The organism is Citrobacter sp. Cf118, assembly GCF_030334095.1.
Lineage (GTDB): Bacteria > Pseudomonadota > Gammaproteobacteria > Enterobacterales > Enterobacteriaceae > Citrobacter > Citrobacter freundii.
Map to the genome: position 1 here is coordinate 4,791 of NZ_JAOWES010000085.1, position 57,671 is coordinate 62,461.

49 protein-coding genes, 1 tRNA gene and 2 pseudogenes (1 of these 52 only partly in view) are annotated in these 57,671 nt (G+C 52.0%); 31 read left to right on the plus strand and 21 right to left on the minus strand.

All coding sequences use genetic code 11. The features are described 5' to 3' along the window. Positions 1 to 77: 77 nt before the first annotated feature. Both OGX67_RS13210 and OGX67_RS13215 read right to left on the minus strand, forming a co-directional pair. Positions 78 to 769, minus strand: a pseudogene (locus OGX67_RS13210) (IS3 family transposase); the annotation flags it as partial. Positions 770 to 843: 74 nt separating this feature from the next. Further along, positions 844 to 1,467 (minus strand): toll/interleukin-1 receptor domain-containing protein, encoded by a 624-nt coding sequence (locus tag OGX67_RS13215; protein ID WP_320338037.1) that lies wholly within the window; start codon positions 1,465 to 1,467, stop codon positions 844 to 846. A gap of 166 nt (positions 1,468 to 1,633) precedes the next feature. Here OGX67_RS13215 and OGX67_RS13220 point away from each other — a divergent pair, with 166 nt between their 5' ends. The 4 genes and pseudogenes from OGX67_RS13220 to OGX67_RS13235 form a co-directional block, all read left to right on the plus strand. Further along, positions 1,634 to 5,047, plus strand: coding sequence for a DEAD/DEAH box helicase family protein (locus OGX67_RS13220; protein ID WP_110249105.1), 3,414 nt, complete (start codon positions 1,634 to 1,636; stop codon positions 5,045 to 5,047). 60 nt (positions 5,048 to 5,107) lie between these two features. Continuing rightward, entirely contained in the window at positions 5,108 to 6,742 is a 1,635-nt protein-coding gene (locus OGX67_RS13225) for a type I restriction-modification system subunit M (protein WP_110249106.1), read from the plus strand. Beyond that, on the plus strand, positions 6,739 to 7,953 hold the full coding sequence (locus OGX67_RS13230) for a restriction endonuclease subunit S (protein WP_199991792.1): 1,215 nt from the start codon (positions 6,739 to 6,741) through the stop codon (positions 7,951 to 7,953). The genes OGX67_RS13225 and OGX67_RS13230 overlap by 4 nt, the downstream gene beginning before the upstream one ends. A gap of 213 nt (positions 7,954 to 8,166) precedes the next feature. Beyond that, a pseudogene (locus tag OGX67_RS13235) lies at positions 8,167 to 8,418 on the plus strand (5'-nucleotidase); the annotation flags it as partial. A 119-nt stretch (positions 8,419 to 8,537) separates the two neighbouring features. Here the strand turns inward: OGX67_RS13235 and OGX67_RS13240 are convergent. Then, a complete protein-coding gene (locus tag OGX67_RS13240) occupies positions 8,538 to 9,803 on the minus strand; it encodes a tyrosine-type recombinase/integrase (protein ID WP_110249107.1) in 1,266 nt (421 codons plus the stop codon). 186 nt (positions 9,804 to 9,989) lie between these two features. After that, positions 9,990 to 10,074: transfer RNA gene (locus OGX67_RS13245), tRNA-Leu, on the minus strand. Between the two features lie 220 nt (positions 10,075 to 10,294). On the opposite strand from OGX67_RS13245, the gene ahr reads away from it, so the two are divergent. Together ahr and OGX67_RS13255 are read left to right on the plus strand one after the other, a co-directional pair. Then, the gene (gene ahr / locus OGX67_RS13250; protein ID WP_048236253.1) at positions 10,295 to 11,314 is read left to right on the plus strand and encodes an NADPH-dependent aldehyde reductase Ahr; all 1,020 of its coding nucleotides are present in this window, start codon (positions 10,295 to 10,297) and stop codon (positions 11,312 to 11,314) included. Between the two features lie 147 nt (positions 11,315 to 11,461). Then, positions 11,462 to 12,964: a helicase HerA-like C-terminal domain-containing protein gene (locus OGX67_RS13255; RefSeq protein WP_257651284.1), complete on the plus strand. Its 1,503-nt coding sequence runs from the start codon at positions 11,462 to 11,464 to the stop codon at positions 12,962 to 12,964. Between the two features lie 101 nt (positions 12,965 to 13,065). Here the strand turns inward: OGX67_RS13255 and lptG are convergent, their stop codons facing one another. The 3 genes from lptG to OGX67_RS13270 all read right to left on the minus strand — a co-directional run bounded on the left by lptG (position 13,066) and on the right by OGX67_RS13270 (position 15,361). Then, positions 13,066 to 14,148 carry an LPS export ABC transporter permease LptG gene (gene lptG / locus OGX67_RS13260; RefSeq protein WP_003025875.1) on the minus strand — a complete coding sequence of 361 codons (1,083 nt, stop codon included), beginning with the start codon at positions 14,146 to 14,148 and terminating at the stop codon, positions 13,066 to 13,068. Then, positions 14,148 to 15,248, minus strand: a complete 1,101-nt coding sequence (gene lptF, locus OGX67_RS13265; protein WP_032948416.1) for an LPS export ABC transporter permease LptF — start codon at positions 15,246 to 15,248, stop codon at positions 14,148 to 14,150. Before lptF ends, lptG begins: the two co-directional genes overlap by 1 nt. A 62-nt stretch (positions 15,249 to 15,310) precedes the next feature. After that, positions 15,311 to 15,361 (minus strand): hypothetical protein, encoded by a 51-nt coding sequence (locus OGX67_RS13270; RefSeq protein WP_212723231.1) that lies wholly within the window; start codon positions 15,359 to 15,361, stop codon positions 15,311 to 15,313. A gap of 153 nt (positions 15,362 to 15,514) precedes the next feature. Between OGX67_RS13270 and pepA the strand changes: the two genes are divergently transcribed. The 4 genes from pepA to OGX67_RS13290 all read left to right on the plus strand — a co-directional run bounded on the left by pepA (position 15,515) and on the right by OGX67_RS13290 (position 21,184). Next, on the plus strand, positions 15,515 to 17,026 hold the full coding sequence (gene pepA / locus OGX67_RS13275; RefSeq protein ID WP_003025870.1) for a leucyl aminopeptidase: 1,512 nt from the start codon (positions 15,515 to 15,517) through the stop codon (positions 17,024 to 17,026). A 136-nt stretch (positions 17,027 to 17,162) separates the two neighbouring features. Beyond that, positions 17,163 to 17,606, plus strand: coding sequence for a DNA polymerase III subunit chi (holC, locus tag OGX67_RS13280; RefSeq protein WP_003025862.1), 444 nt, complete (start codon positions 17,163 to 17,165; stop codon positions 17,604 to 17,606). Then, positions 17,606 to 20,461, plus strand: a complete 2,856-nt coding sequence (locus OGX67_RS13285) for a valine--tRNA ligase (RefSeq protein ID WP_257651285.1) — start codon at positions 17,606 to 17,608, stop codon at positions 20,459 to 20,461. The genes holC and OGX67_RS13285 overlap by 1 nt, the downstream gene beginning before the upstream one ends. Positions 20,462 to 20,680: 219 nt before the next feature. Then, positions 20,681 to 21,184 (plus strand): GNAT family N-acetyltransferase, encoded by a 504-nt coding sequence (locus OGX67_RS13290; protein WP_003025856.1) that lies wholly within the window; start codon positions 20,681 to 20,683, stop codon positions 21,182 to 21,184. 26 nt (positions 21,185 to 21,210) lie between these two features. Here OGX67_RS13290 and OGX67_RS13295 read toward each other — a convergent pair whose 3' ends face one another. The 3 genes from OGX67_RS13295 to rraB form a co-directional block, all read right to left on the minus strand. Beyond that, a complete protein-coding gene (locus OGX67_RS13295; RefSeq protein WP_257651286.1) occupies positions 21,211 to 22,041 on the minus strand; it encodes a topoisomerase II in 831 nt (276 codons plus the stop codon). A 164-nt stretch (positions 22,042 to 22,205) separates the two neighbouring features. Then, positions 22,206 to 22,964, minus strand: a complete 759-nt coding sequence (gene miaE, locus OGX67_RS13300) for a tRNA isopentenyl-2-thiomethyl-A-37 hydroxylase MiaE (RefSeq protein ID WP_071667033.1) — start codon at positions 22,962 to 22,964, stop codon at positions 22,206 to 22,208. Between the two features lie 51 nt (positions 22,965 to 23,015). Further along, positions 23,016 to 23,441, minus strand: coding sequence for a ribonuclease E inhibitor RraB (gene rraB / locus OGX67_RS13305; protein WP_003025845.1), 426 nt, complete (start codon positions 23,439 to 23,441; stop codon positions 23,016 to 23,018). Positions 23,442 to 23,539: 98 nt separating this feature from the next. On the opposite strand from rraB, the gene argL reads away from it, so the two are divergent. Further along, positions 23,540 to 23,635 carry a putative translational regulatory protein ArgL gene (gene argL, locus OGX67_RS26975; RefSeq protein WP_370766361.1) on the plus strand — a complete coding sequence of 32 codons (96 nt, stop codon included), beginning with the start codon at positions 23,540 to 23,542 and terminating at the stop codon, positions 23,633 to 23,635. Continuing rightward, positions 23,605 to 24,609, plus strand: a complete 1,005-nt coding sequence (argF, locus tag OGX67_RS13310; RefSeq protein ID WP_071667032.1) for an ornithine carbamoyltransferase — start codon at positions 23,605 to 23,607, stop codon at positions 24,607 to 24,609. Before argL ends, argF (OGX67_RS13310) begins: the two co-directional genes overlap by 31 nt. Positions 24,610 to 24,715: 106 nt before the next feature. On the opposite strand, the gene OGX67_RS13315 is transcribed toward argF (OGX67_RS13310), so the two are convergent. Then, positions 24,716 to 25,168, minus strand: a complete 453-nt coding sequence (locus OGX67_RS13315) for a YhcH/YjgK/YiaL family protein (protein WP_003839618.1) — start codon at positions 25,166 to 25,168, stop codon at positions 24,716 to 24,718. Positions 25,169 to 25,840: 672 nt separating this feature from the next. Between OGX67_RS13315 and arcA the strand changes: the two genes are divergently transcribed. The 5 genes from arcA (at position 25,841) to OGX67_RS13340 (ending at position 31,148) form a co-directional block, all read left to right on the plus strand. Further along, positions 25,841 to 27,061, plus strand: a complete 1,221-nt coding sequence (arcA, locus tag OGX67_RS13320) for an arginine deiminase (RefSeq protein WP_003025834.1) — start codon at positions 25,841 to 25,843, stop codon at positions 27,059 to 27,061. Between the two features lie 9 nt (positions 27,062 to 27,070). Further along, a complete protein-coding gene (arcC, locus tag OGX67_RS13325) occupies positions 27,071 to 28,003 on the plus strand; it encodes a carbamate kinase (protein ID WP_016149477.1) in 933 nt (310 codons plus the stop codon). Positions 28,004 to 28,060: 57 nt separating this feature from the next. Continuing rightward, the gene (gene argF, locus OGX67_RS13330) at positions 28,061 to 29,065 is read left to right on the plus strand and encodes an ornithine carbamoyltransferase (RefSeq protein ID WP_003025826.1); all 1,005 of its coding nucleotides are present in this window, start codon (positions 28,061 to 28,063) and stop codon (positions 29,063 to 29,065) included. A 55-nt stretch (positions 29,066 to 29,120) separates the two neighbouring features. Then, the gene (locus OGX67_RS13335) at positions 29,121 to 30,524 is read left to right on the plus strand and encodes a YfcC family protein (protein WP_138828136.1); all 1,404 of its coding nucleotides are present in this window, start codon (positions 29,121 to 29,123) and stop codon (positions 30,522 to 30,524) included. Between the two features lie 144 nt (positions 30,525 to 30,668). Further along, the gene (locus OGX67_RS13340; protein WP_003839609.1) at positions 30,669 to 31,148 is read left to right on the plus strand and encodes an arginine repressor; all 480 of its coding nucleotides are present in this window, start codon (positions 30,669 to 30,671) and stop codon (positions 31,146 to 31,148) included. Here OGX67_RS13340 and OGX67_RS13345 read toward each other — a convergent pair. After that, a complete protein-coding gene (locus tag OGX67_RS13345; RefSeq protein ID WP_085951582.1) occupies positions 31,145 to 31,267 on the minus strand; it encodes a hypothetical protein in 123 nt (40 codons plus the stop codon). The two genes, OGX67_RS13340 and OGX67_RS13345, sit on opposite strands and share 4 nt — an antisense overlap. Between OGX67_RS13345 and pyrL the strand changes: the two genes are divergently transcribed. The 4 genes from pyrL (at position 31,247) to ridA (ending at position 33,382) form a co-directional block, all read left to right on the plus strand. Next, a complete protein-coding gene (gene pyrL, locus OGX67_RS13350; RefSeq protein ID WP_003025819.1) occupies positions 31,247 to 31,348 on the plus strand; it encodes a pyr operon leader peptide in 102 nt (33 codons plus the stop codon). The genes OGX67_RS13345 and pyrL overlap by 21 nt on opposite strands. A gap of 36 nt (positions 31,349 to 31,384) precedes the next feature. After that, positions 31,385 to 32,320, plus strand: a complete 936-nt coding sequence (gene pyrB / locus OGX67_RS13355; RefSeq protein WP_003025818.1) for an aspartate carbamoyltransferase — start codon at positions 31,385 to 31,387, stop codon at positions 32,318 to 32,320. A gap of 13 nt (positions 32,321 to 32,333) precedes the next feature. Then, complete coding sequence (pyrI, locus tag OGX67_RS13360) at positions 32,334 to 32,795, plus strand: aspartate carbamoyltransferase regulatory subunit (protein ID WP_003025816.1); 462 nt, start codon at positions 32,334 to 32,336, stop codon at positions 32,793 to 32,795. Positions 32,796 to 32,995: 200 nt separating this feature from the next. Next, a complete protein-coding gene (gene ridA, locus OGX67_RS13365; RefSeq protein ID WP_000047544.1) occupies positions 32,996 to 33,382 on the plus strand; it encodes a 2-iminobutanoate/2-iminopropanoate deaminase in 387 nt (128 codons plus the stop codon). 414 nt (positions 33,383 to 33,796) lie between these two features. On the opposite strand, the gene OGX67_RS13370 is transcribed toward ridA, so the two are convergent. The 4 genes from OGX67_RS13370 to mgtL form a co-directional block, all read right to left on the minus strand. After that, a complete protein-coding gene (locus tag OGX67_RS13370) occupies positions 33,797 to 34,213 on the minus strand; it encodes a hypothetical protein (protein ID WP_286526635.1) in 417 nt (138 codons plus the stop codon). Continuing rightward, positions 34,206 to 34,880 carry a hypothetical protein gene (locus OGX67_RS13375; protein ID WP_226999266.1) on the minus strand — a complete coding sequence of 225 codons (675 nt, stop codon included), beginning with the start codon at positions 34,878 to 34,880 and terminating at the stop codon, positions 34,206 to 34,208. Before OGX67_RS13375 ends, OGX67_RS13370 begins: the two co-directional genes overlap by 8 nt. 223 nt (positions 34,881 to 35,103) lie before the next feature. Next, positions 35,104 to 37,812, minus strand: coding sequence for a magnesium-translocating P-type ATPase (gene mgtA / locus OGX67_RS13380; protein WP_071687245.1), 2,709 nt, complete (start codon positions 37,810 to 37,812; stop codon positions 35,104 to 35,106). A gap of 144 nt (positions 37,813 to 37,956) precedes the next feature. Continuing rightward, complete coding sequence (gene mgtL, locus OGX67_RS26860; RefSeq protein WP_099975506.1) at positions 37,957 to 38,190, minus strand: mgtA regulatory leader peptide MgtL; 234 nt, start codon at positions 38,188 to 38,190, stop codon at positions 37,957 to 37,959. An 11-nt stretch (positions 38,191 to 38,201) separates the two neighbouring features. On the opposite strand from mgtL, the gene treR reads away from it, so the two are divergent. The 4 genes from treR to OGX67_RS13400 all read left to right on the plus strand — a co-directional run bounded on the left by treR (position 38,202) and on the right by OGX67_RS13400 (position 43,331). Then, on the plus strand, positions 38,202 to 39,149 hold the full coding sequence (treR, locus tag OGX67_RS13385; RefSeq protein WP_003844911.1) for a trehalose operon repressor TreR: 948 nt from the start codon (positions 38,202 to 38,204) through the stop codon (positions 39,147 to 39,149). Positions 39,150 to 39,305: 156 nt separating this feature from the next. Continuing rightward, positions 39,306 to 40,724 (plus strand): PTS trehalose transporter subunit IIBC, encoded by a 1,419-nt coding sequence (gene treB / locus OGX67_RS13390; RefSeq protein ID WP_257651287.1) that lies wholly within the window; start codon positions 39,306 to 39,308, stop codon positions 40,722 to 40,724. A 49-nt stretch (positions 40,725 to 40,773) separates the two neighbouring features. Continuing rightward, on the plus strand, positions 40,774 to 42,426 hold the full coding sequence (treC, locus tag OGX67_RS13395) for an alpha,alpha-phosphotrehalase (RefSeq protein ID WP_257651288.1): 1,653 nt from the start codon (positions 40,774 to 40,776) through the stop codon (positions 42,424 to 42,426). A gap of 161 nt (positions 42,427 to 42,587) precedes the next feature. After that, positions 42,588 to 43,331, plus strand: a complete 744-nt coding sequence (locus OGX67_RS13400; protein ID WP_071696509.1) for an oligogalacturonate-specific porin KdgM family protein — start codon at positions 42,588 to 42,590, stop codon at positions 43,329 to 43,331. A gap of 4 nt (positions 43,332 to 43,335) precedes the next feature. Here OGX67_RS13400 and OGX67_RS13405 read toward each other — a convergent pair whose 3' ends face one another. Beyond that, a complete protein-coding gene (locus tag OGX67_RS13405; RefSeq protein WP_003844915.1) occupies positions 43,336 to 43,995 on the minus strand; it encodes a MurR/RpiR family transcriptional regulator in 660 nt (219 codons plus the stop codon). Positions 43,996 to 44,175: 180 nt separating this feature from the next. Between OGX67_RS13405 and OGX67_RS13410 the strand changes: the two genes are divergently transcribed. The 6 genes from OGX67_RS13410 to nrdG all read left to right on the plus strand — a co-directional run bounded on the left by OGX67_RS13410 (position 44,176) and on the right by nrdG (position 53,655). Further along, on the plus strand, positions 44,176 to 45,585 hold the full coding sequence (locus OGX67_RS13410; protein ID WP_204584192.1) for a PTS fructose transporter subunit IIC: 1,410 nt from the start codon (positions 44,176 to 44,178) through the stop codon (positions 45,583 to 45,585). Between the two features lies 1 nt (position 45,586). Further along, positions 45,587 to 48,196: a glycoside hydrolase family 38 N-terminal domain-containing protein gene (locus OGX67_RS13415; protein ID WP_257651289.1), complete on the plus strand. Its 2,610-nt coding sequence runs from the start codon at positions 45,587 to 45,589 to the stop codon at positions 48,194 to 48,196. Continuing rightward, entirely contained in the window at positions 48,193 to 49,902 is a 1,710-nt protein-coding gene (locus OGX67_RS13420; RefSeq protein WP_199400142.1) for a sugar phosphorylase, read from the plus strand. The genes OGX67_RS13415 and OGX67_RS13420 overlap by 4 nt, the downstream gene beginning before the upstream one ends. Positions 49,903 to 49,905: 3 nt before the next feature. Further along, the gene (locus OGX67_RS13425; protein WP_139935055.1) at positions 49,906 to 50,490 is read left to right on the plus strand and encodes a fructose PTS transporter subunit IIA; all 585 of its coding nucleotides are present in this window, start codon (positions 49,906 to 49,908) and stop codon (positions 50,488 to 50,490) included. Positions 50,491 to 50,867: 377 nt separating this feature from the next. After that, the gene (gene nrdD, locus OGX67_RS13430; RefSeq protein WP_003025782.1) at positions 50,868 to 53,006 is read left to right on the plus strand and encodes an anaerobic ribonucleoside-triphosphate reductase; all 2,139 of its coding nucleotides are present in this window, start codon (positions 50,868 to 50,870) and stop codon (positions 53,004 to 53,006) included. Between the two features lie 184 nt (positions 53,007 to 53,190). Beyond that, on the plus strand, positions 53,191 to 53,655 hold the full coding sequence (nrdG, locus tag OGX67_RS13435; protein WP_106902705.1) for an anaerobic ribonucleoside-triphosphate reductase-activating protein: 465 nt from the start codon (positions 53,191 to 53,193) through the stop codon (positions 53,653 to 53,655). Between the two features lie 33 nt (positions 53,656 to 53,688). On the opposite strand, the gene OGX67_RS13440 is transcribed toward nrdG, so the two are convergent. The 4 genes in view from OGX67_RS13440 to OGX67_RS13455 are tightly spaced (at most 21 nt apart) and all read right to left on the minus strand, a layout consistent with a single transcriptional unit that may run on beyond the window. Then, positions 53,689 to 55,602, minus strand: a complete 1,914-nt coding sequence (locus tag OGX67_RS13440) for a BglG family transcription antiterminator (RefSeq protein ID WP_061548941.1) — start codon at positions 55,600 to 55,602, stop codon at positions 53,689 to 53,691. Between the two features lie 21 nt (positions 55,603 to 55,623). Then, positions 55,624 to 56,364: a 2-dehydro-3-deoxy-phosphogluconate aldolase gene (dagF, locus tag OGX67_RS13445; RefSeq protein ID WP_048216922.1), complete on the minus strand. Its 741-nt coding sequence runs from the start codon at positions 56,362 to 56,364 to the stop codon at positions 55,624 to 55,626. Continuing rightward, positions 56,361 to 57,479, minus strand: a complete 1,119-nt coding sequence (locus OGX67_RS13450) for a DgaE family pyridoxal phosphate-dependent ammonia lyase (protein ID WP_048219848.1) — start codon at positions 57,477 to 57,479, stop codon at positions 56,361 to 56,363. Before OGX67_RS13450 ends, dagF begins: the two co-directional genes overlap by 4 nt. Beyond that, a protein-coding gene (locus OGX67_RS13455) for an amidohydrolase/deacetylase family metallohydrolase (protein WP_032948404.1) crosses the window boundary here: on the minus strand, positions 57,463 to 57,671 show its 3' portion. The gene runs 925 nt beyond the window's last position; only the last 209 of its 1,134 coding nucleotides appear in the window; its start codon lies beyond the right edge, outside the window; it ends in the stop codon at positions 57,463 to 57,465. Before OGX67_RS13455 ends, OGX67_RS13450 begins: the two co-directional genes overlap by 17 nt.

The window sequence follows — 57,671 nt, forward strand, 5'->3', positions numbered from 1 at the left end:
GAGTTACCGGTTCAATATTCCAGACAGACTCGCGGTTCATTTAAGCATCCATGCCCGCCCTGAACTCCGGGCACACTATACGTCACATCGCCGCACCACACCTGATTCGGTTCTGTCACTGCAAACTGTCGCTCAAGGCGATTCGGGATAGCGGTGTGTTCATGACCACCACATTTATACCGGTGGGTTGGCTGCTGACAACTCACCAGACCCGGTTCTTTCATGAGCCTTCCGGCAAGCCAGCGTCCCATTCTGAAGCCTTTCAGGGTTGCCATAATCGCGATACTTCTTGCGCCAGCAGAGCCATGGCTGATGTTATGCAGTTCCAGAACCTGACTGCGTAACACAGCTCGCCTGCCGTCTGGCTTTTCGGGGCTTTTTCCCCAGTATTTGTAGCAGCTGCGATGAACCCCGAACACGTGGCAAAGTGTGACCACAGGATACTGCGCTCTGAGTTTCCTGATTAATGAGAACTGTTCAGGGAGTCTGGCATCAAGAGCGCGGTTGTAGCCTTTTTTAATATGTCGTTTTCCATTTCAATGCGTTGTAGTTTTTTCTTCAGCTCACGTATTTCAATCTGTTCCGGGGTTATAGGGGAGGCTTTAGGTATTTTGCCCTGTCGTTCATCCCGCAACTGCTTTACCCATCGCGTCATGGTAGAAAGACCCACATCCATAGCACTGGCCGCAGCTGCAACGGTGTAGTTCTGATCAAGGACCAGTTGAGCGGATTCGCGTTTAAACTCTGCGCTGAAATTTCTTTTTTTCATTGAGGCACCTGTAATGTTCTGAGGTGAGCATATCACCTCTGTTCAGGTGGCCAAATTCAGTGTGCCACTACAGATCAGTAAAAATTCTTTGGTAGAGAAAGATTGCTCGAGCGCGGTATAAAGACGGTATCCGTTGCCTGAATTGCCTGAAGCATCGGATTAGCCGAAGCTGGGGCGTGCACAATCTGCAGCGGCTTTTTCGCATCCAAATTGGCAATGGCTCGGGAAACAGCATCGGAGACCTGAGCGTAACCCTCATCATGACTGGCAAACCTGCTTATAGCTTTACCGTCGATTGTCGCTGCCATGATGCTGCCGAATGGCAACTGATGCCAGGCACACTCTCTTAAAATCACCGGAATGACTACCGCCTCGCCTTTTTTATGCCGCTCCAGTGCGTTGGTCATCTCTACCTGATAACAATAGTCAGAAGCGATGAAATCACTGCTAATTAGCAACAGGATAATATCTGCCTGCGAAAAATAGTGGTAGATCTGATGTTCAAACTCTTGCCCAGGAACGATTCGGCGATCGTGCCATGTGGTGATTTTCCCCATTCGCTTCAGCGGGGACAGATGTTTCTCTAGCTCATTGCGTTGTGCTTCATCCGCATGAGAATAGGAAAAACGAGAGTAGTCATAAGGGTGAAATGCTCCTGAACCGTTACTGTATTTAAAGCTATTCTGTGCCCACGGTATAAAAAATCACGCTATTGACTGTAATTAATAGATGCTTGATCTCTTTAAAGTTGTTACATCAGCTCATTCATAGCCACCGTATGCCATCCGGCTCACTTCGTCAGCCAAAATAGTGTGATATTCTTTCCAGAAATCCTGTTGTATCCACGACATAAGGCGATGATTGATGGAGCAGTCTCTCAATTTTGAAATGTTGCGCAGCCAGTGGCCGGAACTGGCAGAACTCGCGTGTATGGCGGAACGCTATGTTCACTCCGATCCGGAAAGCTGTCTGGTCAAGCTGCGCAACTACACCGAATTGATGGTACGTTGGTTATACCGCCAGGAACGGCTGCCTGAAGGCATCAAAGCAAATCTGTATGATTTAATGAACGCCGATGTCTTTACCAGCATGATGCCGGAAGCCATCATCATGAAAATGGATGCGCTACGTATACACGGCAACCGCGCCGCGCACGGCGGACGTATCAAAGCCAAAGATACGTACTGGCTGCTTAAGGAAGCGTATTTATTAGGGGTCTGGCTGTATGTTCGTTATGCCCACGGTAATGTTGATAACTGCCCCAAATTCTCTCTCCCTCCGTTAACACAATCTTCAGGTCGTGCAGATGAAAAACGTCTGGAAGATGCAATCAGGGCTCAAGATGAAAGCCGTGAGCGCGAACTGGCGCTACAACGCGCACTACAGCAAGAGCAGGAAAAGGCCGAACACCTGACTCAGCGCCTGAATGAAGCCAGAGCTCGCAACCAGCATGTTGCAGATATCCTCTCTATTGATGAAGCGGAAACCCGTCGCCGCCTGATTGATTCTCGCCTGCTTGCCGCCGACTGGAATGTAGGGGAAGAGCTTAATTATACCGATCAGGTTACGCAGGAACACCCCGTTAAAGAACAACCTACTGCAACCGGTGACGGTTATGCGGATTATGTCTTGTGGGATGAGGCGCATAAACCGCTGGCGGTGGTGGAAGCAAAAAAAACCAGCATCAATGCCGAGCAAGGACGAATTCAGGCCCGACTGTATGCCGACTGGTTGGAAAAAGAATATGGTCAGCGTCCGGTCATCTTCTACACCAACGGCTACGATATCTGGCTGTGGGACGACCATAAAACCCATGGTTATCCTCCGCGTCGGGTATTTGGCTTCTACAGCAAGGAAAGCCTGCAATACCTAATTCAGCAGCGTGAAACCCGTCTACCGCTGAATAGTGTCCCACACGTTAAAGATAACGAAGGTAAGGCCGTTGCCGGACGTTTGTATCAACTTGAAACTATTGCCCGCGTCAGCGAACGGTTTACCAACAAGTACCGGCAATCGTTAATTGTTCAGGCTACTGGTACAGGCAAAACCCGCGTAGCGATTGCACTAAGCAAACTAATGATTGATGCCCGCTGGGTAAAACGCGTCCTGTTTCTTTGTGACCGAAAAGAGCTACGTAAACAGGCGGCGAATGCCTTCAATCAGTTCACCAATGAGCCGCTGTATGTGGTCGGGAAATCGAAGAAAGCAGACAGGCAGAATGCTAGGATCTACATCGCCACCTATCCCGGCATGATGAAAATCATGGACCATTTTGATGTCGGTTATTTTGATTTGATCATCGCCGATGAATCCCATCGTTCGATCTATAACGTTTACGGCGATCTGTTTAAGTTTTTTGATGCCCTCCAGATTGGCCTGACGGCCACGCCGATCGACATGGTGAGTAAAACCACTTTCGGCCTGTTTGGTTGTGAAGGACGTATCCCTACCGCCAACTACAGCCTGGAAGATGCCATCGCCGATAATAATCTGGTTCCCTATGAAGTTGTTACGCACACCACAGAATTCCTGCGCGAAGGCATCAAACGGGAGAAGTTAAGCGACACACAAATCCGCGAACTGGAAGAACAGGGTATAGATCCCAATACGCTGGAATTTGATGGTAAGGCGCTGGATGAGGCAATTTATAACAAAGACACCAACCGCTATATCCTGCGTAACCTGATGGAAAATGGCCTGAAAGATCGGGACGGCCAGCTGCCAGGTAAAACCATCATTTTCGCCCGGAACCACAAACACGCACTGTTGTTAAATGAATTGTTCGACGACATGTACCCGCAGTTTGCCGGACGCTTCTGCCAGGTCATCGACAACTACGATCCCCGCGCCGAGCAACTGATTGACGATTTTAAAGGGCTGGACGAAAGCACCAACAAAGAGCTGACAATCGCTATCTCCGTTGACATGCTTGATACCGGCATTGATGTACCGGAAATTGTGAATCTGGTCTTTGCCAAACCAGTCAAATCGAAAGTAAAGTTCTGGCAGATGATTGGCCGTGGTACACGCCTCTGTTCAGGGCTATACGGCAATGATGAAAACGGCAAACCGCTGGATAAACAGAAATTCCGCATCTTCGATCACTGGGGCAACTTTGAGTATCACGAGTTGCATACCGAAGAGGCCGAAGTCACAGCGACAAAATCGCTGGCGCAAAAACGCTTCGAAGCGTGGGTTATGCTGGGGGCTGCTGCACAACGTAAGTTCGACAAACAGGCGGTAGATTTAGTCGCTCACCAGCTCCGCGAGCAGATCAACGCGCTGGATGAAAAGTCGATTGCCGTACAGGAAAAGTGGCAGCAAAAAGCGCAGTACAGCGATGAAAAAGTGCTGCGCCAGCTTTCCCCGAAAACACTGCAGGATCTGCTATCTGTCCTGGCCCCGCTGATGCAGTGGCTGGACGTGCGCGGGCAAAGCGATGCCATGCGTTTCGATATGGATATTCTGGCGGCGCAAACTGCCCGTTATAGCAACCCGGAAGAGCTGGATGTGCTCTGGCCGGTCATCGTCGAAAAAGTGGAGCGCCTGCCGCCGCATCTGGCGCAGGTACAACAGCAGGGGCAACGGATTAATCAGCTTCATGATTTAAGCTGGTGGAAGCAGGCCAGCCTGGAAGAGTTGGAGGATATCCGCATTCACCTACGCGGCATCATGCACCTGATGGAAAAAGATCCGACGCCCCGTCCCAGCTCGGTGCAGGTGGATATCACTGAAGATGCAGGCCAGATTCGAACGGAAACCCGCAAAACCAACGTTCGTTCCATTGATTTCAAACTTTATCGCCAGCAGGTTCAGGGCGCATTAGAGCCACTGTTCCAGCAAAACCCGGTGCTGAAGAAAATCCGCAATGGCGAACCGGTAACGCAAAGTGAACTGGATGAACTGGCAAAATTGGTGCTGATACAGAATCCTAACGTCGATATTCGGGCGTTGAAAGAGTTCTACCCGCAAGCAACCGCCAGCCTGGATAAATTGTTACGTACCATTATCGGTATGGACAGTGACGCGGTGGAGGTGCGTTTTGCACAATTCGCTGCCGATAACAGCCTGAGCAGCCCGCAATTGCGTTTCCTTTCGCTGCTGAAAAATCATATCCGTGATTGCGGCACTATCGAGATGAAGCAACTCTTTGAACAGCCGTTCACGCATATTCACCAGGGTGGCGTCGCGGGCGTATTCCCAGACGTGGCACAAATAGCCCGATTACAAAAGATAGTCGAAGAGCTGGGTGTTGTGACCGATACAGTGACGGTATAATACGTTCATGACAAGCCCCGGCAGCGGGGCTTTTGTATTTTTAACATGGTAAACTTAACAATGATCACCGGTGACTTAAAAAGTAAAATCGACGGACTGTGGGAAGATTTCTGGGTGGGAGGTATCACCAACCCGCTGACCGTTATCGAACAAATCACCTACCTGATGTACTCCCGGATGCTGGACACCCAAGAACAACGAGATGAAAAACGTAAACAAATCGCAGGCGTTGATTTTAAACCACGCTTCGCGCCAGAACAGCAGGAGTTCCGCTTCAGCTACTACAGCAATCTCGGCTCGGATGAAATGATGGACGTGGTGCGCGACGGCGTATTCCAGCATTTCCGTCAGCTTGGGCAAGCGGATAAAACGAAGGCCACGCTGCTGGACAACTTTATGAAAGATGCCCGTCTGGAGATCGTCAAGCCTTCGTTGCTGACCAAAGCGGTAGAGGTCATTAAAAACCTGCCGCTGGATCGTGGCGACACCAAAGGCGACCTTTACGAATACCTGTTAAGCAAGCTGACTACCGCCGGGATCAACGGCCAGTTCCGCACTCCGCGTCACATCATCCGTACCATGGTTGAGATGATGGAACCTAACCCGGCACGTGGTGAAACGATTTGCGATCCGGCCTGTGGCACCGGTGGTTTTCTGGCTGCAAGCTATGAATATCTGCTGGAAAAATATAGCTCACTGGAATCGATTCATGCCGAGATTGGCAGCAACGAACGCGGTGAGTTGGAAGAGCAAAAAATCTTTACTGGCGATCTGCTGACGCCGTGGCGTGACCATGTGGATAACAAAATGTTCCATGGCTACGACTTCGATACCACCATGCTGCGTATTGCCGCGATGAACCTGATTATGCACGGCGTGGAAGAGCCGGATATCCACTATCAGGACACCATGAGCCAGAGTTTCAGCGCTAACTTCCCACAGGCCAGCAAAAACGCCTTTAACCTGATCCTTGCGAACCCGCCGTTTACCGGTTCACTGGATGAGGAAGATATCGACTCCACACTGTCGGCGATGGTGAAAACTAAGAAAACCGAGCTGTTGTTCCTGGCGCGGATTCTGCAAATGCTGAAAGTGGGCGGACGCAGTGCGACCATTGTGCCACAGGGCGTGCTATTTGGCTCCAGCAAGGCGCATCAGTCTCTGCGTCAGGCGTTGGTGGAAAATAACCAACTGGAAGCGGTAATCAACCTACCTTCCGGCGTATTTAAACCTTACGCAGGTGTCGTGACGGCGATCCTAATTTTTACCAAAGGCGGTCAGACGGATGAGGTCTGGTTCTACGATCTGCACAATGACGGTTATAGCTTGGATGACAAACGTAACCCGATAAAAGATAACGATTTACCACATCTGCTGGCAAGCTGGAAGCACTACCGTGCTTTACGTGGTTTACCGGTAGATAACTTTATGGGCGAGAAATTTTCCTCGTTGCTGAAACAGCAGTACCCAGAAGGGATTGATGTTGGTGTTGACTTTAAAGATCGCACCCAAGCGGCCTTTGTGGTGCCGAAAGAGGATATTGCCGCGCAGAAATACGATCTTTCCATCAATCGTTATAAAGAGGTGGTGTATCAGGCTGAGGAGTATGAAGATCCGAAGGTGATACTGAAGCGGTTGATGGGTCTGGAGAAAGAGATTCTGGCGGGTCTGGATGAGTTGGAGGGGATGCTGTGAGTTGGCCGATGGTAAATTTAGGTAACATTGGGAAGTTCAAAGCAGGTTTTGGATTCCCTATAGAGTACCAAGGAAAAAAAGAAGGGGATTACCCTTTCGCTAAAGTTGGTGATATATCAGCTATAGTAAGAAGCGGTCATAAAAATATTTCTCATGCTGGGAATTATATTGACAAAGATATACTTGGCAATTTAAAAGCTAAAACCATACCCAAAGGAACTATTGTTTTTGCAAAAATTGGAGAAGCGATTAAGCAAAATTTTCGAGCTATTACTACCGTAGAAATGGTAATAGATAACAATGTAATGGGGCTAGTTCCTGATAATAATCTCGTTGATACTAATTATCTATTTTATTTTATGCGATCACTAGATCTTTACCAATTTTCTGGTGCAACTACCATTCCAGCATTACGTAAATCAATGCTAGAAAATATTCAAATACCATTACCACCATTGAGTGAACAAAAACGTATCGCTGCTATTCTTGATAAAGCAAATGATATACGCCAAAAACGCGAACAAGCCATTGAACTGGCTGATGATTTTTTGCGTGCTACGTTTCTGGAGATGTTTGGCAACCCTGTGTCTAATCCAAAAGGGTGGAAGGTAAAACCTTTAAAAGAACTCTCTGTAAGAATAGCTAGTGGTTCTACACCTAAAGGTGGGAGCAAGGTTTATGTTGATAAAGGTATTACCTTTTTTAGAAGCCAAAATATTTGGAAAAATGATATCAGGCTAGATGATGTCGCGTACATTGATGAAAAAACCCATAATAGTCTAAAAAAAAGTAGTCTAAAACATAAAGATATATTGATGACTAAAACGGGGCGATTCAACACAGAAAACAGTAGCCTTGGTCGTGCCGCTTTGTTTTTAGGTGATGATGACAGTGCAAACATCAATGGACATGTTTATTTGATAAGATTAAAGGCAGGGGTTTTACATGAATTTATTGTATATATTTTGACTTCGAATGAATATCGTGAACATATTCGTGAGGTTTGTGTTGGTGGAATAGATAAAAGACAACTGAATAAGGATCATATCGAAGATTTCCCTATTATCTGTCCGCCAGATGATCTCCAAATGGAGTTTATGAGGAAGGTAAATTCCATTCAAAAAATACGCTCAAATGCTATGACTGGGTTAAAAGAGGTTACCCCTCTATTTAACACACTCAGCCAAAAAGCTTTTTCTGATGGATTTTAAAAAGTGGGTATGTTCGGTGAAACTCAGATAAATCTACCACCGGTAGCCACCAGTTTGAATCTGGTACGATTTGGCGATCTGTACCACACTAATTATCTTTTTAGTGCACACCATACTGGTAGTATACTGTAGCAAAATTAGAGTCTAGTAGGGGCTAGAAAGGAGTAACCCAGCCTCTGCTATTCTGCTAAAAAAACAGCAAAACTTTAGGGTCAATTACTAACCCGTGTTGAATATTCACCTGTCAGCATTGTATTGCACTGATGACGGCCAGAAATAGCCCATCAGAAATACACGTCATTAAAACGCTGAGAGGCTGGGGAGATATGTCGATGAGTTTTTTCTCGGAGGTATGGAGAAAACAAAAGTTCTGAAGCGTTTAAACTACGTATTTTCTTTGATGATCAGAATGTCCACTTATATTCTACGGCGAAGGTGGTCCGAAAGATTACTAAAAGTGAATGATTTGTTTTACCGAGATACTTACATGATAACAATGGTAAAAATACAGCGACCAACCAGTCCTAAGCGGGCTGGTTGGTCTTTTTAATTTAAACATCAACCGAGAAATAAAGACATTCAACTCACACACCATTACCCCGATTGATCTTCGCATAGTCAAACGGCGTAATCGCTCTCACCCGATTCGCATCCAGAAAATCAGCCCACCACTGCAACATCAGCTTGCGCTCATCCAGATGTTCTGCTTTATGGATATACGCCGCCCTCACCGTATTGCGTTCCATATGGCTCATCTGCCTTTCCACCGCATCCTTCGACCATAGTCCTGACTCAATTAACGAACTACAGGCCATTGTACGGAAGCCGTGGCCGCAAACCTCAACCTTAGTATCATATCCCATCACCCGTAGCGCACTGTTTACGGTATTTTCACTCATTGGCTTACGCGGATCATGATCGCCAATAAAAATCAGCTCATGTTCACCACAAAACTGTTTTATCTGCTTCAGGATCGCCAGCGCCTGCTTTGAAAGAGGTACCAGATGCGGTGTACGCATCTTTGAGCCTCGCTGAGAATGTTTCACATCAGGAATAGGCTCTCGCTCAGGCGGGATGGTCCACATTGACGTTTCAAAATCGATCTCTGACCAACGAGCAAAACGCAGCTCACTGGACCGAATAAAGATAAGCAGAGTGAGTTCTGTCGCCCAGCGGGTTAGCGGTCTGCCGGTATAGCCGTCTACTTTCTCAAGAAACTCAGGGATGCGCTTTAATTCCAGCGCCGGGCGATGTTGTCGATTACTGGAAGCAACCGCCCCAGCCATCTCTTGTGCTGGGTTATAATCAATTAACCCACTTTGCACTGCATAACGCATGATGGCCGTAGTGCGTTGTTGAAGACGGGCAGCAACCTCAAGACGTCCAGACATCTCCACGGCTTTAATGGGTGCTAATAAATCACGCGTTTTTAACTCAGTGATATTACGCTCACCAAGCACTGCGAAGAGATTATCTTCTAGGCTTTTTAGCACACGATGGGCGTGATCTTCAGACCACTTTTTATTGGTGCCATGCCACTCGATCGCCACCTCTTTGAAGGTTCGTGCTTTACTCTGTTCAACCTTATCATTTTTCTTTTTGTCTCCCGGATCGACGCCATTCGCTAGCAGCTTACGCGCTTCGTCACGACGTGCTCTGGCATCCGCCAGTGTGATTTCAGGATAAACCCCAAGTGCCAACATCTTTTGCTTGCCGTCATAACGGTACTGCAAACGCCAGTACTTAGAACCATTAGGATGGACAAGCAGGTGCATACCGCTGCCATCGGTCAGTTTGTATTGCTTATCCGTTGGCTTGGCTGTTCTGACCTTGATATCTGTTAACGCCATGCTTATCCCCTCCCTGTTGGTACAAGCATTATCGAATCGGAAATACCATCATCTATACCAACATGTGTTGGTAGATGTACGTTGATGTTGGTTGACCTTGAGAGAGTTAATATAGCGGGAAAGGTAGATAAATACTGGGCTTTAGACATAAAAAAAGACCTCAATTGAGGTCCATTTACATGCTTTTGGTGCCGAAGGCCGGACTCGAACCGGCACGTATTTCTACGGTTGATTTTGAATCAACTGCGTCTACCGATTTCGCCACTCCGGCACGGAAGGGATGCGGAAAACGTTGTGGATTATACCTGTCGTGCGCCACCATGCAAGCGCCAGCATGTGTCTGGCCTGCTAAGTGTTGAAAATTTCAGCATTACCTTTCCCACCTGTAACCCTCATCACAGTTTACCCGCTTCTTAATCCCCCCTTCTGCGAAGCGGCCCGTTTCCCCATGCTCTACACTTCCAGTTCAACACCACACTGAGGGAAACACGATGTCGATGATAAAAAGCTACGCCGCAAAAGCGGCGGGCAGCGAACTCGAACTCTATGAATATGATGCGGGGGAGCTTAAGCCGGAAGATGTCGAAGTCCAGGTCGATTACTGCGGTATCTGCCATTCCGATTTGTCGATGATCGACAACGAATGGGGGTTCTCTCAGTATCCGCTGGTTGCCGGGCATGAGGTGATTGGTCGTGTGGCAGCGCTCGGCAGCGCGGCGCAGGATAAAGGCCTGAAAGTCGGCCAGCGCGTCGGCGTTGGCTGGACGGCGCGCAGCTGCGGGCACTGCGACGCCTGTATCAGCGGCAATCAGATCAACTGCCTGGAAGGTTCCGTTCCCACTATTCTTAATCGCGGTGGCTTTGCCGAGAAGCTGCGGGCCGACTGGCAGTGGGTGATCCCGCTACCGGAGAGTATCGATCTGGCGGCAGCTGGCCCATTACTGTGCGGCGGCATCACGGTGTTCAAACCGCTGCTGATGCACCATATCACCGCCACCAGCCGCGTCGGGGTGATCGGCATCGGCGGGCTGGGGCATATCGCCATTAAGCTGTTACACGCGATGGGCTGCGAAGTGACCGCGTTCAGCTCCAATCCGGCGAAAGAGCAGGAAGTGCTGGCGATGGGGGCAGATAAGGTGGTCAACAGCCGCGATCCAGATGCGCTAAAAGCGCTGGCGGGCCAGTTCGATCTCATCATTAACACGGTTAACGTCGATCTCGACTGGCAGCCCTATTTTGAAGCGCTGGCCTACGGCGGTAACTTCCATACCGTCGGTGCAGTGCTGAAGCCGCTGCCGGTTCCGGCGTTCACCTTAATTGCCGGGGATCGCAGTATCTCCGGTTCGGCGACCGGGACGCCATTCGAGCTGCGCAAGCTGATGAAGTTTGCCGGGCGCAGCAAGGTGTCGCCTACCACCGAGCTGTACCCGATGTCGCAAATTAACGAAGCAATCCAGCATGTGCGTGACGGCAAGGCCCGCTACCGCGTGGTGCTGAAAGCCGACTTCTGATCGTCTTTGCCGGGTGGCGTAAGCTTCCCGGCTATTCTCCCCGCTATTCCAGGCAGGTAAAATTCTCCTCACAATCTCCGCAATTTAGCGGTGAAGAGTGCGTCACGGTTGCCTATACTCCAGGCAGGATAAATGGAGGAAATCTCAATGAGCGCACCCCTGCTAATTGCCCGCACGCCGGACACCGAACTGTTTTTACTGCCAGGCATGTCCAACCGTCACGGGCTGATTACCGGCGCCACCGGGACTGGTAAAACCGTCACACTACAAAAGCTGGCCGAATCGTTGTCCGAGATTGGCGTACCGGTATTTATGGCCGATGTGAAAGGTGATTTAACCGGCGTGGCCGAGGAAGGACAAGCCTCTGAAAAGCTGCTCGCCCGCCTGAAAAACATCGGCATTACCGACTGGCAACCGCATGGTAATCCGGTCACGGTGTGGGATATCTTCGGCGAAAAGGGTCACCCGGTGCGAGCCACGGTATCTGACCTCGGGCCGCTGCTGCTGGCTCGTCTGTTGAATCTCAACGACGTTCAGTCCGGCGTGCTGGATATTATCTTCCGCATTGCCGATGACCAGGGCCTGCTGCTGCTCGATTTCAAAGACCTGCGGGCCATTACTCAGTACATCGGCGATAACGCTAAATCCTTCCAGAATCAGTACGGCAATATCAGCAGCGCTTCGGTCGGGGCTATCCAGCGCGGACTACTGTCGCTGGAGCAGCAGGGAGCGGCACACTTCTTTGGCGAACCGATGCTGGATATCAAAGACTGGATGCGTACCGACGCCAGCGGCAAAGGGATGATTAATATTCTCAGCGCCGAGAAGCTCTACCAGATGCCCAAACTGTACGCCGCCAGCCTGCTGTGGATGCTCTCAGAACTGTACGAACAGTTGCCGGAAGCGGGCGATCTGGAGAAGCCAAAACTGGTGTTCTTCTTTGATGAAGCGCATCTGCTGTTCAACGATGCCCCGCAGGTGCTGCTGGATAAAATCGAACAGGTGATCCGTCTGATCCGCTCGAAAGGGGTCGGCGTGTGGTTCGTCTCGCAAAACCCGTCGGATATTCCGGACAACGTGCTTGGTCAGTTGGGGAACCGCGTGCAGCATGCCCTGCGCGCGTTCACGCCGAAAGATCAGAAAGCGGTGAAAACCGCGGCGCAAACCATGCGCGCCAACCCGGCATTTGATACCGAAAAAGCCATTCAGGAGCTGGGAACCGGCGAGGCGCTGGTGTCGTTTCTGGACGCCAAAGGCAGCCCGTCGGTGGTTGAACGGGCGATGGTGATTGCTCCCTGCTCACGGATGGGACCGGTGACGGACGACGAGCGCAACGGGCTGATTAATCACTCTTCGCTGTACGGCAAATATGAAGAAAATATCGACCGAGAGTCCGCCTATGAACGTTTACAGCAGGGCGTGCAGGCCAGTACCGAGCAGCAAAATACGCCTCCCGCCAACGGTAAAGCGGTCGAGGTGGACGGCGGTATTCTCGGTGGATTGAAGGATATTTTATTTGGCAGCACAGGGCCGCGCGGCGGCAAGCGCGATGGCGTGGTACAGAGCGTGGCGAAAAGCGCGGCGCGACAGGTTACTAATCAGATAATCCGCGGCATGTTGGGGAGTTTGATGGGCGGGAGAAAACGCTAGCCCGTATTACGTTGCCGGATGGCGGCTTAACGCCTTATCCGGCCTACGGGTCCGGAGTAGGCCTGAAAAGCGCAACGCCATCAGGCCTACGATTACTATGATTACGATTTACGCAGCATCAGCCACAGGCTTATCAGGAAGAAGCTGGCGCTTGGCAGCAGCGCACCGATAATCGGCGGAATGCCGTACACCAGCGTCAGCGGGCCAAAGATTTGGTCCAGCACATAGAACACAAAACCGAAGCTAATCCCCGTCACCACACGCACACCCATCGGGACGCTACGCAGCGGACCAAAGATAAACGACAACGCCATCAGCATCATGACCGCCACTGATAGCGGCTGGAAGACTTTGCTCCACATATTGAGCTGGTAGCGTCCGGCATCCTGGCCGCTCGACTTCAGGTACTTCACGTAGTTATGCAGACCGCTAATCGACAGCGCGTCAGGATCCAACGCCACGACGCCGAGCTTGTCGGGCGTCAGGTTGGTTTTCCAGGTGCCGCTCACCGTTTGCGAACCGGTGATTTGTTTCGGATCGGTCAGGTTGGATTCATCCACCTGCGACAAACGCCAGACCTTCTGCTCCGGGTCAAACGTCGCGCTCGCAGCATAGCGTACAGACTGCAGACGGCGCTTGTCGTTAAACGAGTAGATGCTAATCCCGCCCAACTCGGCCTCGCCTTTCACCCGCTCGATGTAGACAAAGCTGTCACCGTCTTTCGCCCACAAACCCTGCTGGGTAGAGAGCAGCGAGCCGCCGTACATCTGCTGCGCACGGTAGTTACGCGCCATCTGTTCACCCTGCGGTGCGACCCATTCGCCAATGGCCATCGTCAGCAGCACCAGCGGAATCGCGGTTTTCATCACCGACAACGCCACCTGCATACGGGTAAAGCCAGAAGCCTGCATCACCACCAGTTCACTGCGCTGGGCCAGCATGCCCAGCCCCAGCAATGCTCCCAGCAGCGCCGCCATCGGGAAGAAGATCTGGATATCTTTCGGCGCACTGAGCAGGGTATACAGCCCGGCGCCCATCGCATCGTAGCTCCCCTGCCCGGCTTTTTTCAGCTGGTCAACGAACTTGATGATCCCGGAGAGCGACACCAGCATGAACAGCGTCATCATGATGGTGGTGAAAATGGTTTTACCGATATAGCGGTCAAGTACACCAAAAGGCTGCATTATACCGCTCCTTTACGCATAAAACGGGCACGCAAGCGGCGCATCGGCACCGTATCCCAGAGGTTAAGCACAATCGCCAGCGCCAGATAAGCCAGGTTAACCACCCACATCCAGAACACCGGATCCAGCTTACCTTTGCCACCGTTCGACTTCAGCGATGTCTGAACCAGGAAGAACAGCAAATAGAGCAGCATTGCCGGCAGCATCGACAGCACGCGACCCTGACGCGGGTTCACCACGCTCAGCGGTACAACCATCAGCGCCATCATAAATACGGTGAATACTAACGTGATACGCCAGGTCAGCTCCGCGCGGGCACGATCGGTGTCGGTCGCCAGCAGCGTACGCATGGTCATCTGTTCGGTATCGTTTGGATCCAGCGCCACGGCCTGATGGCCGATAATCGCCTGATAATCCTGGAAGTCGGTAATGCGGAAATCGCGCAGCAGCGCGGTACCTTCAAAGCGCGTCCCCTGGTTTAGCGTCACAACCTGAGAGCCATCGCGCATCTGGGTAAGATGTCCGGAATCGGCTACGACGACCGAAGGACGAGCGTTGCCTTTCGGGCGGATTTGCGCGAGGAACACGTCTTTGAAGTTGCTGCCGTCAACGCTTTCGATAAACAGCACCGAACTGCCGTTGGTCGCCTGCTGGAATTGCCCCTGAGCAAGCGCCGCCATACCGGGGTTCGCTTTCGCCTCCGCCAGGACTTCGTCCTGATGTCTGGAGGACCACGGTCCGGCCCACATCACGTTGACCGCCGCAATAATACTGGTAAACAACGCCAGCACCATCGCCGCTTTAACAAGCACAGCCTTGCTCAGCCCACAGGCATGCATGACCGTAATTTCACTTTCGGTATACAGTTTGCCCAGCGTCATCAGCAGCCCGAGGAACAGGCTTAAGGGCAAGATAAGTTGCGCCATTTCTGGCACGCCCAGCCCCAGCAGCGAGAGCACCAGATTTGCCGGGATATCACCGTCAACAGCCGCACCAAGGATCCTGACCAACTTTTGACAAAAGAAGATCAAAAGCAGGATGAATAGGATCGCAAGTTGGCTTTTGAGCGTTTCCCGAACCAGATATCTTATGATTATCACTTTAAATACGCCCGTAAAAACCCGTCTTTTGCCGGAATTTAGCTTGTTTCATGGCTTAAACGTCATTTATTCTCTTGAGTCGTCGAAATCGTCGCTAAGATCATTATACTCAACGGATCCACCTCTCAGAAATTGTTCTGACGTGCCAATGCCGTAATAACGTTAAGATTAACACGAAGTCACCGCAACAGCGGGTATGAGTTACGAAAGCTTGCAATTCTATCCGTAGCCACCGCTGTTGTCTTTAAGATTCAGGAGCGTAGTGCATGGAGTTCAGTGTAAAAAGCGGTAGCCCGGAGAAACAGCGGAGTGCGTGCATCGTCGTGGGTGTCTTTGAACCACGCCGCCTCTCTCCGATTGCAGAGCAGCTCGACAAGATCAGCGACGGGTACATCAGCGCACTGCTGCGTCGTGGCGAACTGGAAGGCAAACCGGGTCAAACCCTGTTGCTGCACCATGTTCCTAACGTTCTGTCTGAGCGAATTCTCCTCATTGGTTGTGGCAAAGAGCGCGAACTTGACGAGCGCCAGTACAAGCAGGTCATTCAGAAAACCATCAATACGCTGAATGATACTGGCTCAATGGAAGCCGTCTGCTTTCTGACTGAGCTGCACGTCAAAGGGCGCAATAACTACTGGAAAGTGCGCCAGGCCGTTGAGACGGCACAGGAAACGCTGTACAGCTTTGACCAGTTGAAGACCAACAAAAGCGAGCCGCGTCGCCCGCTGCGTAAAATGGTCTTCAACGTGCCGACCCGCCGCGAGCTGACCAGCGGTGAGCGTGCGATCCAACACGGTCTGGCAATCGCCGCTGGCATTAAAGCGGCGAAAGATCTCGGCAACATGCCGCCGAACATCTGTAACGCAGCTTATCTGGCCTCCCAGGCGCGTCAGCTGGCAGACAGCTACAGCAAAAATGTTGTGACCCGCGTGATCGGCGAGCAGCAGATGAAAGAGCTGGGTATGCACTCTTATCTCGCCGTCGGTCACGGTTCGCAGAACGAGTCGCTGATGTCAGTCATCGAGTACAAAGGCAATCCGTCCGAAGACGCGCGTCCAATTGTACTGGTCGGTAAAGGGTTAACCTTCGACTCCGGCGGTATCTCCATCAAACCAGCCGAAGGCATGGATGAGATGAAGTACGACATGTGCGGCGCGGCGGCTGTGTACGGCGTAATGCGCATGGTGGCCGAGCTTCAGTTGCCCATCAACGTCGTCGGCGTACTGGCGGGCTGCGAAAATATGCCGGGTGGCCGCGCGTATCGCCCAGGCGACGTGCTGACCACCATGTCTGGTCAGACCGTTGAAGTGCTCAATACCGACGCCGAAGGCCGTCTGGTGCTGTGCGACGTGTTAACCTACGTCGAGCGCTTTGAGCCGGAGGCGGTGATTGACGTTGCGACCCTGACCGGCGCGTGCGTGATTGCGCTGGGCCATCACATCACCGGCCTGATGTCGAACCACAACCCGCTGGCACATGAGCTGATCGGTGCGTCCGAGCAGGCTGGCGACCGCGCGTGGCGTTTGCCGCTGGGTGATGAATACCAGGAGCAGTTAGAGTCTAACTTTGCGGATATGGCGAACATCGGCGGACGCCCTGGCGGCGCTATTACCGCGGGCTGCTTCCTGTCACGCTTTACCCGTAAGTACAACTGGGCGCACCTGGATATCGCCGGTACCGCATGGCGCTCCGGTAAAGCCAAAGGTGCAACCGGTCGTCCGGTCGCGTTACTGTCGCAGTTCCTGCTCAATCGCGCGGGTTTTAACGGCGAAGAGTAAGTTTAAGATTGCCCCGTAGGCCGGATAAGCGCAGTGCCATCCGGCAAAACGCCTGATGGCGGCGCTAATACGCCTTATCAGGCCTACGGTGTGCATCATGGCAACGCATTTAAATCCACCACAAGAAGCCCCATATATGAAGAATGCGACGTTCTATCTTCTGGACAACGACACACAACAAGATGGTTTAAGCGCCGTCGAGCAACTGGTGTGTGAAATTGCCGCAGAACGTTGGCGGGCTGGCAAGCGCGTGCTTATCGCCTGTGAAAACGAAAAGCAGGCTCTTCGACTGGATGAAGCCCTGTGGGCAAGACCGGCAGAAAGCTTTGTTCCGCATAATCTGGCGGGCGAAGGCCCCAGAGGCGGCGCGCCGGTAGAAATTGCCTGGCCGGAGAAACGCAATAGCAGCCCGCGCGACCTGCTCATCAGTTTGCGCGTTGGCTTTGCAGATTTTGCCACCGCTTTCACAGAAGTGATAGACTTCGTTCCTTACGAAGATTCTTTGAAACAATCGGCACGCGATCGCTACAAAGCTTACCGCGTGGCTGGTTTTAACCTGAATACGGCAACCTGGAAATAATGGAAAAGACATACAACCCACAAGATATCGAACAGCCGCTTTACGAGCACTGGGAAAAGCAGGGCTATTTCAAACCTAACGGCGATGAAAGCAAAGAGTCCTTCTGCATCATGATCCCGCCGCCGAACGTCACCGGCAGTTTGCATATGGGTCATGCTTTCCAGCAAACCATCATGGATACCATGATTCGCTACCAGCGCATGCAGGGTAAAAACACCCTGTGGCAGGCTGGTACCGACCACGCGGGTATCGCTACCCAGATGGTGGTTGAGCGTAAGATTGCCGCTGAAGAAGGTAAAACCCGTCATGACTACGGTCGCGAAGCGTTTATCGATAAAATTTGGCAGTGGAAAGCGGAATCCGGCGGCACCATTACCCGCCAGATGCGCCGTCTGGGCAACTCCGTTGACTGGGAGCGCGAGCGTTTCACTATGGACGAAGGTCTTTCCAATGCCGTGAAAGAAGTCTTTGTTCGCCTGTACAAAGAAGACCTGATTTACCGTGGCAAGCGTCTGGTCAACTGGGACCCGAAACTGCGCACCGCTATTTCTGACCTGGAAGTGGAAAACCGCGAGTCTAAAGGCTCGATGTGGCACATCCGCTATCCGCTGGCCGACGGCGCGAAAACCGCAGACGGTAAAGATTACCTGGTCGTGGCGACCACCCGTCCGGAAACCGTACTGGGCGATACCGGCGTAGCCGTCAACCCGGAAGATCCGCGCTATAAAGATCTGATCGGCAAATTCGTTATTCTGCCGCTGGTTGACCGCCGTATTCCGATCGTCGGCGACGAACACGCCGATATGGAAAAAGGTACCGGCTGCGTGAAGATCACCCCGGCACACGACTTTAACGACTACGAAGTCGGTCGTCGTCACGCCCTGCCAATGATCAACATCCTGACCTTTGATGGCGACATCCGCGAAACCGCGGAAGTGTATGACACCAAAGGCGAAGAGTCCGACGTTTACTCCAATGAAATCCCGGCTGAGTTCCAGAAGCTGGAACGCTTTGCCGCACGTAAAGCGATCGTCGCTGCCATCGATGCGCTGGGTCTGCTGGAAGAAATTAAACCGCACGACCTGACCGTCCCTTACGGCGACCGTGGCGGCGTGGTTATCGAGCCGATGCTGACCGACCAATGGTACGTTCGTGCTGACGTGCTGGCGAAACCGGCGGTTGAAGCGGTTGAAAACGGCGACATTCAGTTCGTACCGAAGCAGTACGAAAACATGTACTTCTCCTGGATGCGCGATATTCAGGACTGGTGTATTTCCCGTCAGCTGTGGTGGGGTCACCGTATCCCGGCATGGTATGACAACGACGGCAACGTATATGTTGGCCGTACCGAAGACGAAGTGCGTCAGGAAAACAACCTCGGCGCCGACGTTGCGCTGCGCCAGGACGAAGACGTTCTGGATACCTGGTTCTCCTCCGCGCTGTGGACCTTCTCTACCCTCGGCTGGCCGGAAAACACCGACGCGCTGCGTCAGTTCCACCCGACCAGCGTGATGGTTTCCGGCTTCGACATCATCTTCTTCTGGATTGCCCGCATGATCATGATGACCATGCACTTCATCAAAGATGAAAACGGCAAGCCGCAGGTTCCGTTTAAGACCGTCTACATGACCGGTCTGATTCGTGACGACGAAGGCCAGAAGATGTCCAAGTCCAAAGGTAACGTTATCGACCCGCTGGATATGGTCGACGGTATCTCACTGCCGGAGCTGCTGGAAAAACGCACCGGTAACATGATGCAGCCGCAGCTGGCTGAGAAGATTGCCAAACGTACCGAGAAGCAGTTCCCGGACGGCATCGAGCCGCACGGCACCGACGCCCTGCGTTTCACCCTGGCTGCGCTGGCCTCTACAGGCCGCGACATCAACTGGGATATGAAGCGTCTGGAAGGTTACCGTAACTTCTGTAACAAGCTGTGGAACGCCAGCCGCTTCGTGCTGATGAACACTGAAGGAAATGATTGCGGCTTCAACGGCGGCGAAATGACCCTGTCTCTGGCCGACCGCTGGATCCTCGCTGAATTCAACCAGACCATCAAAGCGTACCGCGAAGCGCTGGATAACTTCCGCTTCGATATCGCTGCGGGCATCCTGTACGAGTTCACCTGGAACCAGTTCTGCGACTGGTATCTGGAGCTGACCAAGCCGGTAATGACCGGAGGAACTGATGCTGAACTGCGCGGCACCCGTAATACGCTGGTCACCGTGCTGGAAGGTCTGCTGCGCCTGGCGCATCCGATCATTCCGTTCATCACCGAAACCATCTGGCAGCGTGTGAAGGTGATTTGTGGCAACACCGCAGATACCATCATGCTGCAGCCGTTCCCGGAATATAACGCGGCTCAGGTAGATGAAGCGGCGCTGGCCGATACCGAATGGCTGAAGCAGGCGATCGTTGCCGTACGTAATATTCGCGCGGAAATGAACATTGCCCCGGGCAAACCGCTGGAGCTGCTGCTGCGTGGTTGCAGCGCGGATGCGATGCGTCGTGTAAACGACAACAAGAGCTTCCTGCTTAACCTGGCGCGTCTGGAAAGCATCACCGTGCTGCCAGCCGATGACAAAGGTCCGGTCTCCGTGACCAAAATCATCGACGGCGCCGAGTTGCTGATCCCGATGGCTGGCCTCATCAACAAAGAAGATGAGCTGGCGCGTCTGGCGAAAGAAGTGGCGAAAATCGAAGGTGAGATTGCCCGTATCGAAGGCAAACTGTCTAACGAAGGTTTCGTTGCCCGCGCACCGGAAGCGGTCATCGCCAAAGAGCGTGAGAAGCTGGACGGTTACGCAGAAGCCAAAGCTAAGCTGATTGAACAGCAGGCAGTTATCGCCGCGCTGTAATCATCGTGCCTGTACGTTTGCCGGATGGCGCTTGCGCTTATCCGGCCTACGGGCACCGTCAACGTAGGTCGGATAAGTGTTGCGCATCCGACGCCGCAGACAATAAAAGCCTCTGACGCATATGCTCAGAGGCTTTTTATTGAATTATCCTCGCTTGCGCTTCCCCTCACCGCAGTGGTATTAACTGCATATGTCTCACTTTTATGTCATGAGTTCGCTATGAGTGCCATTACCTCCGTCGCGGCAACGCTGCGCCGAATTTCTGCCGATGATAACGCCGCAATTGCCCGCGTTATCCGCAAAGTTTCCGCTGAATACGGCCTGACCGCCGATAAAGGCTACACCGTTGCCGACCCTAATCTGGACGAATTGTTCCAGGTTTACAGCCAGCCGGGCGCGGCCTACTGGGTGGTTGAGCAAAACGGTGAAGTCGTGGGCGGCGGTGGTGTTGCACCGTTAGGATGTAGTGAACCAGACATTTGCGAGCTGCAAAAGATGTACTTCCTGTCGAGCGCGCGCGGTCAGGGGCTGGCGAAAAAACTGGCGCTGATGGCGCTTGAACATGCCCGTGAGCAAGGTTTCAAGCAGTGCTATCTTGAGACCACGGCGTTTCTGACTGAGGCAATCCGCCTGTATGAGCATTTAGGCTTTGAGCATATCAGCGAAGCGCTGGGCTGTACCGGGCACGTAGATTGTGAAGTGCGAATGTTAAAGCCCCTCTAACCTTACGCCGAGAGGCTTTAACCGCGTTACTGCATCTCGGCTGAGAGCATCAGTCGAATAACGCCAGCCGCACGAGCGGTTGGCAGCTTCAGCACCTGTGACCATAAATCTTGCACCATTTCACAGACGACTTTCTCTTTGCCCACGCCTTTACTCGGATCGGCCATGATTTGGATATCCGGTCCAAAGCGCTGTACCAGCCCCGGACTGATGGATTGCAGATCCTGAAGCGCCAACTGTTTTTCTTCCGCCGTAACCGTATGTTTGTTCGGGCCATAGGCCGCGTGCATCATACTCATGTCGCTGGCCATACGACGGTTCATGAGCTCGCGCGGAATAATACGCACCGGGTTAATCCCGCCTTTCACAGCCGGGAACAAAAAGCGAAAACATTCGTCATTACCCACTTTTGCCACCGCGGCAATCTGCTCGAGATTAATCTTCATATACTCGATCACGTTGGCATCAGGCGCCTGCTGCAAACGCGCCATCTGTACCTGTAGGATCTGCGGCTGAATAGCGTCGATAATCTGTTGCTCGCTTTTCCCCGCCTCTTTCAGCTGCGTTGCCTGGGTGAGGATGTTCTGCCACAGCGCTGGCTCCTGCTCCTTAAGCACCTGATAAACGGGCATGGACAGCATCGCGTTTTCAAATTTCTGCGCATCCGTCAGACCATAATCCGGGCTTTCGCGTGGGATCAGGTAGTGCACATCAAACAGATTCCACGCGATAATCGCCACCACAAAGACCACCGTGCCGGAGACCTTGCCCAGCCAGCCTTTTTTGCGAAACATGCCGACGACGATAGCAATCACCGCCCCGATATAACCTGCCAACAAAACGTGTGCCCAGTTCATTAACCATCCTTATGCCAAATCGTCTCTGTTACAGGGATATATTTCCCCTTCGATGTTTTGATTATTACGGCAGCAGCGAGCTATTTCCAGCCACCAGATTTTGCTAACAGAAACAGGAAGGATTAAACCGCGCGGCGATGGGCACCGCGCGTCAAAGAAAGGAACTAAGCTGGCACACCGCTGTGAAAGCGGAATTCATCGTCAGGAGAGGTAATCAACGCGGCTTCTACTTCGCCAAAAAACTGCACCCGGCTACTGATATCATCGGTTGAAACCTGCTGCGCCAGCGCCAGGTAATCCTGATAGTGCCGCGCCTCGGATCGCAGCAGCGACAGATAAAACGCCTGCAAATCGTTATCCAGATACGGTGCGAGCGCGGCGAACCGTTCACAGGAACGCGCCTCAATGTAAGCCCCGCAAATCAGTTTATCGATTAATGTCAGCGGCTCGTGGGTACGTACCTCTTTGAGCATGCCTTTGGCGTAACGGCTGGCGGTAATCTTAATATAGGGAATGTTGCGGCTCATCATCGCCTCACGCACCTGCCAGAAATGATGCAGTTCTTCTTTGATCAGCAAAACCATGCTGTCGATAAGCTTACGTCCCCACGGGTCGTCGGTTTGCGGCATCACGCTTTTGCTTATCTGTTTATTCAGCGCGATAAAATCCGGCTCATCCCCTTCTCTGAAAGCAAACGCTTCATAGGGTTTCAGCCAGTCCAGCAGCGCCTGAGATCCCTGTTTATCTGCGACATACTTACGCACCAGCAGCATCGCCGTTTGCGCCGCTTTCAGCTCACAGACGAGGTGGTCGGTCAATAACAGAGGCAGATTAGCCGGGTCTCGCGCTTTATCAAGCCAGGCCTGGGGCGTTTTACAGTGCAGGAAATTGTGAATCGGGGAGAGTATTTGCAGGTAATCCATACATTGTCCTTGGCCTGCGGCAGCCTGGGCTACCGCAGGTCAGTAGATGACTTAGTGACGCACGCCGTCATCATCTTCGTCGACGAGATCTTCATCGTCGCCGTCTTCACCTTCTTCGCCGTTCGGGTCTTCAAAATAGGTGCCCCAACCGTCGTATTCCACATCATATTTTTCAGCCAGGTTCATCAGTTGCTCAACCTGAGCATCGATCAACTCCGCATTCAGTGCACATTCGCTCAAAATGTCACAGCAAATAACCGTGTCGCCTTCTTCCACTTCCAGCTCTTCCGGCTCGGTCACTTCATAACCCAGCTTGAAGGCTTCTACTGCCGCTTTTTCCAGGGTTTCGAAGTCATCCGCGGAAAGGTGATGCTCAATGGTGTACAGCGCGTCTGGATCGCTGCCATCTTCGAGTAACTCTTCAATAATCAAGCGCGTTTCTTCACGCTGTTCTTCCAGTAGTTCCGGGTTTGCCATGGCTCGTTCCTCATAATGTCCTGCCGATACTCTTATTGTCACATACCGCTGTCATTGCCTCCACCTTTCCAGGAAAGATTTGTTAAACAAGGTTGCAAATGAATAAACATACATATAAATTGAATTTTAATTCAATAAATGGCCTAAGCCATGTGAGGGAACCATGTCTGCGTTTTATCATAAACATTTTTTGAAACTGCTTGATTTCACCTCTGCTGAACTCACGTCACTGCTCCAGCTCGCCGCGCAGCTAAAGGCAGATAAGAAAAACGGCACTGAAGTCGCAAAGCTCACCGGTAAAAACATCGCGCTCATCTTCGAAAAAGACTCAACCCGCACCCGTTGCTCTTTCGAAGTTGCCGCATACGACCAGGGTGCTCGCGTGACGTATCTCGGGCCAAGCGGCAGCCAGATTGGCCATAAAGAGTCGATCAAAGACACCGCCCGCGTGCTCGGCCGCATGTACGACGGTATTCAGTATCGGGGCCACGGCCAGGAGATTGTCGAGACGCTGGCGGAATATGCCGGAGTTCCGGTGTGGAACGGATTAACCAACGAGTTTCATCCCACCCAGCTGCTGGCGGATCTGTTAACTATGCAGGAACACCTGCCGGGTAAAGCGTTTAATGAGATGACGCTGGTCTACACCGGTGATGCCCGCAACAATATGGGCAATTCCATGCTGGAAGCCGCTGCGTTAACCGGGCTGGATCTGCGCCTGGTCGCACCGCAGGCCTGCTGGCCAGAGGAAAGTCTGGTTGCAGAGTGCAAAGCGCTGGCGCAGAAAAACGGCGGCAATATTACACTGACCGAAGATGTCGCCGCGGGCGTGAAAGGTGCGGACTTTATCTATACCGACGTCTGGGTATCAATGGGCGAAGCAAAAGAGAAGTGGGCCGAACGTATTGCGCTGCTGCGTAAGTATCAGGTTAATAGCGCGATGATGGCGTTGACCGGCAATCCACAGGTGAAATTCCTGCACTGCCTGCCGGCATTCCATGACGATCAAACCACGCTTGGCAAACAAATGGCACAGGAATATGGTCTGCACGGCGGCATGGAAGTGACCGATGAGGTCTTTGAATCCCCCGCCAGTATCGTATTTGATCAGGCGGAAAACCGGATGCACACCATCAAAGCGGTGATGGTGGCGACGCTGGCGAAGTGAGGGCATGGATGAAAAGAATGCCGGATGGCGATGCTAAGCATCTTATCCGGCCTACAACCGCGCTCCCGTAGACCGGGCAAGGCGAAGCCGCCCCCGGCAAATACGCTTATGCCACTTGCATTTTCACCACGGCTTTGCGTACCAGCGCTGGAGCACCGACCGCGCACAGCGGTTTATGCACTTCACCCGGATAGAACACCACGAAATCACCTTCGTTCAGCACCACCGTCTTCTCCTGTACCCCTTCCGGCAGGAAGGCGATATCTTTATCCGCCAGCCAGTCAGTTTCCGGCGCGCCTGCAGGCTGCGTGCTGAAGGTCATTCCTTCCTGGCCTTTGAGCAGGATCTGAATATCCAGATAGCGAGCGTGATATTCGGCGCGGCGCTGTGCAAACGGCTCCGTCATATCTTCGGCAATCAGATAAAACAGGCGATCGCCGTCAATGTCGTGCTTACCTTTTTCCGTCGCATCCGTCACATGCGCTTTAATGTGTTCAATTGCCTGACGCAGCTCTTCCGGCAGCCAGGCATCCAGGTTGTGAATATTGCCAACAATCATCTCAAACCCCTTAATTAAAACATCGTTTCATTTTAGTTGTTATACGAAAAAACGGCCTGCCATACTACTGCTATTTGCCGATATTTTGCGTCAACGCATGTTTATCGCTGATGGTGTTAAATAATTGCTAACTCTCAGCAACAGGTTATGCATAAACTTTGCATAACTTTCGGCCACCCTTTTTCAACCAGATCAGTAACCAACTGTTATTAAAAGTTTTATTAGAAAAACCAGCTATCAATCACAGTTCACCTCTCCTTCGCTATCCTTCTTCATCGTCATATTTATTTTGAAATGAACTTTACCGCGCAAATAATAAAATCATATATTCGCATAATAATTCACAACACAGAAAAAAGCACAAATAAATCAATGCATTAATTATATTACAGCACGCTAAAAGTGTACATAAAATTAACACCGATAAATAACAAGACATATTCCCGCGTAGTAATTCAATTATTCATATTTTTATTTTATTAATTCTCCGAGCCATATCATAAATTAAACATCAAAAGTCAAATATCGACCTGACTGTGAAATAAATCACGTTTCCTCATCAAATAAGATCTAAATATAGATTCTGAAATCAGCTGAAAAGTCATGACTGCAATAAATATTATTTGCAGGCACATCCTCTTTATTTTTTAAAATCGTATTAAAGGAATAATGATGGAAAAGCATTATGTCGGGTCTGAAATCGGTCAATTACGTAGCGTAATGCTACATCGCCCTAATCTCAGCTTAAAAAGGCTGACGCCATCAAATTGCCAGGAACTGCTTTTTGATGATGTTCTTTCGGTAGAACGTGCAGGAGAAGAGCATGACATTTTCGCCAACACGTTACGTCAGCAAGGGATTGAGGTTCTGTTACTCACTGATTTATTGACACAAACCTTAGATGTCCAAGATGCCAAAGACTGGTTGCTGGAGACACAAATCTCTGATTATCGCCTTGGCCCCGCTTTCGCCACGGATATTCGCGCCTGGCTTGCAGATATGCAGCATCGGGAACTCGCCCGGCATTTAAGCGGTGGGCTAACTTACGGAGAAATTCCTGCCTCCATCAAAAATATGGTGGTCGATACTCACGATATTAATGACTTTATTATGAAGCCATTACCAAACCACTTATTTACCCGCGACACCTCATGCTGGATATATAACGGTGTGTCAATTAACCCAATGGCAAAAACCGCGCGGCAAAGAGAAACCAATAACCTGCGGGCGATCTACCGTTGGCACCCTCAATTTGCTGATGGTGAATTTATTAAATATTTCGGCGATGAAAATATTAATTACGACCACGCCACATTAGAAGGTGGAGATGTGCTGGTCATTGGTCGCGGCGCGGTACTCATCGGTATGTCGGAACGCACCACGCCGCAGGGCATTGAATTCCTTGCCCAGTCTCTGTTTAAGCATCGCCAGGCTGAACGCGTCATCGCGGTTGAACTGCCGAAACATCGCTCCTGTATGCACCTCGATACCGTCATGACCCACATTGATATCGATACCTTCTCCGTCTACCCGGAAGTGGTACGCCCGGATGTCCAGTGCTGGACCCTGACGCCAGACGGGCGCGGCGGCTTGAAACGCACCCAGGAAAGTACTCTGGTACATGCCCTCGAAAAAGCGCTGGGCCTCGACCAAATCACGCTGATAACCACCGGAGGCGACGCCTTCGAAGCTGAACGCGAACAGTGGAATGACGCCAACAACGTCCTGACGCTACGCCCCGGTGTGGTCGTGGGCTACGAGCGCAACATCTGGACCAACGAGAAATACGACAAAGCAGGCATCACCGTTTTACCCATTCCTGGCGACGAACTTGGACGTGGACGCGGCGGCGCACGCTGCATGAGCTGCCCACTGGAACGCGACGGTATTTAAGGAAAAGTCATGGAAAACAAACCTACTCTGGTTGTGGCGTTGGGCGGCAATGCGCTGCTCAAACGCGGCGAGCCGCTGGAAGCTGACATCCAGCGCAAGAACATTGAGCTGGCGGCAAAAACTATCGCTCAGCTCACACAGCAATGGCGCGTGATTCTGGTGCACGGCAATGGCCCGCAGGTTGGACTCTTGGCGTTGCAAAACAGTGCGTATGCCAGCGTCACCCCCTATCCGCTAGACATTCTCGGCGCGGAAAGTCAGGGAATGATTGGCTATATGCTGCAACAGGCGCTGAAAAACCAGCTTCCACAGCGTGAAATTAGTGTGCTGCTGACTCAGGTTGAAGTCGATGCCCGCGATCCAGCCTTCAGCAATCCGACCAAATATATCGGACCGATTTACGACGACGCTCAGGCTAAAACGCTACACGCGGAAAAGGGCTGGATTTTCAAAGCCGATGGCAAAGCGTTCCGCCGCGTTGTGCCCTCTCCACAACCCAAACGTATCGTTGAAAGTGATGCCATTCGTACATTGATCGCCCGCGATCATCTGGTGATTTGCAACGGCGGAGGCGGCGTACCGGTGGTGGAAAAAGCCGATGGCTACCACGGCATTGAAGCGGTGATCGACAAGGATCTCTCCGCCGCCCTACTCGCCCGCCAACTCCATGCCGATGCGTTGCTGATCCTCACCGATGCTGATGCCGTGTACCTCGACTGGGGCAAACCTACCCAGCGCCCACTGTCCCAGGTCACCCCGGAACTGCTCGGTGAAATGCAATTCGACGCCGGTTCAATGGGCCCCAAAGTCACCGCCTGCGCGGAATTCGTCTCTCACTGTCGTGGGATTGCTGGCATCGGTTCACTGGCCGACGGCTCGGCCATTCTCGCCGGCGACAAAGGCACGCTAATTCGTCTCGAAACCACCGACGCTAACGCGTAGGACTTTTTTTTGCCGGATGACGGCTTCGCCTTATCCGGCCTACATAAGGACATTTTCATGACTGTTAACCTGAAAAATCGCAATTTTCTCAAACTGCTGGACTACACCCCGACGGAAATCCAGTACCTGATCGATCTGGCTATCGAGTTAAAAACGGCAAAAAAGGCCGGGCGCGAAAGACAGACGCTGGTCGGTAAAAATATCGCGCTGATCTTCGAAAAAACCTCAACCCGTACCCGCTGTGCCTTTGAAGTCGGCGCTTTCGATCAAGGCGCACAGGTGACCTATCTCGGCCCAAGTGGATCGCAGATCGGCCATAAAGAATCAATGAAAGATACTGCCCGCGTGCTAGGCCGCATGTACGACGGCATTGAATATCGCGGATACGGCCAGGACATTGTGGAGGAACTGGGGCAATTTGCCGGAGTTCCTGTTTGGAATGGACTGACAAATGAATTTCACCCCACCCAGATCCTCGCGGATCTGATGACCATGCTGGAACACGCCCCGGGTAAAACCTTGCCGGAACTGAGTTTCGCTTATCTCGGTGACGCCCGCAATAACATGGGTAATTCCCTGATGGTTGGCGCAGCGAAAATGGGGATGGATATCCGTCTGGTCGCACCTAAATCCTTCTGGCCTGACGAGGCGCTGGTTGCCGAATGCCGTGAAATTGCCAGCGTGACTGGCGCACGCATTACGCTCACAGAGGATGTTGAGGAAGGCGTATACGACGTCGATTTCCTCTACACCGATGTCTGGGTCTCTATGGGCGAACCCAAAGAAGCCTGGGCAGAACGCGTTAGCCTGATGACGCCCTATCAAATTAACCAGCGGGTCATCAACGCAACCGGTAACCCCAATGTGAAATTTATGCACTGTCTGCCCGCCTTCCATAACGAGCACACAAAGGTTGGACGTGAAATCGAAATGGCCTACGGCCTGAAAGGACTTGAAGTCACGGAAGAGGTTTTTGAGTCAGCTCATTCCATCGTCTTCGACGAAGCAGAGAACCGGATGCATACCATTAAAGCGGTAATGGTAGCGACCCTCGGCGACTAACCCCAGCGGGCGTATGTCGCCTGACGGCATATGCCCAAGCTATCCGGAGAACATCATGGGCAAATTCAAATTTCCCAGCGCATATACCATCCTGTTTATTCTCATTGCACTCGTCGCGGTTATGACCTGGATAGTCCCGGCAGGGAAATACCAGATGGCGATGAATGCTACTCTGGGCAAAGAAGTGCCAGTTGCCGGTACTTATGCCCCCACAGAGGCGCACCCGCAAGGTTTTACCGCTGTACTGCTGGCCCCGATTGACGGTCTTTACAACCACGAAACCTATACCGCAGGCGCAATTGATGTGGCGTTGTTTGTCCTGATTATTGGTGGGTTTCTCGGCGTAGTAAACAAAACAGGCGCCATCGACGCAGGTATCGAGCGCGTGACGGTCAGGTTGAACGGTAAAGAGGAGTGGATGATCCCCATTCTGATGGGACTTTTCGCCGCCGGAGGTACGATTTACGGGATGGCGGAGGAATCACTCCCTTTTTACACATTGCTGGTTCCGGTCATGATGGCCGCACGCTTTGATCCGTTGGTTGCCGCCGCCACCGTTCTGCTCGGCGCGGGCATTGGCACACTCGGCTCGACAATCAACCCTTTCGCAACGGTTATCGCGGCTAACGCCGCCGGGATCCCCTTCACCCAGGGAATGCTGATGCGCATTCTGCTGCTGATCGTCGGCTATGTTATCTGTGTGGTGTGGGTCATGCGTTATGCGCGCAAAGTCCGCAATCACCCGGAGTTGTCGATTGTGGCGGATAAAATGGAGGAAAACCGTGCGCATTTTCTCGGCAATCGCGGCAATACCAATCTTGAATTCACAGCCACGCGTAAGTGGATCCTGCTGATATTCGCCGCCGCCTTTGCGGTAATGATTTATGGCGTCGCGGTACTCGGATGGTGGATGGCAGAAATATCCGCAGTCTTTCTGGCTTCTGCCATTATCGTCGGCGTGATTGCCCGCATGAGTGAAGAAGCCTTCACCAGTACATTCATTGACGGTGCGCGGGATCTGCTTGGCGTGGCGCTGATTATCGGCATTGCACGCGGAATCGTGGTGGTGATGGACAACGGCATGATCACCCACACTATTTTGCACAGCGCCGAAAATTTAGTCTCCGGTCTGTCCACCACCATTTTCATCAATGTGACCTACTGGCTGGAAGTATTGCTCTCCTTCCTGGTCCCTTCCTCGTCTGGCCTGGCGGTGCTAACGATGCCCATTATGGCCCCGCTGGCCGACTTCGCGCATGTCCCCAGGGATCTGGTCGTCACCGCGTATCAATCCGCTTCCGGCATTGTGAATCTGATTACACCCACCTCAGCCGTCGTGATGGGTGGGTTAGCCATCGCCCGTGTTCCTTACGTGCGCTACCTGAAATGGGTCGCCCCGCTCCTGCTCATTTTGACGTTACTGAACATGGCCGTCCTGAGTATCGGCGCGATGTTGTAGCCCTTTTAGCCGTCGGATCCCGACGGCTTTTTTGAGCGCACTCTCGTTTTTCTGCGCAACCGCCCGTTTGAGCCGTTATTGATACTGCAAATGTGGTGAATTTCGCCATCACATTGATACAAATGATAAACTTAGGGTGTATTTATGAAGGAATTCGATGATTACTCGACCAAAGAGCAGAAACAATTGGCGATTTGTCAGCGCCTGATTAGCGAAAAAAGCTACCTTTCTCAGGAAGCGCTTCGCCGCGATCTCCAGCACCATGGTTTTACCGGAATTAGCCAGTCAACGGTATCCCGTCTGCTGAAACTGCTCGGGGCTATAAAAATAAGAAATACAAAAGGGCAAAAAATTTATTCTGTAAATCCGCAGTCGCGACCCGCTCCTGACGCTGCCCGATCGATTGCTGAAATGGTGGTCAGCGTTGAGCACAATAGCGAATTTATCCTCATCCACACGGCGGCAGGTTATGGCCGTGCCGTTGCCAGAATCCTCGATTACCACGCGTTACCAGAGATTCTGGGTGTCATCGCTGGCAGCAGTATTGTCTGGGTTGCACCGCGAGTTGTGCAGCGAACGGGGCTGGTGCACAAGCAGATTAACTATCTATTTAAAATGAATTAAAATTCATAAGAACCGTTTGCGGTGAATAAATTGTGCATTTTCCGCTTGATCCCATAACGGAGCTGAGTATAATCGCGGACAATTTGCCGGGAGGATGTATGGTTCAGTGTGTACGACATTTTGTCTTACCGCGTCTGAAAAAGGACGCTGGCCTGCCGTTTTTCTTTCCGTTGATCACCCATTCCGAGCCCCTCAATTGAGGGGCTTTTTTTTTGCCCAGGCGTCAGGAGATAAACATGGCTAACCCGCTCTATCAAAAACACATCATTTCCATAAACGACCTCAGCCGCGATGACCTCAATCTGGTCCTCGCGACGGCGGCGAAATTAAAAGCTAACCCACAGCCGGAGCTGTTAAAGCATAAGGTTATCGCCAGTTGCTTCTTTGAAGCGTCAACCCGCACCCGTTTATCCTTTGAAACCTCCATGCACCGCCTGGGCGCCAGCGTGGTGGGTTTTTCTGACAGCAGCAACACGTCGCTGGGCAAAAAAGGCGAAACCCTGGCCGATACCATTTCCGTCATCAGCACCTATGTCGACGCCATCGTCATGCGTCATCCGCAGGAAGGCGCCGCGCGTTTGGCTACGGAGTTCTCCGGTAACGTTCCGGTACTGAACGCAGGCGACGGCTCCAACCAACATCCCACCCAAACGCTGCTGGACCTGTTTACCATTCAGGAAACTCAGGGTCGCCTGGACAATCTGCACATCGCCATGGTGGGTGACCTGAAATATGGCCGTACCGTCCACTCCCTGACCCAGGCGCTGGCGAAGTTCGAAGGTAATCGCTTCTACTTTATCGCCCCGGACGCGCTGGCCATGCCGCAATACATTCTGGATATGCTGAATGAAAAAGGTATTGCCTGGAGCCTGCACGGCACCATCGAAGAAGTGATGGCGGAGGTCGATATCCTCTACATGACCCGCGTACAAAAAGAACGTCTGGACCCGTCCGAATACGCCAACGTGAAAGCACAGTTTGTCCTGCGCGCCAGCGATTTGAACGGCGCCAGAGCGAACATGAAGGTGCTGCATCCGCTGCCGCGCATCGATGAAATCACCACCGACGTCGATAAGACGCCGCACGCCTGGTATTTCCAGCAGGCTGGCAACGGCATCTTCGCCCGCCAGGCGTTACTGGCACTGGTACTGAATAGCGAACTGGCACTGTAAGGGAGAAAAAGAGATGACACACGATAACAAACTGCAGGTTGAAGCCATCAAACGTGGCACCGTGATTGACCATATTCCCGCACAGGTTGGTTTTAAGCTGCTGACGCTGTTCAAACTGACGGAAACCGACCAACGTATCACCATCGGTCTAAACCTGCCGTCTGGCGAGATGGGTCGTAAGGATCTGATTAAAATCGAAAACACGTTCCTGACCGACGAGCAGGTAAACCAGCTCTCCCTGTACGCCCCGCAGGCAACGGTAAACCGCATTGACGATTACGACGTGGTGGGTAAATCACGTCCGAGCCTGCCTGAGCGTATCGATAACGTGCTGGTTTGCCCGAACAGCAACTGCATCAGTCATGCTGAGCCGGTTTCTTCCAGTTTTGCAGTGAAAAAACGTGCCGATGACATCGCACTCAAATGCAAATACTGTGAAAAAGAGTTTTCGCATTATGTGGTGCTGGCCAACTAATTGGGGTTGGTTATGAGATCCCGGCTCCCGTTACACATAAGCATTCGCAATGCATCGAGGCGGCAAGTCCGATTATCACTGGGAGCATAGTAAACTATGTGACCAGGGTAAGAGGACGTAGCCAACGAAGAGGCAGTGTGAAGGATGACGTGTATAATGGGCGGGAACATTCTACTACCGCTGTAAATTCAGGAGAAATCATGAGCAAGACTATCGCGACGGAAAATGCACCAGCAGCAATCGGCCCATATGTTCAGGGCGTTGACCTGGGTAGCATGGTAATCACTTCCGGTCAGATCCCGGTCGATCCGAAAACCGGTGCCGTAGCGGAAGACGTATCCGCTCAGGCACGTCAGTCGCTGGAAAACGTAAAAGCTATCGTTGAAGCAGCAGGCCTGAAAGTGGGCGACATCGTAAAAACGACCGTTTTCGTTAAAGACCTGAACGATTTCGCCACCGTAAACGCGACCTACGAAGCATTCTTCACCGAGCACAACGCGACCTTCCCGGCGCGTTCTTGCGTAGAAGTTGCCCGTCTGCCGAAAGACGTGAAAATCGAGATTGAAGCGATCGCCGTTCGTCGCTAAGTCTTATTAGAGAGCCCTGCTCTGGCAGGGTTCCTTACGCGTTGTTTTTTCACAAGCAATCTCTAACTGGAAAACTCAGCTCTCTGCCCTTGTTCGTTACGCTAACTGATTTATTCTCAATTTTTTTAAAATTCCAGTGATACAATTTCATTGTTCTTTTTTTCTGTGAATCTATATTTTTTGAAAAACAAACTCGACCTAATAGCCAATTAGCTTTTGAGCTATAAACATTAGCCTTGAGAACGTAGATACTATCATCATCTATCTTCTCTAAAGTATATATCACGCCATTATAAATTTTGAAGCTAACAAGCTTATTATAACGACCGACTGAATCGATTAAAAAAATGCAAATCAACAAAATACCAATTAACATGATAATTTTTATTCTGCATCGTTGTAAAGCAAACTTCATCAGTTCGGCCCCCATGAAAAGAGATAACCGGATGAACCAATAATAGCTTTATTTCCTGCCTGACACTCAATCGCTCCCCACTTCTCACTGGCCAAACGCAGCTCATGCTCATGACCGATTATGTTGTAAATATACCTGTAAGGCTGAAAGGAGTTATCAATTGGAGTATTTACTTCTCTTAATATAATGTTTCCAGCCGATTTTTCCAGGTAAACATATAAGCCATGCCACGAGATATTTTCCGCATAATGGATACTGGTATCATCATTACGGCACCATTGCACAACCAGAAGTTGATAGCTTTCACGTATGGGAGCACAACAAGCCAAAACAACATAAATCATATAGAGAAAAGCGCAGAATGTAGCAACACTGAGAATTCTTCCCAGAAACAAAGAGCATCGATGCTCAGTCATGCCATTTCACCTCTGATTCAATGGTACCAAAAATATTGTACTCTCTGGCAAGGCATTCCTGATGAAATCTGCCCATGAAATCATCACTAACCGGAATAACACTACCTAAACGAACCTCAGAATTTGCGACAGTAACATTCCAGTTATACCTGTCAAAAAACTTAAACTGAAATGTCAAATCATAACTACATAATCTACTACCATTGCTCATCGTATTTTTATACTTATCTTCAGTAATTAATACCTGTCCTTTGCCCCAATATTGATATCCACCAATAGCATAAAAAAGATCTGGATCGCTGGAAATAAAATCATCTGTACTAACAGACTCAGAAGTAAAAAAATGCTGCCCTGGTGATAAATTTCGACAAAATACTTTCGCCTCATTCAACTCACTTACATAATTATCTCTTAACTGATTTGATTTGCTCATCAGGTCGAATAAATTAATATGTACATCTTCACCAGTGTTTTGCAGATAATGTAATAAATGGTCCCGAGCAACGGGATAACGATATTTTAAATAAAAGCTACCCTCGACCAATTGCTCTAAGTAACATTTATAGTGATATAATTGTTCAGAAAAGTGACCAGCACCACACCATTCACCACTCCCAGCATCTATAATATATTCAGGATCTTCTTTTCCCAATATATAATTTGACATAATCATTCCCTGTAAATAATTAACATACTCTGATGTTAACATTTACAATGTACCCTCTTCTGTTGAAGGGCATTAGCAATTCCATAATTCAGAATAAATTTAGAAGAATTGAACAGGCAAAACCAAAACCTGTTGCTGACCACCTCCATAGGAGATGGTTTTTATGCAGATCCAGAAATGCCGAATGGCTTCGTGAACGCCATCCGGCAGAGAAATAAAAAGATTACTGCCAGCCGTAGCGGCGGCTATAAAAACCTTTCACAAGCTGGGTTAATGTCATGTAACCCGCCAGAATCGCAATCAGCCACGGGAAGTAGCTCAGCGGCAGCGCCTGCAATTGCAGATAGCTGGCCAGCGGCGAGAACGGTAATGCAATGCCCACCACCATTACCACCAGCGTCATCAGCATCAGCGGCCATGCGGCGCGGCTTTGGATGAACGGCACGCGACGGGTACGGATCATATGCACAATCAGCGTTTGCGACAGCAGGCCCACCACGAACCAGCCAGACTGGAACAATGTCTGATGTTCAGGCGTATTGGCATGGAAGACGAACCACATCAGGCAGAAAGTCAGAATGTCAAAGATCGAGCTGATCGGTCCAAAGAAGATCATAAAGCGGCCCAACTCGGCGGGATTCCAGCGCTGCGGCTTTTTGATCTGCTCTTCGTCGACGTTATCAAACGGAATCGCCACCTGGGATACATCGTACAGCAGGTTCTGAATCAGTAAGTGCAGCGGCAACATCGGCAGGAACGGCAAGAAGGCGCTCGCCACCAGCACGCTAAACACATTACCGAAGTTAGAACTGGCCGTCATTTTGATGTACTTCAGCATGTTAGAGAAGGTACGGCGTCCTTCGATTACCCCTTCTTCCAGCACCATCAGGCTCTTTTCCAGCAGGATGATATCAGCCGCTTCACGTGCAATATCAACCGCGCCGTCAACGGAGATACCAATGTCCGCCGCGCGCAGCGCCGGAGCGTCGTTAATGCCATCCCCCATAAAGCCGACCACATGACCTTCACGCTTGAGCAGCGTGACAATACGCTCTTTGTGCATTGGTGTCAGGCGGGCAAACAGCGTGGTGCGCTGGGCAAGCGTTGCCAGCTCGTCGTCACTTAACCCCTCAATGCTACTACCGATAACCACATCGCCCGCATCCAGCCCCACTTCATGACACACTTTCGCCGCCACCAGCTCGCTATCGCCCGTCAGAATTTTCACCGTAATACCGCTGGCTTTCAGCGCCTTAAGCGCCGGTGCGGTGGTCTCTTTCGGCGGATCGAGGAACGCGATATAGCCTTCGAGGATCAGATCGGATTCGTCAATACGCTGGTAATCACCTTCACGCGCTGGCAGGTATTTCGTCGCCACCGCCACCACGCGCAGCCCCTGGCGGTTCAGCGTGTCCGTGACGCGTTTCACCCGACGCAGCATGTTGTCATCTAACGGGACTATCTCGCCGTTGTGACGCACCTGGGTACACACGCTGAGGATCTCCTGTAGTGCCCCTTTACAGACCAACTGGTGCACATCGGTTTCTTCTGCCACCACCACCGACATGCGGCGACGTTCGAAATCAAACGGGATCTCATCGATTTTTTGCCAGCGGGTAGAGAGACGGCGGGCGGATTCTTCGTCCACGCCTTCCAGTACTGCCGTATCCAGCAGATTCTTCAGCCCGGTCTGGTAGTGGCTGTTCAGCCACGCAGAATGCAGGACGTGTTCGCTGGGCTTTCCAGATATATCAGTATGATTCTCCAGCACTATTTTATCTTGTGTCAGTGTGCCGGTTTTATCGGTGCACAGAATATCCATCGCGCCAAAGTTCTGGATAGCGTCGAGGTGTTTAACGATAACCTTTTGTTTTGACAGCTTCACCGCCCCACGCGCCAGCGTCGAGGTGACGATCATCGGCAGCATTTCTGGAGTCAGTCCCACCGCCACAGACAGCGCAAACAGCGCCGCTTCCCACCAGTCACCTTTGGTATAACCGTTGATGATCAGCACAATCGGCGCCATCACCAGCATAAAGCGGATCAGCAGCATGCTGACGCGGCTGATCCCTTTCTGGAAGGCATTCTGCTCGCTTTCCTGCTCGCTGACGCGGCCCGCCAGTTGCCCGAACCAGGTATTGGCCCCGGTCGCAATCACGATGGCCTGCGCCGTGCCGCTCACCACATTGGTGCCCATAAAGCACAGGGTATCGCATTCCAGCGGGTTGCTTTGCTGCGGGTCGCGGCTGGTTGCAACTTTCTCTACCGGCAGCGATTCACCGGTCAGCGAAGCCTGAGCCACAAACAGGTCACGAGCCTGTACCACGCGCAGATCGGCCGGGATCATATCCCCTGCCGCCAGTTTGATAATATCGCCAGGAACCAACTGATCGATCGGCAGTTCAACCCAACCGTTCTCCCCTTTCTCGTTGATAACGCGCAGCACCGTGGCGGTGTTGCTGACCATCGCTTTCAACGCATCCGCCGCTTTGGTGGAACGCGCCTCCTGCACAAAATTCAGCAGCGTCGAGATGGCGACCATCAGAGCGATGACGCCAGCAGCGAACAGATCCTCGGTGGCATAGGAAATCGCACCAAGGATAGTCAGCAGAATATTAAACGGGTTGCGGTAGCAGACCCACAGATGCACCCACCAGGGCGACGGCTTCTGCGCCGGCAACTGGTTTTCGCCATAGATTTCGCGAGCGTTCTCGACTTCTGCGGCGTTCAACCCTTCTGGGTGCGCGCCGAACGTTTTCCACAGCGCGGCTTCGTCCATCAGCGCCATTTTCAGGCAATGTTCGCTCAGCGAGGGTGGGATCGGCGTGCTGGCAACGGTTTGCGCATTGGGTAGCGGATCGCGATGCACCAGACGATGCGGTAGATGGCGGTTTAGCCGGGCAAATAGCTGGCGAGTAATATTTTTGAACATAGGCAGTCCCCCTGCACCAGTATAAACAGGCGCAGTAAATCCTTCAGGCGTGGCAAAGCCTTGCCTGATGGCAATCTCAAAATCGTAACAGGGACGTCAGAACGTCACTGTCTTACGCATCCGGTAAGACAGTGAAAGACAGGCTTACCGGAAAGGGTTGTTTCTCCGTCTCGGGAGAGGGGTGGGATCGGGATCCATATAGCCTCCGGTAAGTGAAAGATTTGCGCTGCGGATTATACGCAGAAAACCATAAGGTTTGTGGCAATTATGGCGGTATGATACAGCACGGAAACTAAACCAAATGTATACCAGACTTTGCCCATTGCACTGCGCTTGAGTAAAGTTATTCTCTATTTGGCATAACTTCACACGCAACATGGGAAAACAGGATGCAAAATCGGCTGACCATTAAAGACATCGCCCGCTTAAGCGGTGTGGGAAAATCAACCGTTTCCCGTGTGCTCAACAATGAAAGCGGCGTGAGTGAACGCACCCGCGAGCGCGTTGAAGCGGTGATGAATCAGCACGGTTTTTCCCCTTCTCGCTCCGCACGCGCCATGCGTGGGCAAAGCGACAAGGTAGTGGCGATTATCGTCACGCGTCTGGACTCGCTTTCGGAAAATCTCGCCGTGCAGACCATGCTGCCCGCCTTTTATGAACAGGGTTACGATCCGATCATGATGGAAAGCCAGTTCTCACCCGAACTGGTTGAAGAACATCTCGGCATGCTCCGACGCCGCAACATTGACGGTGTGGTGCTGTTCGGTTTTACCGGCATTACTGAATCCATGCTCACCACCTGGCAGGATTCGCTGGTGCTGCTGGCAAGAGATGCCAAAGGCATTGCCTCGGTCTGCTATGACGATGAGGGTGCCATTCGCACCCTGATGCAGCGTTTATATGAACGCGAGCATCGCCATATTAGCTTTCTTGGCGTTCCTCATAGCGACGTGACCACCGGTAAGCGCCGCCATGAAGCTTATCTGGCATTCTGTAAGAAACACAAACTGCATCCGGTTGCCGCGCTGCCGGGTCTGGCCATGAAGCAGGGCTATGAGCAGGCCGCCAGTGTCATCACCCCGGAAACCACCGCATTAGTCTGCGCGACGGACACCCTCGCCCTTGGGGTCAGCAAATACCTGCAGGAGCAGCGAATTGAGAACCTGCAGTTGGCGAGCGTGGGCAGCACGCCGCTGATGAAATTCCTCCATCCGGAAATTATCACCGTCGACCCAGGATACGCCGAAGCCGGGCGACAAGCGGCCTCTCAGCTGATCGAGCAGATCAACGGCCGCAGCGAACCACGACAAATCGTTATTCCTTCCACCCTCTCCTGACCGCTTTCTGAGCGTTAATTTGTGATCTTCGCTGCGTTTCGGGAACGTTCCCATTTTTAAATATTCATCGACGATATACTCTGGCGCCAACAACGCGAGAGTTGCCGGATGGCGACCTAACGCGTCTTATCCGGCCTACGGGGAACACACGTCATCATGAGCAAAATAAAACAAGCAGACATCGACCGGCTGATTGAGCTGGTAGGCGGGCGCGACAATATCGCCACGGTAAGTCACTGCATTACTCGCCTGCGTTTTGTGCTGAATCAGCCTGCGAACGCCAGGCCGAAAGAGATCGAACAGTTGCCGATGGTCAAAGGCTGCTTCACCAATGCCGGGCAATTTCAGGTGGTGATTGGCACCGAGGTAGGTGATTATTACAAAGCGCTGCTGGCGACTACCGGACAAGCCAGCGCCGACAAAGAGCAGGCGAAAAAAGCGGCGCGGCAGAATATGAAATGGCATGAACAGCTGATTTCTCATTTTGCGGAGATCTTCTTCCCGCTGCTGCCCGCGCTGATTAGCGGCGGCTTGATCTTAGGTTTCCGTAACGTGATCGGCGATCTGCCGATGAGCAATGGCCAGACGCTGGCGCAGATGCATCCTTCGCTGAAAACCCTTTACGACTTCCTGTGGCTGATTGGCGAGGCGATCTTCTTCTATTTGCCGGTCGGGATCTGCTGGTCGGCGGTGAAGAAAATGGGCGGTACGCCGATCCGCGGTATTGTGCTGGGCGTAACCCTGGTTTCACCGCAGTTAATGAACGCTTATTTGCTCGGTCAGCAGGTACCGGAAGTGTGGAACTTCGGCCTGTTCAGCATTGAGAAAGTGGGCTACCAGGCGCAGGTCATTCCGGCATTGCTGGCTGGTCTGGCGCTCGGGTTTATTGAAACACGCATGAAGCGCATCGTGCCGGATTACCTGTATCTGGTGATCGTCCCGGTGTGCTCGCTGATCATTGCGGTGTTCCTCGCGCACGCCTTCATCGGTCCGTTTGGTCGCATGATCGGCGACGGTGTCGCGTTTGCGGTCCGCCATCTGCTGACCGGCAGTTTTGCTCCGATTGGCGCGGCCCTGTTCGGCTTCCTGTACGCCCCGCTGGTGATCACCGGTGTGCATCAGACCACACTGGCTATCGACATGCAGATGATTCAGAGCATGGGCGGCACGCCGGTATGGCCACTGATCGCACTGTCGAATATCGCTCAGGCTTCTGCGGTGGTCGGGATCATTATCTCCAGTCGCAAGCACAACGAACGTGAAATCTCCGTTCCTGCCGCGATCTCTGCTTATCTTGGAGTAACTGAACCAGCAATGTACGGGATCAACCTGAAATACCGCTTCCCGATGCTGTGCGCGATGATCGGCTCCGGTCTCGCCGGACTGCTGTGCGGCCTGAACGGTGTGCTGGCAAACGGGATTGGCGTCGGCGGTTTGCCGGGCATCCTCTCCATCCAGCCGACTTATTGGCAGGTATTTGGCATGGCGATGGTCATTGCGATTGTTATCCCAATGATACTGACCTCATTTGTTTACCAGCGTAAATACCGTCTGGGCACATTACAAATTATCTAACTTTTCTTCGGGGCGCAGTTGCGCCCCAGCGTATTTCCAGGAAACAACCATGAATATTCCCCACTGGTGGCAAAACGGCGTTATCTATCAGGTTTACCCCAAGAGTTTTCAGGACACTACCGGCAGCGGCACCGGCGATTTACGCGGCGTGATGCAGCGCCTCGACTATCTGCAAAAACTGGGAGTCGATGCCATCTGGCTGACGCCATTCTATATTTCGCCGCAGGTTGATAACGGTTACGACGTCGCAGATTACCTGTCTGTCGATCCGGCCTACGGTACGCTGGAAGATTTTGACGAACTGGTGGCGCAGGCGAAAGCGCGCGGCATCCGTATTATTCTCGATATGGTGTTTAACCACACCTCAACCCAGCACGCCTGGTTTCGTGAAGCTCTGGATAAAGACAGCCCGTATCGTCAGTTTTATCTCTGGCGCGACGGCACGCCAGACAGCCCGCCGAATAACTGGCGTTCCAAATTTGGCGGTAACGCCTGGGGCTGGCACGCCGAAAGCGAGCAGTACTATCTGCACCTCTTTGCTCCGGAGCAGGCCGATCTGAACTGGGAAAATCCGGCGGTACGCGCCGAGCTAAAAAAAGTCTGTGAGTTCTGGGCCGATCGCGGCGTGGACGGATTGCGCCTCGACGTGGTGAATCTTATCTCTAAAGATCAGGACTTCCCGCACGATCCCGACGGCGATGGGCGGCGTTTTTATACCGACGGCCCGCGCGCGCATGCGTTTTTACGCGAGATGAACCGCGACGTCTTCACGCCACGCGGCCTGATGACGGTGGGCGAGATGTCTTCCACCACACTGGAAAATTGCCAGCAGTACGCCGCACTCGATGGCAGCGAACTGTCGATGACCTTTAACTTTCACCACCTGAAAGTGGATTACCCCAACGGTGAGAAGTGGACGTTAGCCAAACCCGATTATGTCGCGCTGAAAACCCTGTTCCGCCACTGGCAGCAGGGCATGCATAAACAAGCCTGGAACGCGCTGTTCTGGTGTAACCACGATCAGCCGCGCATCGTGTCGCGTTTTGGCGATGAAGGTAAATACCGCATTCCGTCGGCCAAAATGCTGGCGATGGTGCTGCATGGCATGCAGGGCACGCCCTATATCTACCAGGGTGAAGAGATCGGCATGACCAATCCGCACTTCAGCCAGATTACCGATTATCGCGATGTGGAAAGCCATAACATGTTTGTCGATCTGAACGGTCAGGGGCGAGATGCCGACGAACTGCTGGCGATCCTCGCCAGTAAATCCCGCGATAACAGCCGCACGCCGATGCAGTGGGATGCCAGCCAACACGCGGGCTTTACCGAGGGCGAGCCATGGATCAATCTGTGTGACAACGCAGCGGAGATCAACGTGGCGGCAGCGCTGAGCGATGCCGACTCGGTGTTCTACACCTATCAGAAACTGATCGCATTGCGCAAAGTGGAGCCAGTTATTACCTGGGGCGACTATCAGGATCTGTTACCGGACAGCCCACATCTGTGGTGTTACCAACGCGAGTGGCAAGGGCAGCGGCTGCTGGTCATTGCTAATCTGAGCGATACCTTCCAGAACTGGCAGCCAGTCCAGGCCGATGGAAACTGGCAGGTGCTGATGCACAACTATGCCGAGGTCGCCAGCCAACCTGGGGACATGACACTACGTCCTTTTGAGGCCGTCTGGTGGTTGCAGAAGTAACGCCGCAAAGATACGGATAAGCATCTTTATCCGTATCTTTTATTATTCAATTCAGGAGTGACGTATAGCGATACCTGAAATGTACCATGATAAAATTTACAAGCGCTGGAGAATAAAACAAAAATACCCCTGCCTCTTATTATATAACCCGGCAGGATATTATGAAAAATCTTATTAGAACATGTTCTCTTTCAGCATTAATGATTAGCAGCCAGGGATGGTGTGGAAATACTGCTGTTGATTTACGCTTTGGTCATAACACCAACTCTGACGTTAATGACTCACGTATTAAAGTCATGCACCAGGCCGATAATGGATTTTATTTTTCCGTTGAGGCTGCACAAAATCACAATGACACATTTTTTGGCGATACCGATCGTAACGACCCCGATGATAAAGGTGTCACTGAAGCCGCTCAAGAAATAGAAACGCGCTGGCGTTTTGATTTAGGCGATGGTTATGCAATTGCGCCGGGGATGGTTACTGTATTTACCACCAGCAACACGCATTACCGTCCCTTTATTCAAGGATGGAAGTCTTTTGATAATGGACTTAATCTCTCCGCGCGTTATCGCTATAACACCGTAAATGACTCACACAGTGACAGAGAATTAGACGGCAGCGGTTACACTCGCCGTCAATCTCACCAGTTCGATATCTGGTTTGCCTATAATATCGGCAAGTTTGGCATGTCCTATAATCCCCGCTTCCGCTGGCAGGATGGTGTCGACCAGGGAACGGGTGATGATACGTATTGGGAACATACCGTGGCGTTCAATTATAAACTGGACGATGGCTGGACCCCGTATGTTGAGCTAGTGTCTCTTGATAAAACCTACATCAATGACAACGGAAATCATGAAAATGATTACGCCGTGCGTCTGGGTATCGTTAAGCAACTCTGATGTTTTACGCCGCATCGTGTTGCAACAAATAGCAACCGATGCGGTCAACAACGGTCAACAACTCCAGTTGGCCTTCCCGTTGGTATAAGGAAATCGCATCTATATCAATGTCCAGGGGCCAACACAGCGTAGCCAGCGCCGCTAACGACGATTCTCTCCTGGTAATCGCAATTATTTTTAGCCCTTTTCGCAAAGCATTTCTTGCCATCTCAACTAAAGAAGCGGTTTCTCCCGATTTACTGATCAGCACCAGCGTTCCTCGCGAGACCCGGGTAAGCTGATGAATATCATTGAGAATCAAATGGGGTAAACTCGCCAGTGAAAGAAAGCGAGAAAGGTAATTCAAACTGGTCAGCGATGCACCACGTGAATATAAAAATATATGACTTGAATTACTCAGCAGGTTACATAATTGTATAATTACTTCTGTTTTCTCGTTGCCAACACTATATTTTACCGGTTCGGCAACACGTCTGTCTCGTGAAAATTTATAACGCAGTTCGGTATAACTCTGATACCCCATTTTCTTACACACCCGATTCACCGACGTCGTCGTCGTGAAGGTCTCGGTCGCAATCACTTTAGCGGAAATATCAGAAATTTCATGCGCATGGCACTGTATATATTCGAATATTAATCTTTCACTACCTTGAAAAGAATTCATAAAACAGCACTCTTTAACTAAAGATAGAATAATCATACTCGTATCTTATACCTGACACTGCAATGCGAATCACACTATCAGGATACAGGTATGCCCATACGCAATTAGTATCACCAAACGTTTAATGGTTCTTTTATTTCTCTTTATAATTTCCGCAGTCCTATTTTTAGAGATTTTACAATGACAAAACTAAAAATTGTTGCAGTAACGGCGTGCCCTACAGGTATCGCCCATACATTTATGGCGGCCAACAAAATTGTCACCTGGGCGAAAGAAAATGGCTTTGATGTTAAGGTAGAAACACAAGGAAGCGATGGGGTCAAAAATAAGCTTTCCCGGCAAGATATCGCCAGCGCTGACGCTGTCATACTGGCAACGGACGTTCCTATCCAGGATGCTGAACGATTCGCAAACACGCTACATCTTAAAATTCGTACCCAGGAACTGATTAAGAATACCGAGCGCTATATTCGCCAGGCGCTAGCCTTGAGCAAAGGCTCCACCCAAATAACTGACGAACCCGAAGAGCATCATTCCACATGGCAAATATTTATTGGCCATATTATGGCAGCAATCAGCTATATGCTGCCTGTTGTCGTTCTCGGTGGATTACTTATGGCGGTGGCGAAAATAACCGGGCAATTTATTCCCATCGCCGGAACGCCGTTCGAGGTGCTGGATAAACTGGGCTTTATGGTCATCAAGTTTATGTACCCGGTATTTGCCATGTACCTCGCCTTTTCAATTGCCGGGAAACCCGCACTGATACCTGGTCTTATCGGCGGAATTATGTCTGACGAAGTCTACAAGCGCTTTTTTAATCTCGAAGGTTTTATGCCCTCGGGATTCTTTGGCGCAATCGCCATCGGCTTTTTTGTCGGTCATCTGGTGCAATGGCTCAACGATACAATAAAAGTACGTCAGCAAATCACCACCATAAAAACCATGCTGATCGTGCCACTGTGTACCGGTATTACACTGGTTATTGTGATGCAGTATCTGATTAACCCCATTTTTGGCGCGCTGAATCAGGCGATGGTGGCCTTTTTTACTTCCGCCGGAGACTCCGGGCGCAGCTTTTACTCGCTGATGATCGCAGCAGGTACCGCTTTCGACCTCGGCGGGCCAATTAACAAAGCTGCGGGGTCGGTGGCGCTGGGACTTAACGGCGTGAGCGATACCTTCGATTTAACAGCCAGAGAACTGGCTATCGTCATCCCTTCAATCGGCGTCGGCATTGCCGCATTGCTCAATAACCGCTTCGGTCTTCCTGATGTGTTCAATAATGAAGAAAAAACTATCGGTAGTACCTCACTACTGCTGGGATTCATTGGCATTTCCGAAGGCGCGATCCCCTTTATTCTGAAAAACCCGCGTCTGATCCCCGTCTTTATGGTCGGCGCAATGTCTGGCGCATTCATCGCCACAACGTTAGGTGTCAAACAATCCTTACCGCTACCTGCCGTTTGGGGATGGCCGCTCGCCACCAACGTCACCGGCTATCTGGTAAGCGTTTTCGCAGGCTCTCTGGTGTGCGCGTTGGGCGTACTTTTCTTCAGCCCGAAACTGGCAACAAATTCAGGAAAGTAAAATGAGTCATATCCATGTCATCGCCCACACGCACTGGGATCAAGAGTGGTATTTCACGTTGCAGGACAGCAATATCCTGGCATCGCGAAACTTTGCCGATGTTATTGATACATTAGAACGTTACGCCGATTACACCTGTTACCATTTCGACGGACAAACCGCCGTGGTTGAGGATTTTCTGGCCGTCAATCCGCAATACACTGACCGCCTGAAGCTGCTGGTCAAAAACAAGCGGCTTTACATCGGCCCGTGGTACACCCAGACGGATACGTTCAACGTTCACGGCGAATCGATTATCCGCAACCTGAAGTACGGCATACTTTCCGCGCGTAAACTGGGCCACGCCATGATGGTGGGATATCTGCCCGATACCTTTGGTCATAACAGCCAGCTCCCGACGCTGCTTCGCGGATGCAACCTGGACAACATCGTGTTCTGGCGCGGCATTGATCATGACACGCAGGTTGCACAGAGCCAGTTTATCTGGCGTGCTCCGTCAGGTTCGCAAGTCATTGCCTGCGCAATGCTGTTTGGCTACGGGGCAGCCAAAAATATTCAACCGGACGATGCCCACCTGCAGGAAAAAATCTTTCCAATGGTGAATCTCATCCGCCAACGCGCCGGTCTGCATGACTTACTCCTGCCCTGCGGCGGCGATCAGGTCAATATTGATCCTCTGTTACCCAAGATTCTGCAGACGGTCAGCGAACGCTCCCCTACAGGCGATCGGTTCCAGATATCATCGCTGGAAGCGTTTGTTGATACGCTTCGTCAGCAAGCAGATGGATTTACCTGCTGGCAAGGCGAACTGAAATCCCCGCGCTATACCCGGATCCACAAAACCATCGGCTCCGTTCGTTACGACATTAAAAAGAAAAATTACGATATCGAACAATTTTTGTTGGGCAAGCTGGAACCGACTATTGCGCTGGCCCGCCATCATGATATTGATGTCAACCTCCAGTGGGTTGATCAAATCTGGAAAAACCTGTTACGCAACCATGCCCATGACTCCATAGGCGGGTGTAACAGTGATGCCACCAACCGGGATATTCTGCATCGCCTGGAACAGACGGAACAGCTCAGCCATAGCCTGTGGAATCTGGTGATTAAAGAGCTGGCCATTGCCAGCAGCCAGGAGAACGACCTCTTTGTGGTGAACCCTGGCGCGACGCCCTGGTCCGGGGTTGTCAACGCCACGCTATATACCAGCACACCATCCCTTGAACTCTGCGCTGGCGAGCAGACTCTCTCATTTAGCATTATTGAACAAACAAAGCTTTCCGGTGGACGCGTGATTCAGGTTACGCCGCAGGGAGAAAAAGAGGTTGAGCTTCCGCCTTATTATCGCTCGCAGATCGCTATCGACACGCAGGAACTGCCCGCACTGGGTTATATCAATATTGCCGTTCGCGAGGGCACGCACACGGTTTCTACGCTGCGCCCTTATGCCGAAAACCATATTGAAAATGACCATTATCGACTCAGCCTTGATGACGGAACACTGACGCTACGGGATAAACGTACCGGCAGAACGCTCTCCGACCTGCTGACCTTCGAAGATTGTGCGGATGCAGGTGACAGTTATGATTTTTCACCGCTGAAAGGTGATATCCCCAAAAATTTCAATGACTTCACGCTTCTCGCCTGCGAAAAGAGCCAGCACGTCGAGCGCTTAACGTTGGGCATCACGCTCAGCCTGCCTTATTCATTAAGCCAACGCGCGACACAAGCGTGTCCGATACAGGTTGTTTGCGAACTCCGCCAGGGCGAAACCCATCTTTTTATTGATGTCAGTCTGGAAAACAACGTTTGCGACCACCGCCTGCGCCTGCTGATCAACAGCGATATTCATACCCAGGAATCGATAGCCTCGCAGCCTTTCGGCATTATTCACCGCCCCATTGCCGACGCCCCTGCGAACTGGCAGCAAAACTATCGTGAGAAACCTGTCGATATCGAAACCAGCGAGGGAATTATCGCCATTGCGGAAAACAACAACGCGCTGGTCATAAACAGCCTGGGCATGAAAGAGTATCAGATCCTGCAAAACGCAACATCACAGGTGGCGCTGACGCTCTTCAAATCAACAGGCGTTCTGGGACGCGACGATCTGGCCTGGCGCCCCGGACGCGCTTCCGGCATCAATAATACCGTCGTTTACACGCCCGAGGCCCAGCTCCACAAGCCCCTGATCTTTAGCCTGACCCTGACACTTAGCGAGCGTGCCGACCATCTGACATTACGCCGCCTTGAGGCCAGAGCTTTACGTCAGCCTTTCAGCTGGCAGAACCAGAAATTGAATACGCTGGACAACCGTCTGGAGCGCTTCACGCTCAATTTCACACCGCGTTCACTGCCAGAAACTTTCAGTCTGCTGAAGTTGCCTGAGCCGCTCATGCTCTCGGCGCTGCCACACGCCCAGACGATAAATGGAACAATATTACGTATTTTCAATGCCGGTGAGCATCCTGTTGAACTACCACCATTGCTGCAAGAAATGCCGCAGATTAACTATCTGGAAGAACCCGTTAAGCACTGCCGCGAAATTGCGCCTTTCGCCACATGCGATTTCCTTTTCTCACTGCCGGAGCGTGACGCAAAAGTATGAATATCTCCCCACATAAAGCATTTATCCGCGACACGCTGGCACAGCTCTATCCGCAAGCGGATCATCAGGCAATCGCAGCGAAGATTGAACAGCTTATCCAACGCTGGAAACCCAAAACGCAAACGACGATTCCGTTAGATCAAAGCCGTATCTGGATGATCGCCTATGGCGATAGCATCTGCGCGCAAGGGGAAAATCCCCTATCGATTCTCCACCAGTTTGCAAAACTGTGGTTGAAGGGGACGATCAGTGACATTCACCTGCTGCCGATGTTCCCGTGGACCTCCGATGACGGTTTTAGCGTGGTGGATTACCGACAGGTTGATCCCCATCTTGGGCAGTGGTCAGATATTGCCGCGCTGGCGGGCGATTTCAATTTAATGTTCGATTTTGTGATTAACCATATTTCACAGCAAAGCCGTTGGTTCCAGGGCTATTTGCATGGTGAGCCTCGCTACCAGAACTACTTTATCAACGCCGATCCGGATGAAAATTACAGCCGGATCACACGTCCGCGTACATCTCCTTTATTAACGCCATTCACGCTTAAAACAGGGGAAACGGCGCATATATGGACCACATTCAGCGCCGATCAAATCGATCTTAACTTCCGTGAACCCGAGGTTTTACTGGAAAGTATTGATATTCTTTTGGAATATGCTTCACGCGGTGCCCAGGCAATTCGACTCGATGCCGTCGGTTTCTTGTGGAAAGAGAAAAACAGCCGCTGCATTCATCTGCCGCAAACCCATCAGGTAATCAAACTCTGGCGGGCGATCCTGGAAGAGATCTGGCCTGACTGCCTGCTGATTACCGAAACCAATGTGCCACATCAGGAAAACATCAGCTATCTGGGTGCCGGGGATGAGGCTCATATGGTGTATCAATTCCCGCTACCACCGCTGACACTGCATGCCTGCCTGCGCGGCAACGCACGCTGGCTACGCCAGTGGGCGCAAAGCCTGGAGCAAGAAACCTTTCCTGCCAACACCACATTTTTCAATTTCCTCGCTAGCCATGACGGCATTGGCCTGCGACCTGTCGAAAACATCCTCTCGACGGAAGAAAAAGCGTTCCTGGTCAGTGAAGTAGAACGTAAGCAAGGACGAATTTCCTGGCGCACCAATCCAGACGGCAGCCAGTCGCCGTACGAGATGAACATTAACTTTCTGAGCGCGTTAAGCGAACCGGGAGAAGCTCCCGACACGCAGGTTGCCAGATTTGCCGCCGCTCACGCCATCCTCTTTATGTTGCAGGGCGTTCCTGCAATTTACTACCACAGCCTTCTCGGTAGCGAAAATGATATCGCAGGGTTGAACGCGTCAGGGATCAATCGCCGTATTAACCGTGAAAAACTAGATTTCGCCGCCACGCATCAGGCATTAGTCACGCCAGAATCCCGACAAGCGAAGATCTATGCCGCACTAACGACATTACTGCGCATTCGCCAACAACATCCCGCGTTCTCACCGGCAGCCGCTCAACAAGTCCTTACACTGCCGGATGCGCTATTTGGCGTCAAACGCCACCACCAGACAGAGGAAGAAACTGTCTACGGTATTGTGAATGTCACTGGCGCATCACAAACACTTCTCTTACCCGTGACGGGGACAGATCTCCTGACAGGAACCCCCTTTAATGGCGTTTGCGAACTGGCGGGCTGGCAAACGATCTGGATCCACGTCAAGGCACAACCGGAGGCATAAAACATGGAATTGTCCACACTGACTCGTCAGGCGTTAATTTTTATCGATCCGCCGCAATCGTCCCCCGATGCGATCATCCGGTATATGTCTTCAGCATTGTCTGAATGCGGACTCATTACCAATAAAGACGCTTTTATTGACAGCGTTCTGCGCCGTGAAAATGAAGGACCGACCGCGCTGGGAGAAGAGCTGGCCGTCCCTCACGGAAAATGTGATTCCGTCGTGCAGGCGTCGTTCTGCGTCGCCCTTTTTCCCGAGCCAATACTGTGGCCGGGTCTTGAAGGACCTGAACCAGTACGGTTAGTGTTCCTGCTGGCGATCCCGCCAAATGAAGCGGGTACAACGCATATGCAACTGCTCACCCAGCTCACCTCGTCGCTGGTTGAGGATGAGATGCGAAACGCCATGCTTAACGCTACGTCTGCCGAAGAAGTACTGGCGCTGCTCTCGACTGGAACGACACCAGCTCAGGAAGTGCCAGAAAACCGCGTGAAGAGCAGTTACCTTGTACCACTCATTCTGGGTCTCGTCGCCTCGGCAGCCTTCATTAATGCAGGTATCCACTGGATGCAGTCGCTGTCGTCATAGTGTGTTCCGGGCAGCAGATGCCTGCCCGGCTTTACCCTACTGTTTTTGTTGAATAATTAATCAGAATTTTCTGCCCACAATTTACAATCGCTGTACTGCCCGTCATCTGTACGCTCCGATTTTTACTTTGCGCTACATCAAATAAATCGTAAACATCCTTGATGCAAATCACTACATATAGAACTTAAAATGCACGCCGACCCAATATGTTGTATTAATCGACTACAATTGCTACAACTACAGTGCACCGCTTTACGGTGAAATTGTGGATAAAGTGGGTCAGGATTGCGGGAAGTCATTGGCAATAGAGATGAATAAAGCCATGGCCGCTTCCCCAACCTCTGTGGATAACCTGTTCTTATAAATATGGAGTGATCATGACACCGCATGTGATGAAACGAGATGGCTGTAAAGTGCCGTTTAAATCAGAGCGCATCAAAGAAGCCATTCTGCGTGCAGCTAAAGCAGCGGGAGTCGATGACGCAGATTACTGTGCCACCGTCGCAGAAGTCGTTAGTAGCCAGATGAATGAGCGCAGCCAGGTCGATATCAACGAGATCCAGACAGCGGTAGAAAACCAGCTGATGTCTGGTCCGTACAAACAACTCGCCCGTGCGTACATCGAATATCGCCACGACCGTGATATCCAGCGTGAAAAGCGTGGCCGTCTGAACCAGGAAATTCGTGGTCTGGTTGAGCAAACCAACTCTGCTCTGCTGAACGAAAACGCCAACAAAGACAGCAAAGTGATCCCGACCCAGCGTGACCTGCTGGCCGGTATCGTCGCCAAACACTATGCGCGTCAGCACCTGCTGCCGCGTGATGTCGTCCAGGCGCACGAGCGTGGTGATATTCACTATCACGATCTCGACTACTCTCCGTTCTTCCCAATGTTTAACTGCATGCTGATCGACCTGAAAGGCATGCTGACGCAGGGCTTTAAGATGGGTAACGCGGAGATTGAGCCGCCAAAATCCATCTCCACCGCGACGGCCGTCACCGCGCAAATTATCGCGCAGGTTGCCAGCCATATTTATGGCGGTACCACCATTAACCGTATTGACGAAGTTCTCGCACCATTCGTGACCGAGAGCTTTAACAAGCATCGCAAAACCGCTGAAGAGTGGCAGATCCCGGATGCCGACGGTTATGCGCATTCCCGTACCGAGAAAGAGTGCTACGACGCATTCCAGTCTCTCGAGTATGAAGTGAATACCCTGCATACCGCTAACGGTCAGACGCCGTTCGTCACCTTCGGTTTTGGCCTGGGAACCAGTTGGGAATCACGTTTGATCCAGCAGTCCATTCTGCGTAATCGCATTGCGGGCCTCGGTAAAAATCGTAAAACCGCCGTGTTCCCGAAACTGGTGTTCGCCATTCGCGACGGCCTGAACCACAAGTTTGGCGATCCGAACTACGACATCAAACAACTGGCGCTGGAGTGCGCAAGCAAGCGTATGTATCCGGACATCCTGAACTACGATCAGGTAGTGAAAGTGACCGGTTCGTTCAAAACGCCGATGGGCTGTCGCAGCTTCCTCGGCGTGTGGGAAAACGAGAACGGCGAACAGATTCACGACGGGCGTAACAACCTCGGCGTTATCAGCCTCAACCTGCCGCGTATCGCGCTGGAAGCCCACGGCGATGAAGCCACCTTCTGGAAACTGCTCGACGATCGACTGGTGCTGGCACGTAAAGCGCTGATGACCCGCATTGCGCGTCTGGAAGGCGTGAAAGCCCGCGTGGCGCCAATCCTGTATATGGAAGGTGCCTGCGGCGTGCGTCTGAAAGCGGACGATGACGTGTCAGAAATCTTTAAAAATGGCCGCGCGTCTATCTCGCTGGGTTACATCGGCATTCACGAAACCATTAACGCACTGTTTGGTGACAAACATCTGTACGACAGCGAGCAGCTTCGCGCCAAAGCTATCGCCATTGTCGAACGCCTGCGTCAGGCAGTCGATCAGTGGAAAGACGAGACCGGCTACGGCTTCAGCCTGTACAGCACGCCGAGCGAAAACCTGTGCGATCGTTTCTGCCGTCTGGATACCGCCGAGTTTGGTGTGGTGCCAGGCGTGACCGATAAAGGTTACTACACCAACAGCTTCCACCTCGACGTGGAGAAAAAGGTTAACCCGTACGACAAGATCGATTTCGAAGCGCCATACCCGCCGCTGGCGAATGGAGGCTTCATTTGCTACGGCGAATACCCGAATATTCAGCACAACCTGAAAGCACTGGAAGACGTCTGGGATTACAGCTATCAGCACGTGCCGTATTACGGGACCAACACGCCAATTGATGAATGCTACGAGTGCGGCTTTACCGGTGAGTTCGAGTGCACCAGCAAAGGCTTTACCTGCCCGAAATGTGGTAACCACGACGCCGCGCGCGTGTCGGTCACCCGCCGCGTCTGCGGATATTTAGGCAGCCCGGACGCCCGTCCGTTTAACGCCGGTAAGCAGGAAGAAGTGAAGCGCCGCGTTAAGCATTTGGGTAATGGGCAGATAGGTTAATTTCGACAGTATTATTGCCCGGCAATGCGATGCTTTTCGGGCCATTTTTTCCGCAACGCAATTCACGTCATAGCAAGGCAGCAAATGAGTGGGTCCCGGGGAGCTTACATAAGTAAGTGACTCGGGCGCACGAATGCAGCTAACGCAGCTATGGCGGGAATTGATAAGCGGATGAGAAGCAAAAATGAGGTTTCACCAATATTATCCCGTCGACATCGTTAACGGCCCCGGCACCCGCTGCACGCTGTTTGTGTCCGGGTGCGTGCATGAATGTCCCGGTTGCTATAACAAAAGCACCTGGCGGCTCAATTCCGGCGAGCCATTTACCAAAGAGATGGAAGACAAGATCATTGCCGATCTGAACGATACGCGAATCAAGCGTCAGGGGATCTCGCTCTCCGGTGGCGATCCGCTACATCCGCAAAACGTGCCGGAAATCCTGCAACTAGTGCAGCGCGTTCGCGCTGAGTGCCCCGGCAAAGATATCTGGGTGTGGACCGGCTACAAGCTCGATGAACTCAACGCCGCGCAAATGCAGGTGGTCGATCTCATCAACGTACTGGTCGATGGCAAATACGTGCAGGATCTTAAAGACCCGGCGCTGATCTGGCGAGGTAGCAGCAACCAGGTTGTGCATCATTTGCGTTAATTTTCAGGCGGTAAACATTCTGTTATCCGCCTATCAAAAACGGCTCACGCACTCCATGGCGACCGTTTTGAACTCGGTGAAATTCCGGCATGCGCAGAGCCGCGTCATGGCGCGTTCACGCAGGAAGGTGACGAAAATATCGTAGATCGCCATCGCTTCTTCGTACTCGCTTTTACTGATGGCGAGCAGGAAGATCACGTGCGCGGTTTCATCACCCCAGGCAATGCCCTGCGGGGCGAGGATAGTGTAAACCACCGTTTTCTTGGCCAGCAGACCGAGGGCGTGCGGCAGGGCAATGCTGTCACCCAGCATGGTGCTGACGATGGCCTCACGCTCAACCACTGAATCAAGGAACTCCGCGTCGACAAAACCTTCATCCTGCAACTGACGGCATAAGGTTTTGAACAACGTTTGTTGATCCATTGGCTCGTCAATTACACGAAAATGGGCGGCATCGAAGAATTTGTTCAACATCCACGGGCGGGTTCTGTCCACCAGCACCAGTTTGCCAATTTGCTCGAGTTGATAATCGGTCGGAAACGGCGCAATCATCGCTACGGGCTTATCTTTTTCACCGATCCGCGCGGTAGAGATAACAAAATCTTCGCTAATGCTTTCCCGCTGTTCGTAGTCACGCAGCGTCACGGTATCGACGATCTCTATCTGCGGATACTTACGCGCCAGCACCGCTTCAATCATCCGCGCCATCGCATTTCCGGCATCGCATACCAGCAGAACCTTCGGCTGTCTCTGGTAACCGATGTTGTAACTACGCTCCAGCCCGACGCCAATATGCAGCACGAGGAAGCCGATCTCATTTTCACTGATGGTGTACGGCGTATATTTTCCCCATCCCGAGACGGCAGCCAGCGTCATGTCCCACGCCATGGGGTAGTGCTGTTTAATATTTTCCAGCAGCGGATTGGGGATCATTATCTGGTAACGCACGCGGGTGATCATCGTCTTAATATGCGTCAGCAGATCAGCATGTAACTGTTTGTCATTCAACAGGTTGTAGTTGTACTGGGTGTTGATAAAACGCAGGATGTAATTGACCAACGCTTCGTCATCATCCGCGTTGATAGCACTGGGCGCGATCTCTTGTACCTGGCGGGCAGCAATATGCACCTGTAGCCAGTTTTCTTCGGAAACGGAAAGCGGTTTGTCTGCCAGGCGGTGCAATACCGCCGCGATTTCCCGCGTGGCCAGGCACACCGATTGATCGGCCTCTTCTGCGGCAAAATCCGGGAGTGGATACCCTTCGCTAATCCGCCGTACCGCCACCGCGCAGTACAAGCGTAAAAACAGCTCGCCCTCATCGGTCAGACGAATATGGAAACGGGCAAAAATGTCCTGCAAAACGGGCTGTAACTGCTCAGGGATCCCGGCATTCAGCGCTTCTTGCGTCACTAACGGGTGCTGCGGATCCTGCTGTGCCAGCGTCCACAGCAGATCGGTCAAACAGGCGCGAATCGCCATTTCGCTGCCGAACAGTTTCATGCCGTGACGGGGACGCGTTTCCAGCGTCAGATGATAACGTTGCAGATGCTCGCGCACCTCAGCCATATCGTTTTGCAGCGTCGCGCGGCTGATAAACCATTCATCAGCCAAATCTTCCAGCTTTAGCGAGAAAGCCGACGTCAGAAAACGCACCACCAGCCAGTGTATCCGTTCCTGGCTGGTTCGAGGGATGCGTAGCAACGCGTTAGGCTGCTGCGTTTGCAGGGTGTTATAACTTGCCGGGTCGTCAATTTTGAGCTGATAACCGTTACCCCGGCTGAGGACAAACTGTGCGCCGTACTGGGTGAGCAGCGCGTTTAGCGCGGTGATATCCGCCCGTACGGTGCGTGTGGAAACCGACAACCGCTGCGCCAGCTCGTCCTGTGGAAGCGCTTCGTTTTGCAACATGTCAAACAGCTGTGCTAAACGTTGGTTGGGGAATCGCACGTCAGTTTCCTCATCAGTCAGTTAGCCTACGCAGGCCCGGGTCATCGCCATCAGCTGGCGTACGTCATCCGGACGAGTGTTACCACTCACCTTATCAATAATCGAACTATAGATGTGAGGAATGATTTTACTCACTCCGGCATCGAGGGCAATCTGCAGGATTTCAGTGAAATTATCCAGATCGATACCGCCGGTTGGCTCCAGCCAGAAGTCATGACGGGCGCAGGCCTGCGCTACGGCAATGTACTCTTCACGGCATTTCAGGCCGCCCATCGGGAAGTATTTAATCGAGCTACCGCCCATATCTTTGAGCAGCGCAATCGCGGTTTCTACCGGCACAATACCGTCCGGCGTCTGGCTGCTCAGCGGACCGGTGGAGATTTTCACCCTGCCCGGCATGCCGGTTGGCGAGACCAGACCGTTGACCACTGTCTCCTGCTGGCCCAGCAGTGCGCGACTGGTGGCCACACCGGTAAAGACCTGATTAACGTGCTGCGGCTGCACCTGACGGGAAATTTCACTGACCATCGCCGACTGGTTAGGATCGCCCGCCCCCAGCCCCACGGAGAGCGCATTGTCGATAAGCGCTGCGTATTCACGCATATCCGCTACTGCGCTTGCGACATCCGGGTAATTTTTTGACAACACACCAACCAGCACGTGTCCTTCCGCCGCCGCGTAAATATCCCGGGCATTTTCTTTGGAGCCTGCCAGCACGTTCAGGCAGACGCGGTCGCGATAAAAGTTAGGGGTCAGTTTCATACTTCTTTCTCCTGCGAAATCACTTCACCAATTCGACGGGCCACAATCTCCAGCTGCGCACGATCGACGCTGCGCACATCGGCTTCGATAATGCCTTCGTTAGCTTTGTAACCACGGAAGTAAATCGCGTACTCGCCTTGTTTCAGGGCTTCAACCAGTTCGCCCGTGGCGATCCCGGTTACCGCTTCATCAAACTTAATTTCCGTGCGTGCGATGTCGCGCCCTGCGCTATCCCACACCACGCGGGCGCTCACGCCGTTAAGCTGGTTCAACGCATTAATGAACGGCGTCATTTTCTCGACCATCTCCGCGCCACTCTCTTTCTGTGCGTTCAGATACAGTTCGATAGCGCAGGTCAGGCCAAGAATTCCCTCTTTCCCCACCTTCATCGCCCGGCCAATTCCCGCCGTCTGGCGCTTCACCCACTCAACATATTGGGTTTTACCTATCACCAGACCGCTGGTTGGTCCTTCAATCGCCTTCGCGCCGCTATAAATAACCAGATCTGCGCCAACCCGGTAGTAGCACTGCAAATCCTCTTCCGCCGCCGCATCCACGATCAGCGGCAGGTTATGCGTACGCGCCACCACCGCAGCCTGCTCCACGCTGAGCATACTTTTCTGGACGCAGTGGTGAGATTTGATATACAGAATGGCCGCCGTACGCGGTGTAATGGCTGCAGCCAGCTGCGCCGCGGAACATTCGTTGGCATAACCAGCCTCCACTAACTTACCGCCGCCAAGCGCCACCATGGTACCCACCGGAGCGCCAAAGTTGACGTTGTGGCCTCTGGGCAGCACGATTTCGTTGTTCTCGATGGGCGTGACGTGCAGGTTCTCCAGCAGCCAGTCGCTGTCTTTAACCAATACGCCAGCCACCGACAGGGCGATCCCCGCCGAGGCGCAGGAGACAACGGTTGCCCCTTCCACTTCCAGCAATTTCGCGATGTAGTCGCCGGTTTTATTCACCAGGTCTTTCATCTCAAAGTATTGATTCATCCCGGCCATCGCGGCTTCAACCACTTCTGGTCGCGGCGTGGAAACGCCAAGCGCCGTCATGCGGCCGGAGGTATTAATCACCTGTTTTAAATCGTATTTCTCAAAAATCGAAGGCATGTTCCGCGCTCCCTTGTTCGGTCATATAGCCCTTGCCCGCACGTATTGCGGCAAGCGGCACCAGCAGTTGTTCAGCCTGCAGGCTGTCGTTTTCTGCATCTACCAGCACAGTTGGCTGGCGCTTAAGCGTAAAGAGGGTTAAATCAGCATCCAGACCGACCTGCAGTCGCCCCTTCTGTTTCAGGCGCAGGC

Bases quoted from the DNA above. Each gene is read 5' to 3' on its own strand.
- OGX67_RS13220 (WP_110249105.1), top strand. From the start codon at position 1,634: ATGGAGCAGTCTCTCAATTTTGAAATGTTGCGCAGCCAGTGGCCGGAA.
- OGX67_RS13225 (WP_110249106.1), top strand. From the start codon at position 5,108: ATGATCACCGGTGACTTAAAAAGTAAAATCGACGGACTGTGGGAAGAT.
- OGX67_RS13240 (WP_110249107.1), bottom strand. From the start codon at position 9,803: ATGGCGTTAACAGATATCAAGGTCAGAACAGCCAAGCCAACGGATAAG.
- ahr (WP_048236253.1), top strand. From the start codon at position 10,295: ATGTCGATGATAAAAAGCTACGCCGCAAAAGCGGCGGGCAGCGAACTC.
- OGX67_RS13255 (WP_257651284.1), top strand. From the start codon at position 11,462: ATGAGCGCACCCCTGCTAATTGCCCGCACGCCGGACACCGAACTGTTT.
- lptG (WP_003025875.1), bottom strand. From the start codon at position 14,148: ATGCAGCCTTTTGGTGTACTTGACCGCTATATCGGTAAAACCATTTTC.
- pepA (WP_003025870.1), top strand. From the start codon at position 15,515: ATGGAGTTCAGTGTAAAAAGCGGTAGCCCGGAGAAACAGCGGAGTGCG.
- holC (WP_003025862.1), top strand. From the start codon at position 17,163: ATGAAGAATGCGACGTTCTATCTTCTGGACAACGACACACAACAAGAT.
- OGX67_RS13285 (WP_257651285.1), top strand. From the start codon at position 17,606: ATGGAAAAGACATACAACCCACAAGATATCGAACAGCCGCTTTACGAG.
- OGX67_RS13290 (WP_003025856.1), top strand. From the start codon at position 20,681: ATGAGTGCCATTACCTCCGTCGCGGCAACGCTGCGCCGAATTTCTGCC.
- OGX67_RS13295 (WP_257651286.1), bottom strand. From the start codon at position 22,041: ATGAACTGGGCACACGTTTTGTTGGCAGGTTATATCGGGGCGGTGATT.
- miaE (WP_071667033.1), bottom strand. From the start codon at position 22,964: ATGGATTACCTGCAAATACTCTCCCCGATTCACAATTTCCTGCACTGT.
- rraB (WP_003025845.1), bottom strand. From the start codon at position 23,441: ATGGCAAACCCGGAACTACTGGAAGAACAGCGTGAAGAAACGCGCTTG.
- argL (WP_370766361.1), top strand. From the start codon at position 23,540: ATGAATAAACATACATATAAATTGAATTTTAATTCAATAAATGGCCTA.
- argF (WP_071667032.1), top strand. From the start codon at position 23,605: ATGTCTGCGTTTTATCATAAACATTTTTTGAAACTGCTTGATTTCACC.
- OGX67_RS13315 (WP_003839618.1), bottom strand. From the start codon at position 25,168: ATGATTGTTGGCAATATTCACAACCTGGATGCCTGGCTGCCGGAAGAG.
- arcA (WP_003025834.1), top strand. From the start codon at position 25,841: ATGGAAAAGCATTATGTCGGGTCTGAAATCGGTCAATTACGTAGCGTA.
- arcC (WP_016149477.1), top strand. From the start codon at position 27,071: ATGGAAAACAAACCTACTCTGGTTGTGGCGTTGGGCGGCAATGCGCTG.
- argF (WP_003025826.1), top strand. From the start codon at position 28,061: ATGACTGTTAACCTGAAAAATCGCAATTTTCTCAAACTGCTGGACTAC.
- OGX67_RS13335 (WP_138828136.1), top strand. From the start codon at position 29,121: ATGGGCAAATTCAAATTTCCCAGCGCATATACCATCCTGTTTATTCTC.
- OGX67_RS13340 (WP_003839609.1), top strand. From the start codon at position 30,669: ATGAAGGAATTCGATGATTACTCGACCAAAGAGCAGAAACAATTGGCG.
- pyrL (WP_003025819.1), top strand. From the start codon at position 31,247: ATGGTTCAGTGTGTACGACATTTTGTCTTACCGCGTCTGAAAAAGGAC.
- OGX67_RS13345 (WP_085951582.1), bottom strand. From the start codon at position 31,267: ATGTCGTACACACTGAACCATACATCCTCCCGGCAAATTGTCCGCGAT.
- pyrB (WP_003025818.1), top strand. From the start codon at position 31,385: ATGGCTAACCCGCTCTATCAAAAACACATCATTTCCATAAACGACCTC.
- pyrI (WP_003025816.1), top strand. From the start codon at position 32,334: ATGACACACGATAACAAACTGCAGGTTGAAGCCATCAAACGTGGCACC.
- ridA (WP_000047544.1), top strand. From the start codon at position 32,996: ATGAGCAAGACTATCGCGACGGAAAATGCACCAGCAGCAATCGGCCCA.
- OGX67_RS13370 (WP_286526635.1), bottom strand. From the start codon at position 34,213: ATGACTGAGCATCGATGCTCTTTGTTTCTGGGAAGAATTCTCAGTGTT.
- OGX67_RS13375 (WP_226999266.1), bottom strand. From the start codon at position 34,880: ATGTCAAATTATATATTGGGAAAAGAAGATCCTGAATATATTATAGAT.
- mgtA (WP_071687245.1), bottom strand. From the start codon at position 37,812: ATGTTCAAAAATATTACTCGCCAGCTATTTGCCCGGCTAAACCGCCAT.
- mgtL (WP_099975506.1), bottom strand. From the start codon at position 38,190: ATGTTGCGTGTGAAGTTATGCCAAATAGAGAATAACTTTACTCAAGCG.
- treR (WP_003844911.1), top strand. From the start codon at position 38,202: ATGCAAAATCGGCTGACCATTAAAGACATCGCCCGCTTAAGCGGTGTG.
- treB (WP_257651287.1), top strand. From the start codon at position 39,306: ATGAGCAAAATAAAACAAGCAGACATCGACCGGCTGATTGAGCTGGTA.
- treC (WP_257651288.1), top strand. From the start codon at position 40,774: ATGAATATTCCCCACTGGTGGCAAAACGGCGTTATCTATCAGGTTTAC.
- OGX67_RS13400 (WP_071696509.1), top strand. From the start codon at position 42,588: ATGAAAAATCTTATTAGAACATGTTCTCTTTCAGCATTAATGATTAGC.
- OGX67_RS13405 (WP_003844915.1), bottom strand. From the start codon at position 43,995: ATGAATTCTTTTCAAGGTAGTGAAAGATTAATATTCGAATATATACAG.
- OGX67_RS13410 (WP_204584192.1), top strand. From the start codon at position 44,176: ATGACAAAACTAAAAATTGTTGCAGTAACGGCGTGCCCTACAGGTATC.
- OGX67_RS13415 (WP_257651289.1), top strand. From the start codon at position 45,587: ATGAGTCATATCCATGTCATCGCCCACACGCACTGGGATCAAGAGTGG.
- OGX67_RS13420 (WP_199400142.1), top strand. From the start codon at position 48,193: ATGAATATCTCCCCACATAAAGCATTTATCCGCGACACGCTGGCACAG.
- OGX67_RS13425 (WP_139935055.1), top strand. From the start codon at position 49,906: ATGGAATTGTCCACACTGACTCGTCAGGCGTTAATTTTTATCGATCCG.
- nrdD (WP_003025782.1), top strand. From the start codon at position 50,868: ATGACACCGCATGTGATGAAACGAGATGGCTGTAAAGTGCCGTTTAAA.
- nrdG (WP_106902705.1), top strand. From the start codon at position 53,191: ATGAGGTTTCACCAATATTATCCCGTCGACATCGTTAACGGCCCCGGC.
- dagF (WP_048216922.1), bottom strand. From the start codon at position 56,364: ATGAAACTGACCCCTAACTTTTATCGCGACCGCGTCTGCCTGAACGTG.
- OGX67_RS13450 (WP_048219848.1), bottom strand. From the start codon at position 57,479: ATGCCTTCGATTTTTGAGAAATACGATTTAAAACAGGTGATTAATACC.